Annotated in this window: 59 protein-coding genes (2 of these 59 running past the window's edge); 35 read left to right on the forward strand and 24 right to left on the reverse strand. The window is 71.7% G+C overall.

The features are described from left to right. Positions 1 to 341 carry the 5' portion of an SAV_915 family protein gene (locus ACZ5ID_RS07610; protein ID WP_468894404.1) on the reverse strand. Its footprint begins 112 nt before the window's first position, so 341 of the gene's 453 nt are visible here — the first part of the coding sequence; its start codon is at positions 339 to 341; the stop codon falls past the left edge of the window. Positions 342 to 806: 465 nt separating this feature from the next. On the opposite strand from ACZ5ID_RS07610, the gene ACZ5ID_RS07615 reads away from it, so the two are divergent. Together ACZ5ID_RS07615 and ACZ5ID_RS07620 are read left to right on the forward strand one after the other, a co-directional pair. After that, entirely contained in the window at positions 807 to 2,495 is a 1,689-nt protein-coding gene (locus ACZ5ID_RS07615; protein ID WP_468894405.1) for an AMP-binding protein, read from the forward strand. Then, a complete protein-coding gene (locus tag ACZ5ID_RS07620; protein ID WP_468894407.1) occupies positions 2,492 to 4,099 on the forward strand; it encodes an AMP-binding protein in 1,608 nt (535 codons plus the stop codon). The genes ACZ5ID_RS07615 and ACZ5ID_RS07620 overlap by 4 nt, the downstream gene beginning before the upstream one ends. An 81-nt stretch (positions 4,100 to 4,180) precedes the next feature. On the opposite strand, the gene ACZ5ID_RS07625 is transcribed toward ACZ5ID_RS07620, so the two are convergent. Then, complete coding sequence (locus ACZ5ID_RS07625; RefSeq protein ID WP_468895069.1) at positions 4,181 to 4,864, reverse strand: hypothetical protein; 684 nt, start codon at positions 4,862 to 4,864, stop codon at positions 4,181 to 4,183. 443 nt (positions 4,865 to 5,307) lie between these two features. On the opposite strand from ACZ5ID_RS07625, the gene gcl reads away from it, so the two are divergent. After that, positions 5,308 to 7,089, forward strand: a complete 1,782-nt coding sequence (gene gcl / locus ACZ5ID_RS07630; protein WP_468894409.1) for a glyoxylate carboligase — start codon at positions 5,308 to 5,310, stop codon at positions 7,087 to 7,089. Positions 7,090 to 7,264: 175 nt separating this feature from the next. After that, positions 7,265 to 7,486, forward strand: a complete 222-nt coding sequence (locus ACZ5ID_RS07635; protein WP_468894411.1) for a hypothetical protein — start codon at positions 7,265 to 7,267, stop codon at positions 7,484 to 7,486. 74 nt (positions 7,487 to 7,560) lie between these two features. Here the strand turns inward: ACZ5ID_RS07635 and ACZ5ID_RS07640 are convergent, their stop codons facing one another. From ACZ5ID_RS07640 to ACZ5ID_RS07670, 7 genes are all read right to left on the reverse strand, one after another. Further along, positions 7,561 to 7,890, reverse strand: a complete 330-nt coding sequence (locus ACZ5ID_RS07640; protein ID WP_468894413.1) for a hypothetical protein — start codon at positions 7,888 to 7,890, stop codon at positions 7,561 to 7,563. 512 nt (positions 7,891 to 8,402) lie between these two features. Further along, the gene (locus tag ACZ5ID_RS07645) at positions 8,403 to 8,873 is read right to left on the reverse strand and encodes a DUF4429 domain-containing protein (RefSeq protein ID WP_468894415.1); all 471 of its coding nucleotides are present in this window, start codon (positions 8,871 to 8,873) and stop codon (positions 8,403 to 8,405) included. Between the two features lie 198 nt (positions 8,874 to 9,071). Beyond that, positions 9,072 to 9,332 (reverse strand): hypothetical protein, encoded by a 261-nt coding sequence (locus tag ACZ5ID_RS07650; RefSeq protein WP_468894417.1) that lies wholly within the window; start codon positions 9,330 to 9,332, stop codon positions 9,072 to 9,074. A gap of 64 nt (positions 9,333 to 9,396) precedes the next feature. Then, positions 9,397 to 9,798, reverse strand: a complete 402-nt coding sequence (locus ACZ5ID_RS07655) for a hypothetical protein (protein WP_468894419.1) — start codon at positions 9,796 to 9,798, stop codon at positions 9,397 to 9,399. An 877-nt stretch (positions 9,799 to 10,675) separates the two neighbouring features. Continuing rightward, positions 10,676 to 12,133 (reverse strand): catalase, encoded by a 1,458-nt coding sequence (locus tag ACZ5ID_RS07660; RefSeq protein ID WP_468894421.1) that lies wholly within the window; start codon positions 12,131 to 12,133, stop codon positions 10,676 to 10,678. Between the two features lie 188 nt (positions 12,134 to 12,321). Then, positions 12,322 to 13,236: a 2-hydroxy-3-oxopropionate reductase gene (locus tag ACZ5ID_RS07665; RefSeq protein WP_468894423.1), complete on the reverse strand. Its 915-nt coding sequence runs from the start codon at positions 13,234 to 13,236 to the stop codon at positions 12,322 to 12,324. A gap of 65 nt (positions 13,237 to 13,301) precedes the next feature. Continuing rightward, entirely contained in the window at positions 13,302 to 14,156 is an 855-nt protein-coding gene (locus ACZ5ID_RS07670; protein ID WP_468894425.1) for a TIM barrel protein, read from the reverse strand. A 134-nt stretch (positions 14,157 to 14,290) separates the two neighbouring features. On the opposite strand from ACZ5ID_RS07670, the gene ACZ5ID_RS07675 reads away from it, so the two are divergent. From ACZ5ID_RS07675 to ACZ5ID_RS07705, 7 genes are all read left to right on the forward strand, one after another. Continuing rightward, positions 14,291 to 14,542 carry a YkoF family thiamine-binding protein gene (locus ACZ5ID_RS07675; protein ID WP_468894427.1) on the forward strand — a complete coding sequence of 84 codons (252 nt, stop codon included), beginning with the start codon at positions 14,291 to 14,293 and terminating at the stop codon, positions 14,540 to 14,542. Further along, a complete protein-coding gene (locus ACZ5ID_RS07680; RefSeq protein WP_468894429.1) occupies positions 14,539 to 14,916 on the forward strand; it encodes a helix-turn-helix domain-containing protein in 378 nt (125 codons plus the stop codon). Before ACZ5ID_RS07675 ends, ACZ5ID_RS07680 begins: the two co-directional genes overlap by 4 nt. 157 nt (positions 14,917 to 15,073) lie before the next feature. Then, the gene (uraD, locus tag ACZ5ID_RS07685; protein WP_468894431.1) at positions 15,074 to 15,595 is read left to right on the forward strand and encodes a 2-oxo-4-hydroxy-4-carboxy-5-ureidoimidazoline decarboxylase; all 522 of its coding nucleotides are present in this window, start codon (positions 15,074 to 15,076) and stop codon (positions 15,593 to 15,595) included. After that, entirely contained in the window at positions 15,595 to 15,987 is a 393-nt protein-coding gene (gene uraH / locus ACZ5ID_RS07690; RefSeq protein ID WP_406553248.1) for a hydroxyisourate hydrolase, read from the forward strand. Before uraD ends, uraH begins: the two co-directional genes overlap by 1 nt. Positions 15,988 to 15,994: 7 nt before the next feature. Then, positions 15,995 to 16,942 carry a factor-independent urate hydroxylase gene (gene pucL, locus ACZ5ID_RS07695; protein WP_468894433.1) on the forward strand — a complete coding sequence of 316 codons (948 nt, stop codon included), beginning with the start codon at positions 15,995 to 15,997 and terminating at the stop codon, positions 16,940 to 16,942. A 137-nt stretch (positions 16,943 to 17,079) separates the two neighbouring features. Continuing rightward, positions 17,080 to 18,465 (forward strand): 8-oxoguanine deaminase, encoded by a 1,386-nt coding sequence (locus tag ACZ5ID_RS07700; RefSeq protein WP_468894435.1) that lies wholly within the window; start codon positions 17,080 to 17,082, stop codon positions 18,463 to 18,465. A 314-nt stretch (positions 18,466 to 18,779) separates the two neighbouring features. Then, complete coding sequence (locus tag ACZ5ID_RS07705; protein ID WP_468894437.1) at positions 18,780 to 20,186, forward strand: nucleobase:cation symporter-2 family protein; 1,407 nt, start codon at positions 18,780 to 18,782, stop codon at positions 20,184 to 20,186. Between the two features lie 82 nt (positions 20,187 to 20,268). On the opposite strand, the gene ACZ5ID_RS07710 is transcribed toward ACZ5ID_RS07705, so the two are convergent. Continuing rightward, entirely contained in the window at positions 20,269 to 21,117 is an 849-nt protein-coding gene (locus ACZ5ID_RS07710; RefSeq protein ID WP_468894439.1) for a chitosanase, read from the reverse strand. A gap of 130 nt (positions 21,118 to 21,247) precedes the next feature. Between ACZ5ID_RS07710 and ACZ5ID_RS07715 the strand changes: the two genes are divergently transcribed. Next, complete coding sequence (locus ACZ5ID_RS07715) at positions 21,248 to 21,856, forward strand: TMEM175 family protein (protein WP_468894441.1); 609 nt, start codon at positions 21,248 to 21,250, stop codon at positions 21,854 to 21,856. Between the two features lie 138 nt (positions 21,857 to 21,994). On the opposite strand, the gene ACZ5ID_RS07720 is transcribed toward ACZ5ID_RS07715, so the two are convergent. Then, a complete protein-coding gene (locus ACZ5ID_RS07720; protein WP_468894443.1) occupies positions 21,995 to 22,624 on the reverse strand; it encodes a TIGR03086 family metal-binding protein in 630 nt (209 codons plus the stop codon). Positions 22,625 to 22,736: 112 nt separating this feature from the next. On the opposite strand from ACZ5ID_RS07720, the gene ACZ5ID_RS07725 reads away from it, so the two are divergent. After that, entirely contained in the window at positions 22,737 to 23,720 is a 984-nt protein-coding gene (locus tag ACZ5ID_RS07725) for a fibronectin type III domain-containing protein (protein WP_468894445.1), read from the forward strand. Here ACZ5ID_RS07725 and ACZ5ID_RS07730 read toward each other — a convergent pair. From ACZ5ID_RS07730 to ACZ5ID_RS07740, 3 genes are all read right to left on the reverse strand, one after another. Then, positions 23,710 to 24,915: an FAD-dependent monooxygenase gene (locus ACZ5ID_RS07730; RefSeq protein ID WP_468894447.1), complete on the reverse strand. Its 1,206-nt coding sequence runs from the start codon at positions 24,913 to 24,915 to the stop codon at positions 23,710 to 23,712. The two genes, ACZ5ID_RS07725 and ACZ5ID_RS07730, sit on opposite strands and share 11 nt — an antisense overlap. Positions 24,916 to 24,995: 80 nt before the next feature. Further along, positions 24,996 to 26,615 (reverse strand): malate synthase A, encoded by a 1,620-nt coding sequence (gene aceB, locus ACZ5ID_RS07735; protein ID WP_468894449.1) that lies wholly within the window; start codon positions 26,613 to 26,615, stop codon positions 24,996 to 24,998. Positions 26,616 to 26,852: 237 nt separating this feature from the next. Then, positions 26,853 to 27,461, reverse strand: coding sequence for a nucleotidyltransferase family protein (locus tag ACZ5ID_RS07740; RefSeq protein ID WP_468894451.1), 609 nt, complete (start codon positions 27,459 to 27,461; stop codon positions 26,853 to 26,855). 152 nt (positions 27,462 to 27,613) lie between these two features. On the opposite strand from ACZ5ID_RS07740, the gene ACZ5ID_RS07745 reads away from it, so the two are divergent. Continuing rightward, positions 27,614 to 27,916, forward strand: a complete 303-nt coding sequence (locus ACZ5ID_RS07745; RefSeq protein ID WP_468894452.1) for a DUF5955 family protein — start codon at positions 27,614 to 27,616, stop codon at positions 27,914 to 27,916. Positions 27,917 to 28,001: 85 nt separating this feature from the next. On the opposite strand, the gene ACZ5ID_RS07750 is transcribed toward ACZ5ID_RS07745, so the two are convergent. The 5 genes from ACZ5ID_RS07750 to ACZ5ID_RS07770 all read right to left on the reverse strand — a co-directional run bounded on the left by ACZ5ID_RS07750 (position 28,002) and on the right by ACZ5ID_RS07770 (position 31,631). After that, a complete protein-coding gene (locus tag ACZ5ID_RS07750; RefSeq protein WP_468894454.1) occupies positions 28,002 to 28,580 on the reverse strand; it encodes a hypothetical protein in 579 nt (192 codons plus the stop codon). Between the two features lie 9 nt (positions 28,581 to 28,589). Continuing rightward, positions 28,590 to 29,402, reverse strand: a complete 813-nt coding sequence (locus ACZ5ID_RS07755) for a papain-like cysteine protease family protein (RefSeq protein ID WP_468894456.1) — start codon at positions 29,400 to 29,402, stop codon at positions 28,590 to 28,592. A 9-nt stretch (positions 29,403 to 29,411) separates the two neighbouring features. Then, complete coding sequence (locus ACZ5ID_RS07760) at positions 29,412 to 29,738, reverse strand: hypothetical protein (protein WP_468894458.1); 327 nt, start codon at positions 29,736 to 29,738, stop codon at positions 29,412 to 29,414. Positions 29,739 to 29,823: 85 nt separating this feature from the next. Then, a complete protein-coding gene (locus ACZ5ID_RS07765; protein ID WP_468894460.1) occupies positions 29,824 to 30,465 on the reverse strand; it encodes a response regulator in 642 nt (213 codons plus the stop codon). After that, positions 30,462 to 31,631: a sensor histidine kinase gene (locus ACZ5ID_RS07770; protein ID WP_468894462.1), complete on the reverse strand. Its 1,170-nt coding sequence runs from the start codon at positions 31,629 to 31,631 to the stop codon at positions 30,462 to 30,464. Before ACZ5ID_RS07770 ends, ACZ5ID_RS07765 begins: the two co-directional genes overlap by 4 nt. A 133-nt stretch (positions 31,632 to 31,764) precedes the next feature. Between ACZ5ID_RS07770 and ACZ5ID_RS07775 the strand changes: the two genes are divergently transcribed. Both ACZ5ID_RS07775 and ACZ5ID_RS07780 read left to right on the forward strand, forming a co-directional pair. After that, positions 31,765 to 32,802, forward strand: coding sequence for an FtsX-like permease family protein (locus ACZ5ID_RS07775; RefSeq protein ID WP_468894464.1), 1,038 nt, complete (start codon positions 31,765 to 31,767; stop codon positions 32,800 to 32,802). Next, the gene (locus ACZ5ID_RS07780) at positions 32,799 to 33,476 is read left to right on the forward strand and encodes an ABC transporter ATP-binding protein (RefSeq protein WP_468894466.1); all 678 of its coding nucleotides are present in this window, start codon (positions 32,799 to 32,801) and stop codon (positions 33,474 to 33,476) included. Before ACZ5ID_RS07775 ends, ACZ5ID_RS07780 begins: the two co-directional genes overlap by 4 nt. A 284-nt stretch (positions 33,477 to 33,760) precedes the next feature. On the opposite strand, the gene ACZ5ID_RS07785 is transcribed toward ACZ5ID_RS07780, so the two are convergent. Next, the gene (locus tag ACZ5ID_RS07785; RefSeq protein ID WP_468894469.1) at positions 33,761 to 34,564 is read right to left on the reverse strand and encodes an IclR family transcriptional regulator; all 804 of its coding nucleotides are present in this window, start codon (positions 34,562 to 34,564) and stop codon (positions 33,761 to 33,763) included. A gap of 303 nt (positions 34,565 to 34,867) precedes the next feature. Here ACZ5ID_RS07785 and allB point away from each other — a divergent pair, with 303 nt between their 5' ends. Next, entirely contained in the window at positions 34,868 to 36,205 is a 1,338-nt protein-coding gene (gene allB / locus ACZ5ID_RS07790) for an allantoinase AllB (RefSeq protein WP_468894471.1), read from the forward strand. Positions 36,206 to 36,209: 4 nt separating this feature from the next. Next, entirely contained in the window at positions 36,210 to 37,325 is a 1,116-nt protein-coding gene (alc, locus tag ACZ5ID_RS07795; RefSeq protein WP_468894473.1) for an allantoicase, read from the forward strand. A 90-nt stretch (positions 37,326 to 37,415) separates the two neighbouring features. On the opposite strand, the gene ACZ5ID_RS07800 is transcribed toward alc, so the two are convergent. Continuing rightward, positions 37,416 to 37,622 (reverse strand): hypothetical protein, encoded by a 207-nt coding sequence (locus ACZ5ID_RS07800; RefSeq protein WP_468894475.1) that lies wholly within the window; start codon positions 37,620 to 37,622, stop codon positions 37,416 to 37,418. A gap of 145 nt (positions 37,623 to 37,767) precedes the next feature. On the opposite strand from ACZ5ID_RS07800, the gene ACZ5ID_RS07805 reads away from it, so the two are divergent. From ACZ5ID_RS07805 to ACZ5ID_RS07815, 3 genes are read left to right on the forward strand one after another with little or no spacing between them, the layout of a single operon-like run. Continuing rightward, positions 37,768 to 39,000: a sensor histidine kinase gene (locus ACZ5ID_RS07805; protein ID WP_468894477.1), complete on the forward strand. Its 1,233-nt coding sequence runs from the start codon at positions 37,768 to 37,770 to the stop codon at positions 38,998 to 39,000. Then, positions 38,997 to 39,677, forward strand: a complete 681-nt coding sequence (locus tag ACZ5ID_RS07810; protein ID WP_468894480.1) for a response regulator — start codon at positions 38,997 to 38,999, stop codon at positions 39,675 to 39,677. Before ACZ5ID_RS07805 ends, ACZ5ID_RS07810 begins: the two co-directional genes overlap by 4 nt. Before the next feature lie 27 nt (positions 39,678 to 39,704). After that, on the forward strand, positions 39,705 to 40,886 hold the full coding sequence (locus ACZ5ID_RS07815; protein WP_468894482.1) for a cytochrome P450 family protein: 1,182 nt from the start codon (positions 39,705 to 39,707) through the stop codon (positions 40,884 to 40,886). Between the two features lie 44 nt (positions 40,887 to 40,930). Here the strand turns inward: ACZ5ID_RS07815 and ACZ5ID_RS07820 are convergent, their stop codons facing one another. Continuing rightward, positions 40,931 to 41,695: a hypothetical protein gene (locus ACZ5ID_RS07820; RefSeq protein WP_468894484.1), complete on the reverse strand. Its 765-nt coding sequence runs from the start codon at positions 41,693 to 41,695 to the stop codon at positions 40,931 to 40,933. Between the two features lie 69 nt (positions 41,696 to 41,764). After that, positions 41,765 to 42,763: a Gfo/Idh/MocA family protein gene (locus ACZ5ID_RS07825; protein ID WP_468894486.1), complete on the reverse strand. Its 999-nt coding sequence runs from the start codon at positions 42,761 to 42,763 to the stop codon at positions 41,765 to 41,767. Positions 42,764 to 42,918: 155 nt separating this feature from the next. On the opposite strand from ACZ5ID_RS07825, the gene ACZ5ID_RS07830 reads away from it, so the two are divergent. From ACZ5ID_RS07830 to ACZ5ID_RS07880, 11 genes are all read left to right on the forward strand, one after another. Continuing rightward, positions 42,919 to 43,638, forward strand: a complete 720-nt coding sequence (locus tag ACZ5ID_RS07830) for a GntR family transcriptional regulator (protein WP_406550766.1) — start codon at positions 42,919 to 42,921, stop codon at positions 43,636 to 43,638. A gap of 159 nt (positions 43,639 to 43,797) precedes the next feature. Continuing rightward, complete coding sequence (locus ACZ5ID_RS07835; protein WP_468894488.1) at positions 43,798 to 44,811, forward strand: substrate-binding domain-containing protein; 1,014 nt, start codon at positions 43,798 to 43,800, stop codon at positions 44,809 to 44,811. Between the two features lie 98 nt (positions 44,812 to 44,909). After that, entirely contained in the window at positions 44,910 to 45,923 is a 1,014-nt protein-coding gene (locus tag ACZ5ID_RS07840; RefSeq protein ID WP_406550759.1) for a sugar ABC transporter substrate-binding protein, read from the forward strand. Further along, entirely contained in the window at positions 45,920 to 46,969 is a 1,050-nt protein-coding gene (locus ACZ5ID_RS07845) for an ABC transporter permease (RefSeq protein ID WP_468894490.1), read from the forward strand. Before ACZ5ID_RS07840 ends, ACZ5ID_RS07845 begins: the two co-directional genes overlap by 4 nt. After that, positions 46,966 to 47,802: an ATP-binding cassette domain-containing protein gene (locus ACZ5ID_RS07850; RefSeq protein WP_468894492.1), complete on the forward strand. Its 837-nt coding sequence runs from the start codon at positions 46,966 to 46,968 to the stop codon at positions 47,800 to 47,802. The genes ACZ5ID_RS07845 and ACZ5ID_RS07850 overlap by 4 nt, the downstream gene beginning before the upstream one ends. Positions 47,803 to 47,983: 181 nt before the next feature. After that, complete coding sequence (locus ACZ5ID_RS07855) at positions 47,984 to 49,132, forward strand: ROK family glucokinase (RefSeq protein ID WP_468894494.1); 1,149 nt, start codon at positions 47,984 to 47,986, stop codon at positions 49,130 to 49,132. Then, positions 49,132 to 49,722 (forward strand): hypothetical protein, encoded by a 591-nt coding sequence (locus ACZ5ID_RS07860; protein ID WP_468894496.1) that lies wholly within the window; start codon positions 49,132 to 49,134, stop codon positions 49,720 to 49,722. Before ACZ5ID_RS07855 ends, ACZ5ID_RS07860 begins: the two co-directional genes overlap by 1 nt. A 345-nt stretch (positions 49,723 to 50,067) precedes the next feature. Next, positions 50,068 to 50,271 (forward strand): cold-shock protein, encoded by a 204-nt coding sequence (locus tag ACZ5ID_RS07865; protein WP_358836351.1) that lies wholly within the window; start codon positions 50,068 to 50,070, stop codon positions 50,269 to 50,271. A 169-nt stretch (positions 50,272 to 50,440) separates the two neighbouring features. After that, positions 50,441 to 51,931, forward strand: a complete 1,491-nt coding sequence (locus ACZ5ID_RS07870) for a DEAD/DEAH box helicase (RefSeq protein WP_468894498.1) — start codon at positions 50,441 to 50,443, stop codon at positions 51,929 to 51,931. A 270-nt stretch (positions 51,932 to 52,201) separates the two neighbouring features. Next, positions 52,202 to 52,420: a CBS domain-containing protein gene (locus tag ACZ5ID_RS07875; RefSeq protein WP_468894500.1), complete on the forward strand. Its 219-nt coding sequence runs from the start codon at positions 52,202 to 52,204 to the stop codon at positions 52,418 to 52,420. 57 nt (positions 52,421 to 52,477) lie between these two features. After that, on the forward strand, positions 52,478 to 52,801 hold the full coding sequence (locus ACZ5ID_RS07880) for an SCO5918 family protein (protein WP_468894502.1): 324 nt from the start codon (positions 52,478 to 52,480) through the stop codon (positions 52,799 to 52,801). A 103-nt stretch (positions 52,802 to 52,904) separates the two neighbouring features. Here ACZ5ID_RS07880 and ACZ5ID_RS07885 read toward each other — a convergent pair whose 3' ends face one another. Next, entirely contained in the window at positions 52,905 to 53,279 is a 375-nt protein-coding gene (locus ACZ5ID_RS07885; RefSeq protein ID WP_468894504.1) for a hypothetical protein, read from the reverse strand. Between the two features lie 208 nt (positions 53,280 to 53,487). Here ACZ5ID_RS07885 and ACZ5ID_RS07890 point away from each other — a divergent pair, with 208 nt between their 5' ends. The 3 genes from ACZ5ID_RS07890 to ACZ5ID_RS07900 form a co-directional block, all read left to right on the forward strand. Further along, entirely contained in the window at positions 53,488 to 53,910 is a 423-nt protein-coding gene (locus ACZ5ID_RS07890; RefSeq protein ID WP_468894506.1) for a MerR family transcriptional regulator, read from the forward strand. Positions 53,911 to 54,312: 402 nt separating this feature from the next. Next, the gene (locus ACZ5ID_RS07895; protein WP_149547173.1) at positions 54,313 to 54,516 is read left to right on the forward strand and encodes a cold-shock protein; all 204 of its coding nucleotides are present in this window, start codon (positions 54,313 to 54,315) and stop codon (positions 54,514 to 54,516) included. Between the two features lie 340 nt (positions 54,517 to 54,856). Next, a protein-coding gene (locus ACZ5ID_RS07900; protein WP_468894509.1) for a DEAD/DEAH box helicase crosses the window boundary here: on the forward strand, positions 54,857 to 55,098 show its 5' end (the start). Its footprint extends 1,246 nt past the window's final position; only the first 242 of its 1,488 coding nucleotides appear in the window; it begins with the start codon at positions 54,857 to 54,859; its stop codon lies off the right edge, out of view.

The raw sequence follows: 55,098 nt of genomic DNA on the forward strand, positions 1-55,098 counted from the left end.
CGGGGGCAGGGCTGTCCGAGCGGCTCGGTGCGTATGGCGACGGGGGCCGGGGCCGTCATGTGCGGGTCGACCGTCACCGTCGTCACGCCGAGCGGCGCCGCGAGCGAGCGCAGCGCGGGCTCCGCCAGCCGGATCCAGCGCTGGCCCGGTCCGAGCACGGCGTACAGCCGCTCGGGGCTGGTGAAGCCGACAGCGGTCCGTACACCCAGGGGGGTGCGCCAGAACCGCAGCTGCCGGCCTCCGGCCGAGCCGAGCCGGACCGGCACGTACAGCGGCGCTGCCGGGCGGCGTTCGTCGGGGTCGGGGTCGGCGTCGTCGGGAATGAGGGCGAGGGTGTCCATGGTGGTGTCCTCCGGTGGTGGGAAGCGCGGAGCCGGTCGGTGCGGAGCGCGTCCGCGCGGTGGGAGTCCGTGCCGACAGTCCGTGCAGACAGTCCGTGCCGTGAGAGTCCGTGCGGTGGGGAGTCTTTGCGGTGTGGTCGTCGTCGTCGCGCCGCCGCTGTGCGCGACGCCTCGACGTTATGCCCGCCCGCCGGGCCGGAGTCCGCCTCCTGACGCCATGTTGACTCCGTTCCGGCTGATTTTGACGGCCTCCTGGCACCCCTCACCGGCCACGCGTCTCCCCCGTTCGAGTTGGGGTCGGGCGGGTGAGTGGCCTGAAGGGGGCGCGGGCCGGCCGGGCCCCGGGGGCCCGGAGGGGCTGGGACGAATGCCGCGCGGGCTTCCCCCGCACCCCCCTGCGGGGGTAAAGAGTGCTGGTCACCCACCGCACCGTGGTGAAGAGTGGCCAGGCAACGAGGAGGGCACATGGACGCACGTGGCGCCACGGAGGAGTTCCGGGCCGCACGGGACTTCCTGCTGGAGCACCGGGAGGACTACGCGACGGCCTGCCGGGGCTTCACCTGGCCGCGTCCCGAACGGTTCAACTGGGCGCTCGACTGGTTCGACGTCATCGCCGAGGGCAACGCCGCCACCGCCCTGCAGATCGTCGAGGAGGACGGCAGCGAGACCACCCTCTCGTACGCCGAGATGTCCCTGCGCTCGGACCAGGTCGCCAACTGGCTGCGCGCCCGGGGCGTACGGGCCGGGGACCGGGTCCTCGTGATGCTCGGCAACCAGCAGGAACTGTGGATGACCGCGCTGGCCGCGATGAAGCTGCGGGCCGTCGTCATCCCCGCGACCCCGCTGCTGGGCCCCGCCGACCTGCGGGACCGGATCGAGCGGGGACGCGCCCGGCAGGTGATCGTACGGGCCGAGGACACCGCCAAGTTCGCGGATGTGCCCGGGGAGTACACCCGGATCGCCGTGAAGCCGCGCGGCGCCGGCCCGGTTCCCGGATGGCTGGACTTCGACGACGCGTTCGGGGCGGACGCGCGGTTCGAGCCGGACGGGGTCACCTTGGCCGACGACCCGCTGATGCTCTACTTCACCTCCGGCACCACGGCCCGCCCCAAGCTCGTCGAGCACACCCATGTCTCGTATCCCGTCGGCCACTTGGCGACGATGTACTGGATCGGGCTGAAGCCCGGCGACGTCCATCTGAACATCTCCTCGCCCGGCTGGGCCAAGCACGCCTGGTCGAACCTCTTCGCCCCGTGGAACGCCGAGGCCACCGTCTTCATCCACAACTACACGCGCTTCGACGCGGCCCGGCTCATGGCGGCGATGGACAGGGCGGGCGTCACCAGCTTCTGTGCGCCGCCCACGGTGTGGCGGATGCTGATCCAGGCGGATCTGAGCGCGCTGCGGAACCCGCCCCGCGAGGTCGTCGCGGCCGGCGAACCGCTCAACCCGGAAGTCATCGAGACCGTCCGGCGCGTGTGGGGCCGGGTCGTCCGGGACGGCTTCGGGCAGACCGAGACGGCCGTGCAAGTGGCCAACTCCCCGGGCCAGGTGCTCAAGAGCGGGTCGATGGGCCGGCCGAGCCCCGGCTACCGGGTGGAACTCCTGGACCCGGTGACCGGCGAGCCCGGTGCGACCGAGGGCGAGATCGCCCTCGACCTCTCGGCCCGCCCGGTCGGCCTGATGACCGGCTACCACGGCGACCCGGAGCGTACGGCCGAGGCGATGGCCGGCGGCTACTACCGCACCGGCGACATCGGCTCCCGCGACGAGGACGGCTACATCACCTACGTGGGCCGCGCCGACGACGTCTTCAAGGCCTCCGACTACAAGATCAGCCCGTTCGAGCTGGAGAGCGCGCTCCTGGAGCACGAGGCGGTTGCCGAGGCGGCCGTCGTGCCCGCGCCCGATCCGCTGCGGCTCGCCGTGCCCAAGGCGTACATCGTGCTGGCGGCGGGCTGGGAGCCCGGCCCGGACACCGCGAAGGTGCTGTTCGCGCACTCGCGCGCGGTCCTCGCCCCGTACAAGCGCATCCGCCGCATCGAGTTCGGCGAGCTGCCCAAGACGGTCTCCGGGAAGATCCGCCGTATCGAGCTGCGCGAGGCGACCGCGGCGGGGTCGGCGGCCGAGTACGAGGAGGGGGACCTGCGATGACCGCACTGTCGTACGCGCACGGCACCGGCGGCACACCGCTGCTCGGTGACACGATCGGGGCCGCTCTGGACCGGGCGGTCGCCGCCTGGCCGGACCGCGAGGCGCTGGTCGACATGGAGTCCGGGCGGCGCTGGACGTACGCGCGGTTGGCCGCGGCCGTCGACGAGCTGGCGCGCGGACTGCTCGGCAGCGGGGTCGCCCGGGGCGACCGCGTCGGGATCTGGGCGGTGAACTGCCCGGAGTGGGTGCTCGTGCAGTACGCGACGGCCCGGATCGGCGCCGTCATGGTGAACATCAACCCGGCGTACCGGGCGCACGAGCTCGCGTACGTACTGAAGCAGGCCGGGATCTCGCTGCTGGTCGCCTCGCGGGCGCACCGGACCAGCGACTACCGGGCGCTGGTGGAGCAGGCCCGTCCGGAGTGTCCCGGGCTGCGGGCGGTGCACTACATCGGGGACCCGTCCTGGGACGCGCTGGCGGCGGCGGGAGGCTCTGTGACGCAGGGTCAACTTGCCACGCGCGCAGCCGGGTTGTCGTGCGACGACCCCATCAACATCCAGTACACCTCGGGGACGACCGGCTTCCCCAAGGGGGCGACGCTCTCCCACCACAACATCCTCAACAACGGTTATTTCGTGGGGGAGATGATCTCCTACAGCGAGCAGGACCGGATCTGTGTGCCGGTGCCGTTCTACCACTGCTTCGGCATGGTGATGGGCAACCTCGCGGCGCTCTCGCACGGCGCCTGTGTGGTGATCCCGGCGCCGTCCTTCGACCCGGCGGCGACGCTGCGGGCGGTGGAGCGGGAGCGGTGCACCTCGCTGTACGGGGTGCCGACGATGTTCATCGCGGAGCTGAACCTGCCGGACTTCGGCTCGTACGACCTGTCCTCGCTGCGTACCGGCATCATGGCGGGCTCGCCGTGCCCGGTCGAGGTGATGAAGCGGGTGGTCGCGGAGATGAACATGGCGGAGGTGTCCATCTGCTACGGCATGACGGAGACGTCCCCGGTCTCCACCCAGACACGCGTCGAGGACGATCTGGAGCGCAGGACCGGCACGGTGGGACGGGTGCTGCCGCACATCGAGGTGAAGGTGGTGGACCCGGCCACCGGTGTCACGGTGCCGCGCGGCGAGGCGGGCGAACTGTGCACCCGCGGCTACAGCGTGATGCTCGGCTACTGGGACGAGCCGGAGCGGACCGCCGAGGCGATCGACGCCGGGCGGTGGATGCACACGGGGGATCTCGCGTCGATGCGCGAGGACGGTTACGTCCAGATCGTGGGCCGCATCAAGGACATGATCATCCGGGGTGGCGAGAACGTCTATCCGCGCGAGATCGAGGAGTTCCTCTACGCCCACCCGAAGATCGCGGACGTCCAGGTCGTGGGCGTGCCCGACGAGAAGTACGGCGAGGAGATCCTCGCGTGCGTGATCCCCCGCGACCCGGCGGACCCGCCGACCCTTGAGGGGATCGCGGAGTTCTGCCGCGACCGGCTCGCGCACTACAAGGTGCCGCGACGGCTGCGGATCCTCGCGGAGTTCCCGATGACGGTGAGCGGCAAGGTGCGGAAGGTGGAGCTGAGGCAGGGGTACGGGGAGTAGCGCGGCCACGGCGGTCGCCCGGCCGCCCCAGGACGACGGGGAGCGCCGCGGCCACCCGCGGGCCCCCGTCGCCCTCCCCGCTCAGGGGCCGGTCGCCACCAGCTCGTCCGCCGCGTCGTTGACCGGCTGGGGCGTGCCGGTCAGGTCCATCACGAACAGCGGGACGGACAGCTCCTCACCGCGGGCGCGGGCGTCCCTGGTGTATCCGGCGAGCGAGAAGTAGACACCGGTGGAGGACGTGCTGAGCGCGTTCAGCCAGAGGCACTCCACCGCGCGCAGCGACGCCGGGCGGGTGGTCGGGTCGACCTGGGCGACCAGGCCGGGGCCGCGCAGATCGATGCCGGAGGCGGGGCGCGCCTCGGACTGCAGGACGTCGCGGAAGCCGAGCCACTTCAGATAGAGCGCCGCCGCGGTCACCGCGTCCCTGGCGGTGCGGATGGTCACCGGCCGGAACGCCGGGCGCGGCGGAGCGGCCGTCGGCGGGACCGGGATGTGCAGGGGCAGCGGGGCGGGCGGGGCGCTGACCGGCTGGACCGGGATCCGCAGCACAGCCCCGCACGAACACCCCAGCTCAGGCTGCGGCCACTGGTCCTGGCGTCCGCACGCCTCGCAGCGCACGGCCACCCAGTCGTCGCTCCAGGTGCGGTGGGTGATCGGCTCGACGGCGCCGCCGCGCTGGAGCGGCGGTACCAGCGGGGCGCCGCAGGGGCAGGGGTAGGTGGTCGCGGCGTACCGGTGCTCGCGCCGGCAGACGGGGCAGCGCACCCCCAGGGTCTCGCGGCCGAGGCCGCCCGGGGGACGGGGCGAGTCCGCGGGGCCGCCCGGGTAGCCGGCCCCGTCGGCGCCGCCTCCGTACCCGCCGCCGAGCTGTCCGGAACCTCCTGAGCTGCCCGCGCGCCCGCCGCCGGGGGCCGCGCCGCGCCCGCCGGGAGGCATTCCGCCGCGCCTCTCCCCGCCGCCCGGTCCCTGCCTGCCGGCTCCGCCGGTCCCCTCGATGCCCATGCCGTCCACCCCGTGCTCGCCGCCCGTCCGGTCCATCGTCCCCCACCCGCGCCCGCCTCGGAGGCGAACGCGGGGATCCCTTGACGCGCCTGCGCACGCCCCCTATGTTACTTCCATATAGCAGAACTAAACTTCCGCATTACGGAATAACGGCTCTCAGGTGGCGCGACAGAGCCCGATCCGCCAGGCCGAAGCAGGAGCACTCCATGCCTCGTATGACCGCTGCCCGAGCGGCAGTTGAGATCCTCAAGCGCGAAGGCGTCACCAACGCGTTCGGCGTGCCGGGCGCGGCGATCAACCCCTTCTACGCGGCCCTCAAGGCCGGTGGCGGCGTCAAGCACACGCTGGCCCGCCACGTCGAGGGCGCGTCCCACATGGCCGAGGGGTACACCCGGGCCGCCGCCGGGAACATCGGTGTCTGCATCGGTACGTCCGGCCCCGCCGGCACCGACATGATCACCGGGCTGTACTCCGCGATCGCCGACTCGATCCCGATCCTCTGCATCACGGGCCAGGCGCCGGTCGCCAAGCTCCACAAGGAGGACTTCCAGGCGGTCGACATCGCGAGCATCGCCAGGCCGGTCACCAAGGCCGCGACGACCGTCCTGGAGGCCGCGCAGGTCCCCGGCGTGTTCCAGCAGGCCTTCCACCTGATGCGCTCCGGCAGGCCCGGACCGGTCCTCATCGACCTGCCGATCGACGTCCAGCTCACCGAGATCGACTTCGACCCCGACACCTACGAGCCGCTGCCGGTCTACAAGCCGGCCGCGACCCGCGCCCAGATCGAGAAGGCCATCGGGCTCCTGCTGGAGTCCGAGCGCCCGCTGATCGTCGCGGGCGGCGGCGTCATCAACGCCGACGCCGCCGAGCTGCTCGTGGAGTTCGCCGAGCTGACCGGCACACCCGTCGTCCCGACCCTGATGGGCTGGGGCATCCTCCCCGACGACCACGAGCTGAACGCCGGGATGGTGGGTCTGCAGACCTCGCACCGCTACGGCAACGCGAACTTCCTGGAGTCCGACTTCGTCCTGGGCATCGGCAACCGCTGGGCCAACCGCCACACCGGCGAGCTGGACGTCTACACCCGGGGCCGGAAGTTCGTCCACGTCGACATCGAGCCGACCCAGATCGGCCGGATCTTCGCGCCGGACTACGGCATCGCCTCCGACGCCAAGGCCGCGCTGACCCTCTTCGTCGAGGTGGCCAAGGAGCTGAAGGCCGCGGGCAGGCTCCCCGACCGCAGCGCCTGGGCGGCCTCCACGCAGGAGCGCAAGGCGCGGCTCCAGCGCCGCACGCACTTCGACGACGTCCCGCTGAAGCCGCAGCGCGTGTACGAGGAGATGAACCGCGCCTTCGGCCCCGAGACGCGGTACGTCACCACCATCGGCCTCTCCCAGATCGCCGGCGCGCAGATGCTGCACGTCTACCGGCCGCGCCACTGGATCAACTGCGGCCAGGCCGGACCGCTGGGCTGGACCATCCCGGCCGCGCTCGGCGTCGCCACCGCGTCCCCCGAGACCCCGGTCGTTGCCCTCTCGGGCGACTACGACTTCCAGTTCATGCTGGAGGAGCTCGCGGTCGGCGCGCAGCACAACATCCCGTACGTCCACGTCCTGGTGAACAACGCCTATCTGGGCCTGATCCGCCAGGCCCAGCGCGGCCTGGACATCGACTTCCAGGTCAACCTGGAGTTCGAGAACATCAACGCCCCGGAGCTGGGTGTCTACGGCGTCGACCACGTCAAGGTCGTCGAGGGCCTGGGCTGCAGGGCGATCCGTGTCACGGATCCGGACCAGCTGCTGCCGGCCTTCGAGGAGGCCAGGAAGCTGGCCGCGGAGTACCGCGTCCCGGTCGTCGTCGAGGCGATCCTGGAACGGGTGACGAACATCTCGATGGGCGTCAGGATCGACGCGATCAACGAGTTCGAGGAACTCGCCACGGAACCGGGCCACGCCCCGACCGCGATCAGGCCGCTCCAGGTCTCATAACGCCTGCTGAACCGAGGGCTCCGGTGCTTCCCGTGGGGGGTGGCGCCGGGGCCTTTTCGCGTTCACTCTTTCGGGTCCGCCCCATGCCGTTCCGGGGCTCCCGGCCCAATCGTGTCGAATCCGAGACGAGTGGAGGCAGGTGGTACGGGCCGGGACGGCGCATACTGGTAGGACCATGACGCAGTCGTCCGCGCCGAGGCGCCATCTGCCCACCAGTCCCTTCAAAGCTCCGGTCGAGCCGCAGGCCAAGAACTTCGCCCTGGGCGACCGGGTCTCCCACGACCAGTTCGGCCTGGGCACGATCGTGGGCGTCGAGGACGGAGTCGCCATGCTCGTCGACTTCGGCTCCCGCCGCGCCCGCATCCTGAGCCCCTACACCCGCATGCACCGCCTTTGACCCCAGCACCACCGGCACCCAGGCCGAGGCCCCGCCCACGATCAGCTGATCTGTGGACGGGGCCTTTGTCATCCTCAGGGCCACAGGCTCCTGAACCGCCCCGTGACCACCGGCGGCGGCAGGGCGGGATCGTTCAAGGGCTCCGCGCGCAGCGCCCGCAGGATCGCCACCTGGGCGAGGCAGCGCCAATCGAGACGCACCGCGTACGCGTACTGCTCCGGCAGGGTTTCCGGCTCGACGGCGCCCCCTCGGCAGGCGCTCCGCTTCCGTGACGCCGAGCAGGACGGGCTTGCGCCCGGGCTCGGGCAGGGCAACCGCGCCTCGACGTCCTTCAGTACAGGCAGCAGCGCCTTGAAGTGACCGAGGCCGCGCTGGTGCAGATGCCGACGCGTACGAGGGCGCAATACGAGACGCGCTCGCGTAGTCGTCGTGAAGGACGCGCCGTCCATCAGACGGCCCAGCCAGACGGCGACGGCGTCCGAGTCCTGGAGCCGACAGCTCGCGAACGGGCACGGGCCCCTATAGGAGACTGTAGGAGCCGAGCCGAAGACTGGGCGGCCTCATGCGGGAGGCGGCGCTCCACGCTCAGATCTGTCCACCTTCGGTACTTGCAGCCCAGCGGAGGGCGGCCGGTGGCTCCCGATCATCCGCCATCCACCTCCTCGCGCTCCGGGCGCGGGATGCAGGTAGCACCCGCCGGGGTGCACCCCGCTCTCGCGATGAGCCTGGCCCCACCTGCGAGAACATGCCGAAATCAGGGCGTCGACGAGTCGCAGGTCCCGTACCCCGACCGACCGGGGCGTCCTGTGCCGGTACGCCACCAACGATGGCGATGGGTCCATCACCGGCCTGCCCGGCGCGGTGTTACATCGGCGATGTCGCCGCGCACGGGGCAGTGGCTGGGCCGGCCCGGTCGCTACCCGCCGAGGAGCCGGGTTTTCTGCGCCGCGAACTCCTTGGGTGTGAGGATGCCTTGCTGGAGTAGCCCATTGAGCTTGGTCAGTTCGTCGGCGACCGAGGCGGGAGCTGCCGGGGCGGACTGAGGGGCGTGCTGCGCGGCGATCGCTGCGTCCAGGGCAGCACGGAGCTTTTCGAACTCGGGCTGCTGTTTGCGCGTGAAGATCACCGAGTTCTCGTCCTTGGCTGCCGTGTTGGTCTGGGTGCCGAAGCGGCCCCGAACCTCGTTGCCGCCAGGGACGGTGAACTGGATGAAGCCGTTCATTACGGGCCCGGCGGGCTTCCACTGCACGGCGCTGATCTGACTGATGTGGAGCCGCTTCTCGCCTTTGCCCAAAGTGGCCCGGGCTAGGAAGCCGTGCCGGTTGATGGTGAGGTACTGGCCGTCGAAGGTCACGGTGGTGCCGCCGTGCGCGTTGATCGTGATCATTTGGCCCCCACTTCTGGTGTGGGCATGGTGACACGGGGGCGGGCGTGGTGAGGGGGAAATGGCAAAGCCCCACACTCGGCGGGGCTTTGTCCGGCCATGCCGGACGCGGGCCCATCATGAAGCTGATCGTCCGGATGCAACTACGGCATGACGACGGCCTCGTCCGGACTACGGCGCGGGGCCGCTTCGGGGCCAGGCTCAGTCCGGGTAGTCCTCGCCGAGCACCTCACGCCGCGCCGCTTCGGCCTTCCGATTCAGCGCGCCCGTCATCCGGAACAGCGCCACCGTCAGGGCGAGGAACACGACGACGAGCAGCACCTGTGTGATGACGCTGACGACTGCAACGTCCTGCGTGGCGACGGCGATCATCAGCATGATGACGTTGCCACACAGCCACCCGAACCAGATCCTGATCTTTTCCGCTCGGACCGCCCGCTGTATGTCGGAGTACTTCGTCACCCCCACCACCCCAAAGTTGATATGCGCGGGAGCATAGCGGCCGCCGGCGAACGCGCGCCCTGACTCACGGCTTATAGCTGGGGTCCATGAGGTAGATGGTGACGGCGATCTCGGGAGTCTTCAGTACGGCCGAGGCTGCGCAAGCGGCTGCCATGTCATTCTCGAAGCGGGTGATCTCCGAGTCGACGGGGACGGTAATGGCGCCGTCGGTCTCTCGGGAGCTGCTGAGCATGTCCGCGGCCATGGCCCAGCGTTCGTGCTCGCTCATCCTGGTGACGAAGTCGCCGCAAGTGGTTCCCTTGTAGGGGGCCTTCCAGGTCTGCTCATACTTGCTTGCGGTGGACGGGCGGTGGGTGACCTGCTTGTTGGTGCGAGGCGTGGTGTGGTGCGTCTCGGTGGCGGTGCACGCAGTTAGGGCAGCGAGCAGGGTGGCGGTGCCGATGGCGGCTGCTGTGTGGGAGCGCATGTGGGACATGGTGTGGGGCGTGCGCGAGGCCTGGTGGCGGTGTAGCCGAGCCGTGACATGTCGCCTCGTGCGTCGAGCAGGCGGAGGCCCCGCCCGGGGGCGCTCAGGCGGGACCGGGGGCGGCGTTCGGCCACCTGGGAGAATCAGACGCCTGGCGGGGAGGTCCGGCAGGTGGCCGAGTACGCCTTCTGTGGGTCGCCGAAGTTCTCGGTATGCCACTGGCCCTTTAGCAGCACTCCACCTGGTACGTGATCGCGCCGTTCTTCTTAACGCGCTCAACGATGCTCATCAGGGCGTGACGCGGGGAGATCCCATGATTTTGTTCCCGAGATGTTCCCAAGACCGCAAAAAGAATCAAGGCTTCACCTGAAAGCGCAGGTGAAGCCTTGATCGACGAGCGCTCGGTCCAGGACCGTAAACCGAACCCAGCCCCCGGGCTCCGAAGTGGTGACCGCCCGACGGAACGAGGCTGGCGCGACAGGACGTTCGCGGCGCCGGGCGGAGCTTGGTGGGGAAGGTGGCCCGGCGGACGGAGTCCGGCGCAGGCGGGCGAAGCCTGCGGAGCAGTGCGAGGGCGGCCGGGAGAAGTGGTCGTTCGCACCGCCGGGCGGAGTTTGATGGGGGAGGGGTACGGGCCCCCGGGCCCGTTGGGCGGGATCGCGGCGGCGGGCGATTGGTTGTCCCTGGCATCCTTCCTTCAGGTCAGGAAGGGGCCGGGACAGACCTTGACCACCGCACTGGCATCGACGCGCCGCCGCGATCACCGAGCGTCCGGAGCCACCGGCCACCCCTCATCCGGGCCGGTGGTCCGGACTGCGTACCGAACCCGACCTCCCGTCAGGCTCCGCACGCGGTCTGGGACATATGAGACCGGGGATCAGTCCTCGCGCAGGGCGCGGACCGCCTCCTCCACGCGCTTGCCGTACTCGGCGTCCGCCGCGTGGAAGTGGGCCAGGTTCTTCTCGATCACGTCGTCGCGGGTGACCTGGGACAGCCCCCCGGCGATGTTCGCCACCAGGCGCGACTTCTCGTCGTCCGACATCAGGCGGTACAGCTCGCCCGCCTGGAAGAAGTCGTCGTCCTTGACGTGGACGGGGGCCGCGTGGGTGCCCGTCCAGCCGGCGACCGCCAGCGGGGCGGAGAGCGCCTCGTCCGTCTGGGACGGGCCCGCGTACGAGTTCGGCTCGTAGTTCTTGTCGTGGCGCGAGCCGTAGCGCGTCGCCATCAGACCGTCGCGGCCGTAGTTGTCCGCCACCGTCGCCCTCGGCGCGTTCACCGGCAGCTGGGTGTGGTTGACGCCCAGGCGGTAGCGGTGCGCGTCCGCGTACGCGAACAGGCGGCCCTGGAGCATCTTGTCGGGCGAGGGGCCGATGCCCGGAACGAAGTTGTTCGGGGAGAAGGCGGCCTGCTCGACCTCGGCGAAGACGTTGTCGGGGTTGCGGTCCAGGACCAGGCGGCCCACCCGCTGGAGCGGGTAGTCGGCGTGCGGCCACACCTTCGTCAGGTCGAAGGGGTTGAAGCGGTAGTCGGGCGCCTCGGACGCCGGCATGACCTGCACGTACAGCGTCCAGGACGGGTTCACACCGCGCTCGATCGCCTGGAGCAGGTCGGTCTGGTGCGAGTTGGCGTCCTTGCCGGCCAGCTCCGCCGCCTGCTCGGACGACAGGCAGCGGATGCCCTGGTTGGTCTTGAAGTGGTACTTGACGAAGAACGCCTCGCCCGCCGCGTTCGTCCACTGGTAGGTGTGCGAGCCGTAGCCGTTCATATGGCGGTACGACGCCGGGATGCCGCGGTCGCCCATCAGCCAGGTGATCTGGTGCGTGGCCTCGGGGGAGTGCGCCCAGAAGTCCCAGACGTTGTCCGGCTCCTGCCGGCCCGTGAACGGGTCGCGCTTCTGGGAGTGGATGAAGTCGGGGAACTTGATCGGGTCCTTGATGAAGAACACCGGCGTGTTGTTGCCGACGAGGTCGTAGTTGCCGTCCTCGGTGTAGAACTTCAGCGCGAAGCCGCGCGGGTCGCGGACCGCGTCCGCGCCACCGAGCGAGTCCGCCACCGTGGAGAAGCGGATGAACGTCTCGGTGCGCCGGCCGACCTGCGAGAGGAAGTCGGCCCTGGTGAAGCCGGTGACGTCGTCGGTCACCTCGAAGTAGCCGTACGCGCCGGAGCCGCGGGCGTGGACCACGCGCTCCGGGATCCGCTCACGGTTGAAGCGCGCCAGCTTCTCCAGCAGGTGCTGGTCCTGGAGGAGGACGGGGCCACCGACGCCGGCGGTGGCGGAGTTCTGGTTGTCGGCGACGGGGGCGCCGGACTCGGTCGTAAGCACGCGCTTCGACATCGTGACCTTCCGTACGGGAGCTGCACTGCTGAGCGGTCTGCGGTGTCAGGAGCGTAGGTACGCCCCGAAGCAACGTCAACAGTTTGTTGAAAATGAAGTGGGGTGTTCCGGACGGCGGCGACGCCTGGGCGCGACAGGACAGGTGTCGGCGCCACCGCCGCCCGGAAGTCTGGGGGGAGCCGGAAGGCTCAGACGCCGGCGCCGGACAGACGCTCGACCGCGCGCAGCAGCGCCGAGTGGTCGAGGCCGCCGTCGCCCTGGGCGCGCAGCGAGGCGACCAGCTGGGCCACGACCGCGCCGACCGGGAGCGCCGCGCCGACGTTGCGGGCCGCGTCGGTGACGATGCCCATGTCCTTGTGGTGCAGGTCGATACGGAAGCCCGGCGCGAAGTCCCGGTTGAGGAAGTTGTCCTTCTTGCGGGTCAGCACGGTCGAGCCGGCCAGACCGCCGTTGAGGACGTCGAGGGCCGCGGCGAGGTCGACGCCGGACTTCTCCAGGAAGACCACGGCCTCGGCGCACGCCTGGATGTTGACGGCCACGATGAGCTGGTTGGCGGCCTTCACGGTCTGGCCGGAGCCGTGCGGACCGCAGAGCACGATGGTCTTGCCCAGCGCGTCGAAGATGTCCTTGGCCGCGTCGAAGTCGGCCTTGTCGCCGCCCACCATGATGGAGAGCACGGCCTCGACGGCGCCGGCCTCGCCGCCGGAGACCGGGGCGTCCAGGACGCGGATCCCCTTCTCCTCGGCGTTCTTGGCGAGGTCGACGGAGGTCTGCGGGGTGATCGAGGACATGTCGATCAGCAGGGCGCCCTGCCGGGCGTTGGCCAGGATGCCGTCCTCGCCGTAGGCGATCGCCTCGACCTGCGGGGACGCCGGGACCATCGTGATGATGACGTCCGCGTCCTTGACCGCTTCGGCGATCGAGGAGGCGGCGGTGCCGCCGGCGGCGGCCAGCCGGTCCAGCTTGTCCTGCTCCAGGGTGAAGCCGGTGACCGGGTAGCCGGCCTTGATCAGGTTCTCGGACATGGGGGAGCCCATGATGCCGAGGCCGATCCAGGCGATCGTCGGGCGGGCGGCCGGGGAGGAGTCTGCGGGGGTGCTCATTGGGGGCCTCTCTCAACTGCGGTGTCACGTCAGGAAGTTCAGGGGGCGGCGAAGCCCGGCAGGCCTCAGCGCGCCGCGCGGGCCTCGGCGGGCAGCCATGCGAAGGACGCGGCGGCGTCGGCGGCCTTGTACTCCAGGCCGACCCACCCGTCGTATCCGGCCTCGGCGAGCCGGCCGAGCAGGGCCTCCAGGGGCAGCGAACCGGTGCCCGGCGCGCCGCGGCCCGGGTTGTCGGCGATCTGCACATGGCCGGTCTTGTCCGCGTAGGCCTCGATGACCTCGGCGACGTCCTCGCCGTTCATCGACAGGTGGTAGACGTCGAGGAGGAACTTGGTGTTGCCCAGACCGGTCGCCGCGTTCACCTTGTCGACGACCTCGATCGCGGCCGGGGCGCTCACCAGCGGGTAGAGCGGCGACTCAGGCTTGTTGAGGGTCTCGATGAGGAGGATCGCGCCGATCCGGTCGGCCGCGCGGGCGGCCAGCACCAGGTTCTCCAGCGCGAGCGCGTCCTGCACCTGCGGGTCGACACCCTCGATCCGGTTGCCGTACAGCGCGTTGAGCGCCCGGCAGCCCACCGAGGCGGCGAAGCCGGCCGCGACCTCGATGTTGGCGCGGAAGCGGTCCGACTCCTCGCCCGGTACGGAGAGGGCTCCGCGGTCGGGCCCCGGCAGGGCGCCCGCGTAGAAGTTCAGCCCCACCAGCTGGGTGCCGGCGTCGTCGAGCGCCTTCTTCAGGGCGTCGAGCTCGGCCTGCGCCGGAGCGGGGGTCTCGATCCAGGGCCACCACAGCTCGACCGCGGTGAAGCCGGCCGCGGCGGCTGCCGCGGGACGCTCCAGGAGCGGGAGTTCCGTGAAGAGGATCGAGAGGTTCACATCGAAGCGCTGGTCCGAGCCGCGTCCATGCTCGAAAAAGGGGGCCATGGGATTCGGCTCCTTCCGTATTGCGGAAGTTACTTTCTGCTTGATGGAAGGTTGCAGGGAGAGCGGTGAGCTTGTCAAGAGGGCCCGTCCGATTGGCCTCCCGGATCTCGCGATCCGGGCAGTAGGTTGTCCGCGTGCGATTGAGAGTGGAGTTCACGACCGAGCCCTTCGACCTGGACGAGGCGCCCCCGCACGCGGTGGCCGCCCGCGAGGTCCTGCGGACGGCGGCCCTCGACGCCGTGGACGTGGGCCCCTTCGGCAACACCGCCGAGGGCGGCGCCGACCAGGTGCTCACGGCTGTCGACGCGCTGCTGCGCCAGTCCCTGGCGGCCGGGGCCACCCGCGTCTCGCTCCAGGTCAACGTGGTGGCGGAGGGGGAGAAGTGACCGAGCCCGCCGACCACCCGCTGGTCACCGCGGTGAAGCCGCTGGTGGACGCCATGGGCGCGGAGCTACTCGGCCCCGACCAGGCCCAGCCCGACGACGTGCTGCTCAGCTGGGAGGGCGAGGACGTCATCGCCGTGCGGCTGCCCCAGCTCTCGGACTCCCTCGACCACATCCTGGCCGCCCTGGAGCGCCGGCACGGCAAGCCGCTGGCCGAGCTGGACCGCAAGGCCAAGCAGTCGGTCGTACGGACCCTGGAGGCGCGCGGAGCCTTCTCCGTACGCCATGGGGTGGAGACCGTCGCGTCTGCCCTCGGGGTCAGCCGCTTCACCGTGTACAACTATCTGAACAGGGAAAACGCCGCCAAAAGCGAGTGAGAACGCCCCTTTGCGGGCCGTCTCCGGCCGGCCGCCATCCGTGATCCCGGACGGCGGCTTTTTGTTGCTCCAAGTTTTCAACAAAGTGTTGACGGGATGTTTCCGAGGGCGTTAGCTATCCGCAGCCCGTCCAGCACCAAGGCCACGGAGGCCGTTCGTGACTTCGACCTCGACGCCGGGCCTCGCCCGGTTCAACACCTCCGACGACAGCACGGCCCGCGCCGCGCTCCACGAGGTGTGCGCCAGCTCGGTATGGGGGAGCAAGCTGCTCGCCCGGCGCCCGTACGCCACCGCCGACGAGCTCTTCGCCGCCAGCGACGCCGCCATGGCCGAACTGGACGTGACGGACCTGGAAGAGGCGATGGCCGGGCACCCGCCGATCGGGCGGCCGAAGCCGGGGGACCCGACCTCCGCCCGCGAGCAGCGGGGGATGACCGGCGCCACCGAGGAGCTCAGGGCCGAGATGCTCGAACTCAACCTGGCCTACCAGGACAGGTTCGGCCATGTCTTCCTGATCTGCGCCACCGGCGCCACCGGTGAGCAGATGCGCGACGCGATGAGGGCCAGGATCGGCAACACCGCCGAGGCGGAGCGCGAGATCGTGCGCGTCGAACTCGGGAAGATCAACCGGATCCGGCTGACCCGTCTCGTGGAAACAGAAGAAGAGGACAGCCACTGATGAGCACCGCGACCACCGCATCGGTGTCCACGCACATCCTGGACACCAGCGTCGGACGCCCCGCCGGGAGCGTCGCCGTCTCGCTCGCCGCCCGCTCGGGCCGCGACGCCGAGTGGGTGGCGCTCGGCGGCTCCGCGACCGACGCGGACGGGCGCTGCAAGGACCTTCCGGCGCTGCCGGAGGGCACGACCCATGTACGGCTCGACTTCGACACCGAGACGTATTTCGCCAAGAAGCAAGCCGCCGAGGCGCAGCAGGACGCCCCCCGCGTAAGGGACAGCGGTGCGTTCTTCCCGGAGGTGGCGATCACGTTCGCCGTCGTGCCGGGCGAGCACTACCACGTACCGCTGCTGCTCAACCCGTTCGGCTACTCCGTTTACCGAGGGAGCTAGCAGACACATGACCGACCTTTCCCGTCCCACCCGCCCCGTGATCCTCGGCCAGAACCAGTACGGCAAAGCGGAGAACCGCGTCGTCAAGATCGTGCGGGACGGCGACACCCACCACATCAAGGACCTGAACGTCTCGGTCGCCCTCTCCGGCGACATGGAGGACGTGCACTACTCCGGCTCGAACGCCAACGTCCTGCCGACGGACACCACCAAGAACACGGTGTTCGCCTTCGCCAAGGAGTACGGCATAGAGTCCGCCGAGCAGTTCGGCATCCACCTCGCCCGCCACTTCGTCACCTCGCAGGAGCCCATCCACCGGGCGCGCATCCGCATCGAGGAGTACGCGTGGGAGCGGATCGCCACCTCCGACGCCAACTCCAAGTTCATCGGCTCGGACGAGGTACGGCACTCCTTCGTCCGCAAGGGCCAGGAACTGCGCACCACCCAGATCACCTTCGACGGTGAGAACTGGGAGGTCGTCTCGGGCCTGAAGGACCTGACGGTCATGAACTCCACCAACTCGGAGTTCTGGGGGTACGTCAAGGACAAGTACACGACGCTGAAGGAGGCGTACGACCGCATCCTGTGCACCGACGTCTCCGCCGCCTGGCGGTACAACTGGACCAGCGACGACGACCGGATGCCCAACTGGGAGAAGTCGTACGAGCAGGCGAAGAAGCACATCCTCCAGGCCTTCGCCGAGACGTACTCCCTCTCGCTCCAGCAGACCCTCTACCAGATGGGTGCGCGGGTCATCAACAGCCGCAGCGAGATCGACGAGATCCGCTTCTCGCTGCCGAACAACCACCACTTCCTGGTCGACCTCGAACCGTTCGGGCTCAAGAACGACAACGAGGTCTACTTCGCGGCCGACCGCCCCTACGGTCTGATCGAGGCAACCGTCCTGCGGGACGGTGTCGAGCCGCGGATCCCCGTCGACATGACCAACCTCTGACGCGGAGCGCCCCCGGTCCCCGCCGCCCGGGGGCGCGTCCCTCCCTCGGCACCCGTGGGCCGCCCGGCCCCGGCACTCAAATCCTCCAGGGTCCTGCCGTGCCCACTCGTCTCAGCAGCAGAAAAAGAGGAAGCACGATGGCACCATCGGCAGCCGAGCGCATCGTCATCGAGAACTGCGCGATCGCGACCGTGGACGCCGACGACACCGAGTACGCCTGCGGGTACCTCGTCGTCGCCGGCAACACGATCGAGTCGATCGGGGCGGGCAGCGCCCCGGAGGGCCTCACGAGCGTGGTCCGCCGCATCGACGGCAGCGGCCATCTGGTGACCCCCGGCCTGGTCAACACGCACCACCACTTCTACCAGTGGATCACGCGCGGCCTGGCCACCGACCACAACCTCTTCAACTGGCTCGTGGCGCTCTACCCCACCTGGGCCCGCATCGACGAGCAGATGGCCCGGGTCGCCGCGCAGGGCTCGCTCGCCATGATGGCCCGCGGCGGCGTGACCACCGCGATGGACCACCACTACGTCTATCCGCGCGACGCCGGGGACCTGTCGGGCGCGATCATCGGCGCCGCCTCCGAGATGGGGGTCCGCTTCACCCTCGCCCGCGGCTCCATGGACCGCAGCAAGAAGGACGGCGGGCTGCCGCCGGACTTCGCCGTCGAGACCCTGGAGGGCGCGCTCGCCGGGACCGAGGAGACCGTGGACCGCTTCCACGACGCCTCCTTCGGCGCGATGACGCAGGTCGCGGTCGCCCCCTGCTCACCGTTCTCGGTCTCCACCGAACTGATGAAGCAGGGCGCGGAGCTGGCCCGCCGCAAGGGCGTACGGCTGCACACCCACGGCTCGGAGACCGTGGAGGAGGAGCAGTTCTGCAAGGAACTGTTCGGCATGGGGCCCACGGACTACTTCGAGTCGACCGGCTGGCTCGGCGAGGACGTGTGGATGGCGCACTGCGTCCACATGAACGACTCCGACATCGCCGCCTTCGCCCGCACCGGCACCGGCGTCGCCCACTGCCCCTCCTCCAACGCGCGTCTGGCGGCCGGTATCGCCCGTGTCCCGGACATGCTGAAGGCGGGTGTCCCGGTCGGTCTCGGTGTCGACGGCACCGCCTCCAACGAGTCCGGCGAACTCCACACGGAACTGCGCAACGCGCTCCTGATCAACCGCCTCGGCGCGCACCGCGAGGCGGCCCTCAACGCCCGTCAGGCGCTGCGGCTCGGTACGTACGGAGGCGCCCAGGTGCTCGGCCGCGCGGCCGAGATCGGCTCCCTCGAAGCCGGCAAGCTCGCCGACTTCGTGCTCTGGAAGCTCGACACCCTCGCCCACGCCTCCATCGCCGACCCGGTCACCGCCCTGGTCTTCGGCGCCGCCGCCCCGGTGACGGCGTCATTCGTGAACGGCAGGCAGATCGTCGAGGACAACCGGCTCCTCGACGTCGACGAGGACGCCATCGCCCGCGCCACGCGGGACGAGGCGCAGCGCCTCGCGCGGATCGCCGCGCAGGGCTGATCCCGGACCGGGATTCCCGCCCAGGAGTCCGGCCGAGGGGGACGGCCCTCGGCCGGTCGCCGTGGACCCGAGCGGGGTCCGCGGCAGCCGCGCCCGGGGAGCGCGCACCACAGATACGTGCGCGCTCCCCGGGACGGTGACCCGTGCCCATCCCCGCACGGCGCGCCGCCCGTACCGCCCGCACTTCCGTACCCGTACGAGACCCTGCCGTACGCCGTACGCGACACCGCCGTCACCCACGCACGCGTCACCCAGCACCACCTCCCTGACACCCGCGTCACCCGCCGACGTGTAACCGACCGGAGGAACCGCCCGTGGCCCCGCAGCCCAGGTTTCGCAACGACGTAAGTGCTCCCGACCCCGCCCCTGAGAAACACCCGGTCGACGAGACCCTGCCCCCACTGAAGATGTTCACCAGCGGCCTCCAGCACGTGGCCGCGATGTACGCGGGCGTGGTGGCCCCGCCCATGGTCGTCGGGCCCGCCGTCGGGCTCACCGCCAAGGAGACCGCGTTCCTGATCGGCGCGAGCCTCTTCACCGCCGGGCTCGCCACCCTGCTCCAGACCCTGGGGTTCTGGAAGGTCGGCGCCCGCCTCCCGTTCGTCAACGGTGTCTCCTTCGCCGGCGTCACCCCGATGATCGCCATCGGCAAGGACCGCGGCCACGAGGGCATGGCCGTCATCTTCGGGGCGGTGATCGTCGCCAGTGTGCTGGGCTTCCTGCTCGCCCCCTACTTCAGCAGGCTGCTCCGCTTCTTCCCGCCCGTCGTCACCGGCACCGTGATCACCCTGATAGGTGTCTCGCTGCTCCCGGTCGCCTTCCGCTGGGCCCAGGGCGGCAACGCCGCGGCCCACGACTACGGTTCGATGAAGAACATCGGCATGGCCGCGCTCACCCTGGTGATCGTGCTCGCTCTGCGCAGGCTGCTGCGCGGCTTCCTCCAGCAGATCGCGATCCTGCTGGGACTGGTCGTCGGCACCCTGGCCGCCGTGCCGTTCCACATGACCGGTCTGGACGCGCTCCGCGGCGCGGACGCGGTCGGCTTCCCCACGCCGTTCCACTTCGGCGCCCCGCACTTCGAGGCCGCCGCCATCGTCTCGATGTGCATCGTGATGCTGGTCTGTATGACGGAGTCGACCGCCGACATGCTGGCGCTCGGCAAGATCGTCGGACGGCCCGCCGACGAGCGGACCATCGAGGGCGGACTGCGCGCCGACACGCTCGGCAGCGCGCTCAGCCCGCTCTTCAACGGCTTCATGGCAAGCGCCTTCGCCCAGAACATCGGTCTGGTGGCGATGACCCGGGTGCGCAGCCGCTTCGTGGTCGCCACCGGCGGCGGCATCCTCATCCTGCTCGGGCTCTGCCCGGTGGCCGCGTCCGTGATCGCGCTCGTACCGCTGCCGGTGCTCGGCGGCGCGGGCATCGTCCTGTTCGGCTCGGTCGCGGCCAGCGGCATCCAGACCCTGGCCACCGCGGCCCTGGAGCAGGGCGAGAACGCCCTGATCGTCGCCGCCGCGCTCGGCATCGGGCTGATCCCCATCGCCGCGCCGACCTTCTACGACGCCTTCCCCGAGAACGTCCGCGTGGTGCTCGACTCCGGTATCTCCACCGGCTGCGTGGTGGCGATCGTGCTCAACCTGGCCTTCAACCACCTGGGGTGCAAGGCGGGTTCGCCGGACGGGGCACCCGTGCTCGCGGAGCCCGTGGTGGCCGCGCACTGAACCCGGCCCACCCGGCCCGCACGCGAGCGGCGCGTACGACACCTACCCCGTGTCGTACGCGCCGCTCTGTCATACGGCCGGCTCAGCCGATGTGGTACGGGTCGCCGTAGACCTTCCAGTCCAGCGGCGTGTTCAGGTCGAGGTTGCCCTTCTTGAGGAACACCCGCTGCTCGGTGTCGACACGGCTGGTGTCGCTGTGCGCCTCCTCCTGCTTCATCGCCCAGACGCGGGCGTCCAGGAAGGCGTTGAGGTACTTCGTCTCGTCGCCGCCCTGGGACGGCGGCTTCGCCTTGGCCAGCGCCTTCTTGCGGATGCTGCTGAAGCTGGTCGGGTCGCCGCCGTCGCCGTGCATGACGATGGCGTCGTAGTAGATGAACTGCCCGAGCGTGCCCACACCGTCGGCCTTGCCCTGCTTGACGGCGGGGTTGAAGTAGACCCGGTCCCGCTCGTCGTTCTGGGCGTTCTTGAAGGCGGTCTCCGAGGCGGCCGTCTTCCAGTCCTTGGTGAAGTTGGGGTCCAGCCCGGCGTGCGAGTCGCTCCCGTTCACCTTGCGCAGCGCGGGCAGGTACTTCTGGAGCACGTTCCCGGGCTCGCGGGCGGAGTACAGCTCGACCAGGTCGAGCATGTCACCGGTGCCGGAACAGAATCCGATGATGCCGGCCGTGTAGCCCCGGCCGTCGTCGATGTCCTCGATGTACTTGTACTGGGCCTTCCAGTTCAGTGAGGAGTTCTCCGCGCTGGAGACGAGCTCCATCGCGATTTCCTTCTTGGCCGGGTCGTCGAGCCCGGTAGCCGCTGCTGCCATGGGGGCATTGTGGCTGGTCGCGGCGGTGGCGGTGGCCGTGGGGAGCGCGATCACGGCGGCACCGAGCACGGCGGACGCGGTGATCCGCAGACGTCGTGCGAGGGCGCTGGAGTGGGGGGTGAGCACCTGACCTCCTGGGGGAGTCGGTCGTTCGCTGTTTTGTTAGGAAACTTTCCTACCACTACCGCGAGAGGCCGTACACCCTTGTGGCAAAAGGAAGTTGAAGATTCGGCGCGCGTCGGGTTCAGTTCACCCGGTGAATGAATCGAGCCGGGTGGAGGCCTTCAGCGACGGCGTCTTCGCCATCGCGATCACCCTTCTGATCCTGGAAATCAAGGTGCCCCCGCACGCGGGCGACCACCTCTGGAGCGACCTCGGCCACCAGTGGCCCTCGTACGCCGCCTATGTGGTGAGCTTCCTGGTCATCGGCATCATGTGGGTCAACCACCACACGCTGTTCAGCTATGTGGTGCGCGTCGACCGCACGCTGATGTTCCTCAATCTGCTGCTGCTCATGACCGTCGCCGCGATCCCCTGGCCCGCGGGGCTGATGGCCGAATACCTACGGGAGGACAACGCCTCGCACGTGGCCGCCGCCGTCTACAGCGGGCTCATGGTCGTCATGGCCCTCAACTTCCAGGCGCTGTGGTGGCATGTGACCCGCACCGGCCATCTCTTCGACGAACGCGTCGACTTCACCGCCGCCCGGGCCACCCGCGCCCGCTTCGCGCTGGGCTCGCTCGCCTATCCGGCGACGGTCCTGCTCGCCTTCGTCTCGGCGCCGCTCACGCTCGCCGCGCACGGGGTACTGGCGCTGTACTACGGCTTCAACCAGCTCAGGATCCCGACGAGGGAGCCCGTCTGAGGTTCCGCACGGCCGCGGGCACCAGCGGGCCCGCGGCCCCGGCCGTCCGCGGCACGGGCCCGGCCGCCGGTGCCCGCCGGGCTTTCCGGACGGCCGGGTCGCTGCCGCTGGTGACGGCGCTCGCCGTCGCCGCCGGGCTCAGACGGCCCAGCCCGGGTCCCGTCCGCTGAGCCCCACCACCCGGTCGAGCGCCGGGGCGTCCTCGGGCACCTGAACGACCGGCCCGAAGGCGGGGGCGCGCATCGCGTCGTCCCGGCTCGCCGCGAAGAAGCCGTGGACCACCTCCAGGCTCGCGGCCCCCGGGTCGTAGGGCTGTCCGGTCGCCCGGGCCAGGTCCCAGCCGTGGACGACCAGTTCGTTGAGCGCGACGACCCCCGCGATCGCGGCGGGGAAGGTGAAGCCGCCCGCCTGGGTGTCCCCGTCCCAGGCGGTGGGCGCCCGCCACGCCTCGGCCAGCGCCGCGAGCCGTCCCGGCAGCCCGGTGCGCCAGTCGTCGGGCGGTTGGGGGGTGACCGACCCCGGGTCGGTGGCGGTCGAGGGTCCGAGGTCCTTGCGGGCGGCTGCCTCGAAGGCGGTGGTGAGCCCGTCGAGGTGCCCGATGAGCTCGCGTACCGAGTACGCGGGGCACGGCGTCGGCGCCGCGAGCTGCTCGTCGCGTACACCGTCGAGCAGCCGGGCCACGGCGCCGGCGGCGGGCCCCAGGTCGGGGCGGGGGGACTGCGTGTGGTTGTCCATACCGGTGAGACCGGCCCGGCGGGCGGAACTCATCGCGGGCCGGGAAGGATGTCCGTACGGGACCCGGAGCGTCCGCCCCCTTGCCGTGCGCCGCCGACTGTGCGATATAGGTCTGGACCAACTTGTGCGGAGGGAGGCCGCGACCGTGCAACGCCCGTTCCGCCACGCCGTGTCGGCCCTCTGCGCCCTCGTCCTCGCCGGGTGTTCCGCGACCGCCGGGGAGCGGGACGGCAGGGCGCCGACCGTGCCCGGCGCGGTGACCGCGCAGGCGAGCAGCGCCACCTCCGTGCACGTCATGTGGGAGGCGTCCACCGACGACCGGGGTGTCACCGGGTACGAGGTCCTCCGGGGCGGCGCCCGGGTCAGGGCGGTACCGGGCGGAACGCACATGACCGACGTCGACGGGCTGGCCCCCTCCACCGCCTACCGCTTCACCGTCCGGGCCCGTGACGCGGCCGGCAACCTCTCCGCCCCCAGCGCCCCCGTGGCCGTCACCACCCCCGCGCCGAGCCCCGCCGACCACGGGCCGCCCACCGCCCCGGGCGCGCTGCGGGGCCGGGCCGAGGGAAGCCGCGCGGCGGTGCTGAGCTGGCGGCGCTCCACCGACGACGTGGGCGTCACCTCCTACGACGTCTACCAGGAGGACGTACGTATCCACAGCGTCTCCGGCCGTCAGACGAGCGCCCGGGTCACCGGGCTGCGGCCCGGGACCGTCTACACCTTCACCGTCCGAGCCCGCGACGCCGCCGACCACTCCTCGCCGGACAGCGGCGCCGTGGACCTCACCACGGCGTCCGCGCCGGGCGCGCCCCCCAGTACGGCGCCCACCGGGCTGAGCGCGCGCTACGGGGAGGTGGCGGGGGTGCCGACCGTCGAACTCTCCTGGCGCCCGCCCGACACCGGCGGCCCGGTCACCTCCTACCAGCTCTTCCTGAACGGACGGCTGACCACCACCATCGTGTTCGGCGCGGCGCCGCCCCCGGGCCGGGCGACGTACAGCCTCACCGTCTCCGCCGAGAAGTCCGGCACCCGCTACAGCGTCGCGCTCCGCGCCCGCCTCCCGGACGGCAGGTGGGGCGACCTCTCCGCCCGGCGCACGGTGGTCGTCGGGGTGACGGCTACGAGGTGAGGCGGCGCCCGCCGAACGCGCCCGAGCCGTCCGCCCGCCGCCACCACTCCTCCAGGCCGCTCTGCTCCATCGCGCTCCAGTCCGGGGTCCGTTCGACCAGCCCGGCACCGAGCTGTCGGCCCAGCTCCACCATGGACCTGCCGCTCGCCGCCCGGCCCGTGTCGTACGCGCGCAGCGCCGACGGCCAGTCCGGTGCGGCGGTGAGGCACGCCTCCAGGGCGGTGGCGTCCTGGAGCGCCTTGACCGCGCCGCCGCCGGTGTGCGGACGGGCCACCGTCGCCGCGTCGCCCGCCAGGACCAGACGGCCGGTGGCGTAGCGCGGCGCGGTGAAGTCGTACATCGGCTGGACGAAGAGCTCCTCGGCGGTGGTCGTCCGCACCAGCTCGCCCCAGTAGGGCGCGAGGGAGGTGTCGGCGATCTGCGCGAGCCGGGTGTGCAAGGTGGCGGCGAGGGTGCCGGGCGGGAGGCTGGTGGGGTTGTCGAAGCGCAGATCGAGATCCGGGGGAGGGGCGGTGTACAGCACCCAGTTGATCCGCAGGCCGCCCCGGCCGTCGGGGATGCGGTAGATGATGACGTGTCCGCCGGGGAACACGGCGTACACGCAGTCCTCGTCGGGCCACAGCTCCGGCGCCGTCAGCCGCTCGGCCGCGAACGCGCCGCGCCAGGCCAGATAGCCCGCGTAGCGCGGTCGCACCTGGGGGCAGGCGGCCGTGCGGACCACCGAGCGGTAGCCGTCGGCCCCGATCACCAGGTCGAACCGCTCGCTCACGCCTCCGCTCACCAGCTCCACGCCGTCCGGGGTGGCCTCCACCGCCTCGACGGTCGTCCCGGCCCGGAAGTGGGCGGACTCCGGCACCCGGTCGCGCAGTTCGTGCCAGAGCGGACCCCAGTTGTACGTACGGAAGGGGAACGGCAGCACCCCGACGCGCCGCCCCAGCGGCGCCGAGCCGTCCCGTACGTACCAGCACCGCCGGCTCAGCTGGAGCCACGGCATCGTGGCGTCGAGGTAACCGGCCGCCTCCAGCTCCGCGTACCGGTCGTTGTGCATGGCCAGCCCCACGCCCCGGTCGGCGAGCCGGCCCGAGGCCCGTTCGAAGACGGTGACCTCCGACGCGCCGCCCCGGTGGGCGGCCAGGGCCGCCGCGCACCCCGCGATACTGCCGCCGACCACGGCGACCCTGCCTCCACGTAACATCCGCTCATTCTGGCAGGACGGACGCGGCGCGGGGCCGGAGGCGAACGATCCGCTCCGGCCCCGCGTGAATTGACGCCTGGTCAGCCGACCAGCTGCTCGTAGGCGGGCAGTGTCAGGAAGTCCGCGTAGTCCGCGTCGAGGGAGACCTTCAGGAGCAGGTCGTGGGCCTGCTGCCAGCGGCCGGCCGCGAAGGCCTCCTCGCCGATCTCGCCGCGGATGGCGGCCAGTTCCTCCGCCGCGACCCGGCGGGCGAGGTCGGCGGTGGCGAGCTCGCCGTTCTCGAAGACCACCCCCGCGTTGATCCACTGCCAGATCTGCGAGCGGGAGATCTCGGCGGTGGCCGCGTCCTCCATGAGGTTGAAGATGGCGACCGCGCCCAGGCCCCGCAGCCAGGCCTCGATGTAGCGGATGCCGACCTGGACGGCGTTGCGCAGACCGTCGTAGGTGGGCCTGGCGTCGAGCGAGTCGATGGCGATCAGATCGCCGGGCGCCACGGACACGTCCTCGCGCAGGCGGTCCTTCTGGTTCGGCCGGTCGCCGAGGACGGCGTCGAAGGAGGCCATCGCGATCGGCACCAGGTCGGGGTGGGCGACCCAGGAGCCGTCGAAGCCGTCGCCCGCCTCACGGTCCTTGTCGGCCTTGACCTTCTGATACGCGACCTTGTTGACCTCGGCGTCCTTACGGGACGGGATGAACGCCGCCATGCCGCCGATGGCGTGCGCGCCGCGCTTGTGGCAGGTCCGGACCAGGAGTTCGGTGTAGGCGCGCATGAACGGCGCTGTCATGGTGACCGCGTTGCGGTCCGGCAGGACGAACCTGGCGCCGCCGTCACGGAAGTTCTTGACGATCGAGAAGAGGTAGTCCCAACGGCCCGCGTTGAGCCCGGCGGCGTGGTCGCGCAGCTCGTAGAGGATCTCCTCCATCTCGTACGCGGCCGTGATCGTCTCGATCAGGACGGTCGCGCGGACGGTGCCCTGCGGGATGCCGACGTAGTCCTGGGCGAAGACGAAGATGTCGTTCCAGAGGCGGGCCTCCAGATACGACTCGGTCTTGGGGAGGTAGAAGTAGGGGCCCTTGCCGAGCTCGATCAGGCGCTTGGCGTTGTGGAAGAAGTAGAGGCCGAAGTCGACCAGGGCGCCCGGGACCGGGCGGCCGTCGAAGCGCAGGTGGCGCTCCTCCAGATGCCAGCCGCGCGGGCGCATCACGACGGTGGCGAGCTCGCCCGCGTCCTTCAGCGCATACGACTTGCCCGACTTCGGGTCGGTGAAGTCGATCTTCCGCTCGTAGGCGTCGATCAGGTTGAGCTGGCCCAGGACCACGTTCTCCCAGGTGGGAGCGGAGGCGTCCTCGAAGTCCGCCAGCCACACCTTTGCGCCCGAGTTCAGCGCGTTGATGGTCATCTTGCGGTCGGTCGGGCCGGTGATCTCGACCCGGCGGTCGTTGAGCGCGGCCGGAGCCGGGGCGACCTTCCAGTCGCCCTCGCGCACGGCGGCGGTTTCGGGGCGGAAGTCGAGGGTGGAGGTGCGGGCGATCTCCTCGCGGCGCTCCTGGCGGCGCAGGAGGAGCTCGTCACGGCGGGGCGTGAACAGCCGGTGCAGCTCGGCCACGAAAGCGAGGGCCGCGTCGGTGAGCACCTCGTCCTGCCGGGGCAGGGGCTTGGCGTCGACGATGGCCAGCGGGGACGGCGCTGGTGCGGACATGTGCTGTCACTCCTTCGCGGGCGGTGCCCTGGCCGGCCGCCGGGTGCAGCGAAAGGCACTGAGTGCCAGGCCCCGGGATGCGACTGGGGGCGCCGTCTCAATCAGTCGGGCGCTTCTGAACAGTGGATACTAGTTTCCTCATAGTGGAAGTTCAATGGTTTGTTGATGTCGAGATTCTCCGGGTCGACAGACCGTGGCGCTCGGTGCCATCGCGTTCACTCCAGGTGTACCGGAGGATCAGCCGAGCCGCCCGAGATCCGCCTCGGTGTCGATGTCGTACGGCTCGGCCACGTCCGCGCACTCCACGAGCGTGATCTCCCGCTCGTGCTCCGCGAGGTAGGCGCGCGCCCCCCGGTCACCGTGCGCGCTCGCCGCCACCGGCCCCCACCGGTCGGCGCCGAACAGGACGGGATGCCCGCGCCTGCCGTCGTACGAGGCCGCCACGAGCGAGGCCGGTGAGCGGTACGCGGCCCGGACGCGCCCGATCGCCTCCGCGCCGATACCGGGCTGGTCCACCAGGCCGACCAGGGCGGCCCCCGCCCCCGTGCCGGCCAGCGAGGCGAGCCCCACCCGCAAGGAGGAGCCCATGCCCTCGGCCCACTCCGGGTTGTCCACCAGCACGCAGCCCTCCAGCCGGGCGCGGGCCCGCACCTCGTCCGCGGCTGCCCCGAGCACCACGTGGACGCGGGCGCAGCCGCCCTCGCGCAGCATCCGTACGGCGTGCTCCACCAGCGGGCGCCCCCGGTGGGTCAGCAGGGCCTTGGGGCGCCCGCCCAGGCGCCGTCCGCCGCCGGCCGCCAGGAGCAGGCCCACGACCTGCGATTCGTCGTTCGTCGGAGATGTCATGGCCCCACGTATACCGAACGCGCCCCCCGAATTCCGTCCGCACGCTGGCGCGCGCCGGGCGCGATGGCGTTAACTGACCCGCAACTCCCGTCAGTTGACCTTCGCTGACGGGCTGTGAGCACCGGCACGAAGGCGTGCGTGGGGAAGGAACCGTGTTGCGACGCGTGGAGCAGTGGCCCGTGAGTGTGGATTCGAGGGTGGCGGGGCTGCGGGGCGCCGTGGCACGGCTGCGCCGGGAGCTGGCGGGGTACCCGGGGGAGTTCCCCGACCGGGCCGTCGCCGAGGACGAGCTCGCGGCGCTGGACGCGATGGCGCTCTCCGGCGCTCCGGAGGTGTTACGCCTGCGCCGCTCGCTGTTGCTGATCGCGGGGTCCATCGGGTCGGTGAGCGCGCTGTCCGTGGCCGTGAAGGGGGTCCGGGAGGCCGTGGACCTGTTCGGGGAGCCGCCGCGCTGAGGTGCGGCGCGAGGACCCCGCCGCCGGCCCGCGCGTGGCCGTCGGCGTCTCGCCTTTCCGCCCGGGTGCCCCGGGTGACCCCGGCTCAGCCGCCGCCCCGGTCGTCCTCCGCCTCCGGCGGCAGCACCCCCTGCGGGGCGTGCCGGGCGAGCAGCGCGAAGAGCTCGGCCGCCGGATACGCCCGGTCCGCCTCGACCCCCGGCGGCGCCGGGGCCGCCGGGACCAGGGTGTCCGAGCCGGGCGAGTGCCGCCAGACGGCGATCAGATGGACGGCCGGAAGGTGCAGCAGCCGCACCTCCGCGTCCCCCGGCTCATGCCCCGCCGCCTCCAGCGCGGCGGCCGTCCCCGCGACGAACGGCCCGTAGTTGAGCTGGCTGAAGACATGCCCGCCCGCCTCGTCCCGTACCGTCTCGGCGAGCGCGACCGGCCCCGAGTCGTGCTGGACCAGATAGCGCCAGGCCACCGGCCGGGCCCGGTCCAGGCCGTCCGGCAGATCGGCGAGGCCGATCACGTACATCTGGAGCGGATGGGCGAGCCGGAGCTCGTCGGCCGTTGCGGGCAGCAGGGTCGCAGTGCGGACCCGGCCGAGGCCCGCAAGGAGCTCGACCCCGGCCTCGGCGGCCGAGCGCGACTCTTCGGGTGGCTGCGGTACTTGAAGCGCCATGGTCCGTCCCTAAGCCCGGGTGTAGTAGCTGTGGGTCCAGGATCCACTGCCCTGGTAGCTGGTCGCGAGCGTGTTGTAGACCTGGTCGGAGCGGCCGTAGATCGGGTCGTCCACGGCCACGATCGCGCTGGAACCGCTCTGCGGCGCGTCCACGCCCATCGCGGTGAGGAAGTGGCCGCCGCCGGTCGACCAGCCGATCCGGACGCACAGCGGGCGGCCCGCCTTGATCTCGGACTCGACGCCCGCGAAGTCCACCCGGCTGTTCACCATCCGGTCGAGGTGGCCGACGATCCGCAGCGGGTTGTCCAGCGGCTGCTGGGAGTTGCATCCCGCGCCGCTCGCCCCGCCGCCGCAGCAGTCGGTACGCCCCGTCTGCGAGTTGGCCACCGCGCACTGGGTCCAGGTGCTGCCCGCGTCGTAGAAGAGCGCGATGCTGGTCGAGACCGCGGCCCAGCACCAGTTGGTCTGCTGCTGCGGCTGCATCGTGAAGGCCAGCCGGCCGCCGTCCCACAGCCGGTAGACCGGCTTGTCGTCGAGGACCGTGATGTCGGTGACGATGTGCAGCGGCGCCCCCCAGTCGACGGTCACCACGAACGTCACGCCGTGGTTGGGGTCGTACGGCGGGGAGTGCGGGCTGATGTTGCTCACCCGCACCGGCGCGGCGCCCGTGAACCGGGGGCTGTGCTTGAGGTCGCCCGGGTCGACACTGAACTCGGAGACCGTGACGATCACCGTCGAGTCGTGGTCGATGGCACCCCAGTTGAAGTTCAGCGTGGTACGGCCCTGGAGGCCGGCCCAGTACTGACGCGCGGTACGCGGCATCGGCCCCCCTCAGCCGTTCTGGTACTCGATGGCGACCGGCGGGCCGTCCAGGACGGTGATGTCGGTGACGATGTGCAGCGGCGAGCCCCACTCCACGTTGACGGTGAACGTCACGCCGTGGTTGGGGTCGTAGGGCGGCGAGTGCGGACTGATGTTCTCCACCGTGACCGTGGCGGCGCCGATGAACCGGGGGCTGTGCCGGGGATCGTTGTTGTCCACGCTGTACTCGGACGCGGTGATGATCACGGTCGAGTCGTGGTTGATGATGCCCCAGTTGAAGTTGAGCCTGGTGCGTCCTTGCAGATTCCACCAGTACTGGCGGGCTGTCTGTGGCATACGGGGCCTCCACGCGGGTCAGGCCGGACACATGCCCGCATGCATGCCCCCGCGCGTCCTCGGCGACGCGCGAGCGTAGGGGAAATCAGCCCGGTCGCCGGATCAGTCGGCGCGCGCCGGCCGCCGCGACCGCCGCTGTGCGCGACTCCACTCCCAGTTTTGCGTAGATATGGACGAGGTGGGACTTGACGGTCGCCTGGCTCAGGAAGAGCCGCTTGCTGATCTGGAGGTTGGAGAGCCCGTCGCCGACCAGTCGCAGCACCTCCAGCTCCCGGCGGGTGAGCGCCTCGGCCGGGGTGCGCATACGGTCCATCAGCCGGTGCGCCACCGCCGGCGCGAGCGCCGACTGCCCGGCCGCCGCCGTGCGCACGGCCGCCGCCAGCTCCTCCGGCGGCGCGTCCTTGAGCAGGTACCCACAGGCGCCCGCCTCGACGGCCGCCAGGATGTCGGCGTCCGTGTCGTACGTGGTGAGGACGAGCACCCGGGGCGCGTCCGGCCGCGCGGTGATCGCCGCGGTGGCCTCGGAGCCGTGCATCCCGGCACCGAACTGGAGGTCCATCAGCACGACGTCGCAGCCGCCCGCGCCCGCCAGCTCCACCGCCCGCTCGGCGGTCGCCGCCTCCCCGGTCACCGTGAAGTCCGGCTCGGTGTCGAGGACGGCCCGCAGTCCCGCCCGTACGATCGGATGGTCGTCGGCGAGCAGCAGCCTGATCGGCCCGGCGCTCACACCGCACCTCGTTCCCGCACCGGCAGCGGCAGGGTGATCGCGACCGCGGTGCCCTGTCCGGGCGCCGACTCGACGCTCAGGGTGCCGCCGAGCGCGCGCGCCCGCGACCGCATCGCCGGGAGCCCGAAGCCGCCGGTGCCCGAGGACCGCTCACGGCCGGGTTCGAAGCCCCGGCCGTCGTCGACGACATCCAGTGCCACCGAGGTGTCCATGAAGCTCAGGGTGATCTCCGCGCGCTCCGCCGCCGCGTGCTGGACGGTGTTGGCCAGCGCCGACTGCGCGACCCGCAGCAGCGCCACCTCGTACGGGGTGGGCAGCTCGACCGGGGTGCCGCTCACCCCGAACCGCACGGCGGGCCCGGGCGTCGAGGCGCACAGACGCTCCAGCGCGCCCGGCAGCGAGGCCGCTTCCAGACCGGGCGGGGTGAGCGCCCGCACGAACCGGCGGGCCTCCGCCAGGTTGTCCTGGGCGGCGGTGCGCGCCCGCTCGACATGGGCGCGGGCCGGGTCGTCCGGCGCCAGCGCGCGCTCGGCGGCCCGCAGCAGGAGCTGGATGGAGGACAGGCCCTGCGCCAGCGTGTCGTGGATCTCCCGGGCCAGCCGCTCGCGCTCGGCCAGTGTGCCCGCCGCGCGCTCCGCCTCGGCGAGTCCGGCGCGGGTCGACACCAGCTCCTCGATCAGCTCGCGCCGCCGCTCGCTCTCGCGGTACAGCGCCTCGTAGCCGAGGACGGTGGCGACCGCCACCGCCGCGCCGAGGAGCGGCCCGATGAAGGCGCCGGGCGTGACCTGTCCGCCGTGGAGCAGGAAACTCGCGATGGCCGCGCCGGCCGTCACGAGCACCACCGGCGGGCCCCAGTGCCGCGGCAGCAGGTGCAGCTGGAGGAAGTACAGGGGGAAGGCCGCCCACAGCGCGTCCGGCGACAGGGCCAGCAGCACCAGCCAGGCCGCGCAGAGCGCCCCGAGCCACGCCGCGCCCGCGCGGGTCCGGGGCCGTACGGCGGGGCTGAGCACCCCCGCCGCGTACACCGCCGCCATCGCGCCCACCGCCGCGTACACCGCGGCGTCGCCCGGCGAACGGGCCGCGGCCAGCGCGAGCAGCCCGGCGAGCAGCGCGTGCAGAGACAGGCGCGGCAGCCGGGCGACCGGGGCGTGGGGGCGGGGGTCCATAGGACTTCCAGCGTAGGCGGGACCGGCCCCCGGCCGGTCAACCGAAAGTTCGATGTACGGCTACCTCCTTCGATCCGGCCGGGGCGTGCCGGGGGGCGATGTCCCGGCGGGGCCGGACGGCGAGGCTGGAGCCATGTTCGTCGCATGGAGAGACCTCCGGTTCGCCAAGGGCCGGTTCGCGCTGATGGGGACGGTGGTGGTGCTCATCACCCTGCTCGTCGGCCTGCTGTCCGGCCTGACCGCCGGGCTCGCCCGGGACAGCACCTCGGCCGTCGTCGGGCTGCCCGCCGACCGGCTCGCCTTCGCCGCGCCGCCGGGCGGCCGGGCGGTGTCGTTCACGGGCTCGGTCCTCGCCCCGGCCGCCTGGGAGGGGTGGCGGCGCGTCCCCGGGGTGCGGGGCGCCGAACCGGTGGCGATCTCCACGCTGAACGCGAAGGCGGGGGAGCGCACGGAGGCGGTGTCGGTCTTCGCGGTCCGGCCCGGCTCGGGGCTCGCTCCCGTACGGGACGGGGCCGTGGTCCTCACCCGGGGCGCGGCGGAGGGGCTGCGGGCGCGGGAGGGCGACACGGTGGCCGTCGGCGGCCGGGCGCTGACCGTCGCGGCGGTGCGCGGCGAGGACTCCTACAGCCACACCCCCGTCGTCTGGACGGCACTGCCGCCCGGGGCGCCCGCCACGGTGGTGGCGTTGACCCTCGACGACGGCGTGGATCTCGCGGCGGCGGACCGGGCGCTGGGCACGACCACCCGCACCCTGGACGGCGCGCTGGCGGCGCTGCCGTCCTACCGCGCCGAGAACGGCTCGCTCCAGCTGATGCGCGGCTTCCTCTTCGCCGTCTCGGCGCTGGTCGTCGGCGCGTTCTTCACGGTGTGGACGATCCAGCGTGGCGGGGACATCGCGGTCCTCAAGGCGCTGGGCGCGTCCACGCCCTATCTGCTGCGGGACGCGCTGGGGCAGGCGGTGCTGCTGCTCTGCGCGGGTACGGCGGCGGGGGCGGGGCTCGCGGCAGTGGTCGGCGGGCTGATCGGGGACGCCGTGCCGTTCGTCCTCACCGCCGGCACCACGCTGCTCCCCGCCCTCGTCCTGATCCTCCTCGGCGCGCTCGGCGCCGCCCTGTCCATCCGGCGGATCACCGCCGTCGACCCGCTGACCGCGCTGGGGAGCGCCCGATGAACGCGCCGCTGATCCTGGACGCCGTGACGCTGACGTACCCCGACGGGGAGGGGCGGCTCACCGCGCTGGACGAGGTGTCCCTCGCGGTGCCGGCCGGGACGCTGACGGCCTGCGTCGGGCCGTCCGGCTCGGGCAAGTCGAGTCTGCTCGCCGTGGCGGCGACACTGATCACGCCCGACCGGGGGCGGGTGGTGGTCGCCGGGGCGGAGACGGGGCAGCTGAACGCGGCGGAGCGGGCGGAGCTGCGGCGCACGCGCGTCGGGATCGTCTTCCAGCAGCCGAACCTGCTGCCGTCGCTGACGGCGGCCGAGCAGGTGCAGGTGATGGCGCATCTGGCGGGCCGCAGGCCCGGGGCGGCGCGGGAGCGGGCGCTCTCCCTGCTGGACGCGGTGGGGCTCGCGGACCGGGCGGACCGGCGTCCGCACCAGCTGTCCGGGGGCCAGCGCCAGCGGGTGAACATCGCGCGGGCGCTGATGAACGAGCCGGCGGTGCTGCTGGTGGACGAGCCGACGAGTGCGCTCGACCACGCGCGGGGTGCGTCGGTGCTGGACCTCCTGACCCGGCTCACCCGGGAGCGCGGCACGGCGACGGTGCTGGTCACGCATGACGCGGGGCATCTGGAGCGGGTGGATCACGTGGTGCGGATGGGGGACGGACGCCTGGGGGTGGCGTGAGGCCCCGCCGTCCCGGGGCGGGGTGCTGTGGCCGGGGGTTCGTCTGCGGTGGGTGCGTGGTTGCTCGCGCAGTTCCCCGCGCCCCTAAAAGCGCGGGGCCGAGCCAGGTTCCCCGGGAGCGGCCGACCCCCTAAGGGGCGCGGGGAACTGCGCGGCCAGCCGCCCACTCACCCGCGGTCGAAGTCCGGGCTCTCAAGGGGCGCGGGGAACTGCGCGACCAGCCACCCACTCACCCGCAGCCGAAGACCCCGCGGCCAAAGACCCCGCCCCCCGGGACGGGACCGTCAGCCCTGTGCCCCCGTGTTCGCCAGCGCCGCGGACAGTTCCTCCGCGATCCCCTGGAGGATCGGGACGATCCGCTCCGTCGCCGCCTCCGTCACCCGTCCCGCCGGGCCCGAGATGGAGATCGCCGCCGCCGTGGGCGAGTTCGGCACCGACACCGCGAGGCAGCGGACTCCTATCTCCTGCTCGTTGTCGTCGACCGCGTACCCCGCCTGCCGCACAAGCTCCAGCGCGTCGAGGAAGCCCTCCGGCGTGGTGATGGTCTTCTCCGTCGCCGCGGGCATCCCGGTACGCGCGAGCAGCGCCCGCACCTCCTCCGGCGGGGTGTGCGCGAGGAGCGCCTTGCCCACGCCCGTGGAGTGCGGCAGCACCCGTCGGCCCACCTCCGTGAACATCCGCATCGAGTGCTTGGACGGCACCTGCGCCACGTACACGATCTCGTCGCCGTCGAGCAGTGCCATGTTCGCCGTCTCGCCGGTCTCCTCGACCAGCCGGGCCAGATAAGGCCGGGCCCAGGTGCCCAGCAGTCGCGCCGCGGACTCGCCGAGGCGGATCAGGCGGGGGCCCAGCGCGTACCGCCGGTTGGCCTGCTGGCGTACGTAACCGCAGGCCACGAGCGTGCGCATCAGACGGTGGATGGTCGGCAGCGGCAGGCCGCTGCTGGCGGAGAGCTCGCTGAGGCCCACTTCGCCCCCCGCGTCGGCCATCCGCTCCAGAAGGTCGAAGGCGCGCTCCAGGGACTGGACGCCACCGCTCGCGGCGGATGGCTTGGAGGCGTCGGTGGTGCTGGCGCTGGACGTCGGCACGGCGCGGTCCTTTCAGCTGGCAGGCGAGGCAGCAGCCTACCTGTGTGTTTCTCGCCGTACAGTGCGTACGTGGGGAGTCCCTGCCGGTCAGCGTGGGTTTGTCCGTTCCGGTGGGGCGCCCCGTGGCGATAGCTCCATTCTGCGTAGTGAAAGTCTAATTCCATTCTGTGGAAACCTCCAAGACCTGCACCCTCTGTCCCCGCCGGACCCGGGACACCCTTGACGGCTCCCTGATCGGCGTGAAGACTCCGGCATGCAGGCTCCTTCAACAGTTCGTTGAATTTGCAGGAAGTGAGGGCTCGGGTGTCCGACGTCAACCTGGTACTGCGCTCGTCGCGCGTCATCACCCCGGACGGCACCCGCCCGGCCTCGGTCGCCGTCGCCGGCGGGGTGATCCACGCGGTGCTGCCGTACGACGCCGAGGTGCCGGCCGGGGCCCGCCTGGAGGACTTCGGCGACGACGTGCTGCTGCCGGGCCTCGTCGACTGCCATGTGCATGTGAACGACCCGGGCCGCACCGAGTGGGAGGGCTTCTGGACCGCCACCCGGGCCGCCGCCGCGGGCGGCATCACCACCCTGGTGGACATGCCGCTCAACTCCCTGCCGCCGACCACCACGGTGGCCAACCTGCGTATCAAGCAGGAGGTCGCCCGCTCCAAGGCGCATGTGGACGTCGGCTTCTGGGGCGGCGCGCTGCCCGACAACGTCAAGGACCTGCGCCCGCTCCACGACGCCGGCGTCTTCGGCTTCAAGGCGTTCCTCTCGCCGTCCGGCGTGGAGGAGTTCCCCGAACTCGACCAGGACCACCTCGCCCAGTCGCTCGCCGAGATCGCCGGCTTCGACGGACTGCTCATCGTGCACGCCGAGGACCCGCACGAGCTGGCCGCGGCGCCGCAGCGGCCCGGCCCCCGGTACGCCGACTACCTGGCCAGCCGCCCGAGGGTCTCCGAGAACACCGCCATCGAGTCGCTGATCGCCGCCGCCAGGCGGGTCGGGGCGCGGGTGCACATCCTGCATCTGTCCTCCTCCGACGCGCTGCCCGTGATCGCCGCCGCCAAGCGCGAGGGCGTCCGGCTCACCGTCGAGACCTGCCCGCACTACCTCACCCTCACCGCCGAGGAAGTCCCGGACGGCGCCAGCGAGTTCAAGTGCTGCCCGCCGATCCGCGAGGCCGCCAACCAGGACCTGCTGTGGGCGGCGCTCGCCGACGGCACGATCGACTGCGTCGTCACCGACCACTCGCCGTCCACCGCCGACCTCAAGACCGAGGACTTCGCCACCGCCTGGGGCGGGATCTCCGGCCTCCAGCTGAGCCTGTCCGCCGTCTGGACGGAGGCCCGCGGGCGCGGCCACACCCTCGACGACGTGGTCCGCTGGATGTCGTCCGCGACCGCCGGGCTCGTCGGCCTGGACCGCAAGGGCGCCATCGAGGCCGGCCGCGACGCCGACTTCGCCGTCCTCGACCCGGACGCGACCTTCACCGTCGACCCGGCGGAGCTCCAGCACCGCAACCGCGTCACCGCCTACGCCGGCAAGACCCTGCACGGTGTCGTCAAGTCGACCTGGCTGCGCGGCGAACGCATTCAGGAGAACGGCACCCTCACCGGGCCCACCGGCCGCCTGCTCGAAAGGAACAACTGAGACCGTGAGCGCCATACCTTCCTTCACCGGTGACGCCAGCCCTTACGGAGGCGGCGACCCGTACGCGGACTACCGCACCGCCGACTTCCCGTTCACGCGGTACGCGGACCTCGCCGACCGGCGGCTCGGCGCGGGTGTCATCGCCGCCAACGACGAGTTCTTCGCCGAGCGCGAGAACCTCCTCAAGCCCGCCGCCGCCGAGTTCGACCCCGAGCACTTCGGCCACAAGGGCAAGATCATGGACGGCTGGGAGACCCGCCGCCGCCGCGGTGTCTCGGCCGCCGTGCCGCACCCCACCGACGGCGACCACGACTGGGCCCTGGTGCGCCTGGGCGCACCCGGCGTGGTGCGCGGCATCGTCGTCGACACCGCCCACTTCCGCGGCAACTACCCGCAGGCCGTCTCCGTCGAGGCCACCTCGGTCGCGGGCTCGCCCTCGCCCGGGGAGCTGCTCGCGGACGACGTGAAGTGGGTGACGCTCGTACCCCGTACGGCGGTCGGCGGCCACGCGGCCAACGGCTTCGCCGTCGACGTCGAGCAGCGCTTCACGCACCTGCGCGTCAACCAGCACCCCGACGGCGGCATCGCCCGGCTGCGCGTGTACGGCGAGGTCGCCCCGGACCCGGCGTGGCTCGCGGCCCTCGGCACCTTCGACCTCGCGGCCCTGGAGAACGGCTGTCAGGTCGAGGACGCCTCCGACCGCTTCTACTCGCCCGCCACCAACACCATCCAGCCGGGCCGCTCCCACAAGATGGACGACGGCTGGGAGACCCGCCGCCGCCGCGACAAGGGCAACGACTGGATCCGCTACCACCTGGCGGCGCAGTCCGAGATCCGCGCGGTCGAGATCGACACGGCCTACCTCAAGGGCAACTCGGCGGGCTGGGCGGCGCTTTCGGTCCGTGACGGCGAGGCGGGCGAGTGGCGCGAGATCCTGCCCCGCACCCGCCTCCAGCCCGACACCAACCACCGGTTCGTGCTCGACGCTCCCGCGGTTGCCACCCACGTACGCATCGACATCTTCCCCGACGGCGGCATCTCCCGGCTGCGTCTGTTCGGCTCGCTCACGGGCGACGGCGCGGCGCGGCTGAACGCCCGCCACCAGGAGCTGGGCGGCTGACGACACCCGCCCCCGCGCGGGGCGCTCCGGCCCGACAGCACCGCAGCGCCCCGCGCCACAACCCTCCCCGCGCCACAGCCCTCCCGGGGCCTAGTCCGGCGGCGCGCTGTCCGACGCGACCAGCAGGACCGCGCCCAGCACGGCCACCACCACGCCTGCGAAGATCTCGTGACCGGCCAGGAAATCCGCCCGGTGCAGCACGCTCCACTTCCCGAACCAGCCGGTCCACTCGTGCAGCAGCCCGCCGGCCCCCTGGACCAGCAGTACGAACCCGGTGACTTCCAAGAATCTCTTCATGCCCCGAGCCTGGTCCCCGCGCGCCCGCCCCCGCGTCGGCCTTCCGGCTCGGCCGCAGCGGCGAAAGTCTCGGACCGTACGACTTTGGTAGCGCACCCCGTCCGGAACCCGCCAAGCCGCCCCTGACCTGCGTAGCTTGGGGGACATGACACGCGCTGGACCCGAATACCGCTGGCTGCTGCCGTCCGCCGTCGTCGCCCCAGAGCTGCCGGGCGACCGGCCCGGCCGCACCCGGCCGCGCCGTACCGTACGGGACTGGATCGTCGACACCTGCGCCTTCCTCTGCGCGGTGGGGATCGGCATGCTCGCCGCCGACGCCATGACCCAGGCCGCCGACTACTCCGAGACCGTCCAGGCGGCCGACCAGCTGGCGGGGGCCCTCGCCTGCTGCGCGCTCTGGCTGCGCCGGCGGTGGCCCGTCCAGCTCGCCTGGGTGCTCGTCGTCGTCACGACGGTCGCCCCGGTCGCCTCCGGGGCGGTGCTGGTCGCCCTCTTCGGCCTCGCCGTGCACCGGCCCCTCAAGCCCGTCGTCGCCACGGTCGGCGCCGCGGCCCTGGTCACCGCGTGGGTGCAGCCGGTCCTGCGCCCCGACCCGAGCACCGGACTGCTGGCCAACGCCATCATGGGCACGCTGATGGTCCTCCTCGCCATGGGCTGGGGCATGCTCGTCCGCGCCCGGCGCCAGTTGGTGGTCGCGCTGCGCGAGCGGGCCGTACGCGCCGAGGAGGAGGCCGCCCTGCGGGCCGAGCACGCCCAGCGGCTCGCCCGTGAGGCCATCGCCCGCGAGATGCACGACGTACTGGCCCACCGGCTCACCCTGCTCAGCGTGCACGCGGGCGGTCTGGAGTTCCGCCCGGACGCGCCCCCGGCGGAGGTCGCCCGCGCCGCCGGGGTCATCCGCGACAGCGCCCACGAGGCCCTCCAGGACCTGCGCCAGATCATCGGTGTGCTGCGCAGCCCCGACGAGGGCGCCGAGGACCGGCCCCAGCCGACGCTGGCCACCCTGGAGGCGCTGGTCGCCGAGTCCCGCGAGGCCGGAATGAAGGTCACCCTGGACAGCCGGATCGGGGACCCGGAGACCGTCCCCGCGGCCACCGGGCGCAACGCCTACCGCATCGCCCAGGAGGCCCTCACCAACGCCCGCAAGCACGCCCCCGGCGCCGAGGTCACCGTGACCGTCACCGGCCGCCCGGGCGACGGGCTCGGCATCGAGGTGCGCAATCCCGCCCCCGTCGGGGACGTGCCCGAGGTGCCCGGATCGGGGCAGGGGCTGATCGGGCTGACCGAACGGGCCACGCTCGCGGGCGGCCGGCTGGAGCACGGGCCGCTGCCCGGTGGCGGGTTCGAGGTCCGCGCCTGGCTACCGTGGCCCTCATGACCATCCGGCTGCTCGTCGTCGACGACGACCCCCTCGTCCGCGCGGGACTCACCTTCATGTTCGGCGGCTCCGAGGATCTGGAGATCGTGGGCGAGGCCTCCGACGGCTCCCAGGTCGAGGAGCTGACCGACCGGCTGCGCCCGGACGTGGTCCTCATGGACATCCGGATGCCGACCGTCGACGGGCTCGCCGCCACCGAACTCCTGCGCGCCCGCCCCGACGCCCCCGAGGTCATCGTCCTGACCACCTTCCACGCCGACGAACAGGTGGTACGGGCGCTGCGCGCGGGCGCCGCCGGGTTCGTCCTGAAGGACACCGCGCCCGCCGAGATCGTCGCCGCCGTACGCCGGGTGGCGGCGGGTGAGCCGGTGCTCTCGCCGGCCGTCACCCGCCAGTTGATGCACCAGGTCGCGGGCGCCCCGGAGGGGCCCGGTGACCGGGCGGCCCGGGCACGGGCGAGGATCGGCCAACTCGCCGAGCGGGAGCGGGAGGTGGCCGTCGCGGTCGGCCGGGGACAGTCCAACGCGGAGATCTCCGCCGCCCTCTTCCTCAGCGTGCCCACCGTGAAGACCCATGTCTCGCGGGTGCTCGCCAAGCTGGGGCTCAACAACCGTGTCCAGATCGCCCTGCTCGTCCATGACGCGGGCCTCCTCGACGAGGACGGCGACGTAGGCTGAACCGGACCACCGGAGGGGAACAGACCTATGCCGCTCATCGATCTGCGCGACCACGAGGACTTCACCGCCCACCCGTATCCGTACTACGCGAAGCTGCGCGCGGAGGGTCCGGTGCACCGGGTGCGCACCCGTGAGATGGACGAGGTCTGGCTGATCGTCGGACACGACGAGGCGCGGGCCGCGCTCGCCGACGGCCGTTTCTCCAAGGACTGGCGGGCCATCGCCGCCGAGGACGAGTTCACCGCGGTCAGCGCCAACATGCTGGACTCCGACCCGCCCCAGCACACCCGGCTGCGCAAGCTGGTGGCGCGCGAGTTCACCACACGCCGGATCGAGGCGCTGCGCCCGCGCGTGCAGGAGATCACCGACACGCTGCTCGACACCATGCTGGCCGCTCCCGGGCGTACCGCCGACCTGGTCGACGCGTTCGCCTTCCCCCTGCCGATCACCGTCATCTGCGAACTCCTGGGCGTCCCCGACCTGGACCGGGAGACCTTCCGCCGGCTCTCCAACGAGGCGGTCGCGCCCACCGAGAACGACGGGACGAACGCCTCCGCGCGGGAGATGGGCGAATATCTGGTCGGGCTCATCGAGGACAAGCGCGCCACCGCCCCGGCGGACGACCTGATGAGCGCCCTCATCCGCACCCGGCACGAGGACGGCGACCAGCTCTCCCCGGACGAGCTCATCGGCATGGCCTTCCTGCTGCTCGTCGCGGGCCACGAGACCACCGTGAACCTCATCTCCAACGGAGTACGGGCCCTCCTCGCGCACCCGGACCAACTGGCCGCGCTCCGCGCCGACTTCGACGGACTGATCGACGGGGCCGTCGAGGAGATGCTGCGCTACGACGGACCGGTGGAGACCGCCACGTACCGCTACGCGCGCGAGGACGTCGAGTGCGGCGGGACCGTCATCCCGGCCGGGGCGACCGTCCTGGTCGGCCTCGCCTCCGCCGGACGCGACCCCGCCCGCCACCCCGACCCGGACCGCTTCGACATCCGCCGCACCCCGCGGGGCCACCTCGGCTTCGGCCACGGCATCCACTACTGCCTGGGCGCCCCGCTCGCCCGGATGGAGGGCCGTATCGCGGTCCGTACGCTCCTGGAGCGCGCGCCCGGTCTCGAACTCGCCGGGGACGCCGACCGGTTGGAGTGGCTGCCCGGCATGCTGATCCGGGGCGTACGGCATCTGCCGGTGCGCTGGTGAGGGCGTACGAAGGCTGAGGCGCGGCGGCCCGTGAGGCGCGGCGCTCACGCCTTGCGGGCCGCCGCCGCCCTGCGCCGGTGCTCGCCGCGCAGCACCAGCGCGGGCCACTCGTCGCCGTACGCCCCGCACGCCGAGAGGGACCACAGCGACCACTGCTGAGGCACCGAGTAGTACGGCACCAGCAGGCGCGCGGTGCGCCGCCGGGACACCTTCACCGGGATCAGCGCGGGCAGTACGTCCGGCGGCTGCCCCGCCAGGATCGCCTTGCGGCAGGACGCGCAGGCGGGACGGCGGTCGGCCGCCGCCTCGCGCGGCCCGGTCCGGCGCCGGGCGCGCCTGCGGTGCTGTTTGCGCGCGGGCGCCCCGGCGCTCTCGGCCGCCGCGTGCAGCGGGTTGTAGTAGCAGCGCTCGGGCGGCCTCGGCACCGGCTGCCCCGCGCGGCGGGCGTGCAGCGCGGCGAACCGGACCAGTGCGCGTTCGGCCAGGACCGCGGCGGCGGCCAGGTCCGGCAGGTCGGCCGCCTCGTCCAGGAGCTTGTCGGCGGCCTGGAAGGCGTCGAGCACCCACGCGTAGTCGTCCGCGTCGCCACCGGGCCGCGCCGGCTCGGCGCCCGCCGCGACCGGGAGTTCGGCGGCCCGCAGCACATCGCCGACAGCCGTCACCCGGGCCGACACCAGCCGCTCCAGCCGTTCGCGGGCCGTCTCCCACTCGTCCAGGACACGCTGCTGCTCCTCCTTGGACGGCTCCCACGCCGGTCGCGCGGAAGCGGCCGGGCGCACCATGCCCATGAACCACCAACGCCCGTGCACCTCGCCTCCCCTCGCCGCTGCCAGGGTAGAAGGCGGCGCGGCCACCGGGGAGCGGGGGCACCCGGTGTCTCAGCCGGTGAACTCCGCGAGCGCCACCGGGCGGCGCTCGTGCCGGGAGCGCTCGCACGCCTCCGCGACGCGCAGCGCGCGCAGCGCCTCACGGCCGTCGCACGGGTTCGCGAGCTCCCCCCGCACGACCCGTACGAAGGCGTCGAGCTCGGCCCGGTAGGCGGGCGCGAACCGCTCCAGGAAACCGGGCCAGGGGGTGGCGGCGGGCGCGGCGGCCCCCGGCTCGACGGAGGTGAGCGGGGTGCGCTCACCGAGCCCCACGGCGAGCTGGTCGAGCTCCCCGGCCAACTCCATCCGGACGTCGTACCCGGCGCCGTTGCACCGCGTCGCCGTCGCCGTGGCGAGGGTGCCGTCGTCGAGGGTGAGCAGGGCCGCGGCCGTGGAGACGTCCCGGGCCTCGCGGAACATGGCGGGCCCCGCGTCCGAGCCGGTCGCGTACACCTCGGTGACCTCACGGCCGGTCACCCACCGCATGATGTCGAAGTCGTGGACCAGGCAGTCCCGGTAGAGGCCGCCGGAGAGCGGCAGATACGCGGCGGGCGGCGGCGCCGGGTCCGAGGTGATCGCGCGTACGGTGTGCAGCCGGCCGAGGCCGCCCGTCCGGACGCGCTCGCGGGCCGCCGCGTACCCGGCGTCGAAGCGCCGCATGAAGCCGATCTGGAGGACCGTGCCCGCGCTCTCCACCTCGTCGAGGGCGGCCAGGGTGCCGGCCAGGTCGAGGGCGATGGGTTTCTCGCAGAAGGCGGGGAGTCCGGCGCGGGCCGCGCGGGCGATCAGACCGGCGTGCGCGGCGGTCGCCGAGGCGATCACCACCGCGTCCGGCCCGGCGGCGAAGAGCCCGTCGACCGTGGTGGCCGTGGCCCCGGTCCGGGCGGCGGACGCGGCGGCCCGCGCGGGGTCGGTGTCGGCGACGACGAGCTCGGTGACCGAGGGGTGGCGGGCCAGCACCTCCGCGTGGAAGGAGCCGATACGTCCCGTTCCGATGAGTCCGATGCGCATGGCCAAAAGGTGGCGGTGCCGACTCGTCCTGTCAAGAGTTTGTCCTGACAATCAGACTTCACGACTTCCCGTCAACATGGCCCGAGCACTACGCTCACCCCGTGTCCAAGCAGCCCAGAACCGTGCCGGATCCCGCCGTGCCGCTCCAGCTCAGCGTGGACCGCACCAGCCCGGTCCCGCTCTACTTCCAGCTCTCCCAGCAGCTGGAGGCGGCCATCGAGCGCGGCACCCTCACGCCCGGCAGCCTCCTCGGCAACGAGATCGACCTCGCGGGCCGGCTCGGGCTGTCCCGTCCCACCGTCCGCCAGGCCATCCAGTCGCTGGTCGACAAGGGCCTGCTGGTGCGCCGCCGGGGCGTGGGCACCCAGGTGGTCCACAGCCAGGTCAAACGCCCGCTGGAGCTGAGCAGCCTCTACGACGACCTGGAGGCGGCCGGGCAGAAGCCCGCCACCCGGGTGCTGCGCAACACCGTGGAACCGGCCACCGCGCGGGTCGCGGCGGCCCTCGGCGTGGCCGAGGGCGAGGACGTCCATCTCGTCGAGCGGCTGCGGTACGCCCACGGCGAGCCGATGGCCGAGCTGCGCAACTACCTGCCGGGCGGACTGATCGCGCTCGACACCCCGCTGCTGGAGGCCACCGGTCTGTACCGGCTGATGCGCGGCGCGGGGATCACCCTGCACAGCGCCCGCCAGTCGGTCGGGGCGCGGGCGGCCACGGCGGCCGAGGCCGAACTGCTGGCCGAGGCCGTGGGTGCGCCGCTGCTGACCATGGAGCGCACCACCTTCGACGACACCGGGCGGGCCGTGGAGTTCGGCACCCATGTCTACCGGGCCTCGCGCTACGCCTTCGAGTTCCAGCTGCTCGTACGGCCGTGAGCGCGGCGGTGGTCCGGCCCCGGTACGACCCCGGTGGGGCCCCGCCCCGGCCGAGATCTCCGCGTAAGAATGTTCGGACAAAGTATTGACGGCCGAGAGGGCCCGCCGCTAGAACTCACGTGCCGCACACACCGGCGGCCGGGACGGAAGGCGGACCCCATGCGCATACCCCGCACGGCAGCCAGGGCGGCGGCGCTCGCCGCGGCCCTCGCACTCACGGTCGCCGGATGCAGCAGCTCGGGCGGTAAGAGCTCCGAGGACAAGGCGGACGACGGCACCCCGGCCGGCAGAGGTGTCTCCACCCCCCGGATGAAGATCGCGATGATCACCCATTCGGGCGAGGGCGACACCTTCTGGGACATCGTCCAGAGCGGCGCGAAACAGGCCGCGGCCAAGGACAACGCCGACTTCCTCTACTCGGCGAACAAGGAGGGCCAGCAGCAGGCGCAGCTGATCCAGGCGGCGATCGACAAGAAGGTCGACGGGATCGTCGTCACCCTCGCCAAGCCCGAGGCCGTCCGGGACGTCGTGAGGAAGGCGGTCGCGGCGGGCATCCCGGTCGTCACCATCAACTCCGGCGCGCAGTACTCCAAGGAACTCGGCGCGCTCGGCCACATCGGGCAGGACGAGGGCGTCGCCGGTGAGGCGGTCGGCGAGCAGCTGAACGCCAACGGCAGGAAGAAGGCGGTCTGCGTCATCCACGAGCAGGGCAACGTCTCGCTGGAGGAGCGCTGCGCCGGGGTGAAGAAGACCTTCAAGGGCTCGGTGGAGAACCTCAACGTCGACGGGACCAACACGCCCGCCGCGACATCCTCCATCGAGGCGAAACTCCAGGCGGGCTCGGGGGGAACGGCGATCGACGCCGTCGTCACGCTCGGCGCGCCGATGGCCGCCGCGGCGGTCAAGGCCAAGGGCGGCGCGGGCAGCTCCGCCGAGGTCGACACCTTCGACCTCAACGCCGCCGTGATCAAGCAGTTCAAGGGCAAGGAGATCGGCTTCGCGGTCGATCAGCAGCCGTATCTCCAGGGGTATCTGGCGGTGGACGAACTGTGGCTGCACAAGACCAACGGCAACGTCGTCGGCGGCGGCAGGCCGGTCCTCACCGGGCCGGCCATCGTCACCGGGAAGGACGTGCCGGCGTTGGAGAAGTACACCGCTCGCGGTACCCGATGATCCGCCGCCGACTGGATGTGACCCATACTTGGGCGGCCGGGGCAGGCACGCACCAGTCCCGGGCGCACCTGGGAGTACAGCAAGAGGAGCACGGCGTCGTGGCAAGGGTTCGGACAGGGGTACGCGCGGTGGGCGCGGTGCTGGCGGCAGTGCTCGGGGCCTCCCTGGTGGGATGCAGCAGCACCGGGGGCAAGCGCGCCGAGGACGCGCGCAAGGCCGCGGTGGCCCAGGGCAAGGCGGCGGTGAACACCCCCCGCTGGAAGTTCGCCATGATCACCCACTCGGGCGACGGCGACACCTTCTGGGACATCGTCCAGAGCGGCGCCAAGCAGGCCGCCGTGAAGGACAACATCGACTTCCTGTACTCGCACAGCGACCAGGGTCAGCAGCAGGCGCAGTTCGTGCAGGCGGCCATCGACCAGAAGGTCGACGGGATCGTCGTCACCCTCGCCAAGCCGGATGCGATGAAGGACGTCGTCGCCAAGGCCGCGAAGGCCGGCATCCCGGTGATCACGGTGAACTCGGGCTCGGAGAAGTCCAAGCAGTTCGGCGCGCTCACCCACATCGGCCAGGACGAGACCATCGCGGGCGAGGCCGTCGGCGAGGAGCTCAACAAGCGCGGGAAGAAGAAGGCGCTCTGCGTCCTGCACGAGCAGGGCAACGTCGGCCACGAGCAGCGCTGCGCCGGCACCAAGAAGACCTTCAAGGGCGATCTGCAGAACCTCTACGTCACGGGCACCAACATGCCCGACGTGCAGTCCTCCATCGAGGCCAAGCTCCAGGCGGACCGGTCCATCGACTCCGTGGTCACCCTCGGAGCCCCGTTCGCGGACACCGCCGTCAAGGCCAGGAACTCCGCCGGCAGCTCCGCCGAGGTCGACACCTTCGACCTGAACGCCAAGGTCGCCTCCGAGCTCAAGGACGGCACCCTCGGCTTCGCGGTCGACCAGCAGCCCTACCTCCAGGGATACGAGGCCGTGGACCTGCTCTGGCTCTACAAGTACAACGGCGACGTGCTCGGCGGCGGCCTTCCGGTGCTGACCGGGCCCCAGATCATCACCAAGGACGCCGCCGCCGAGCTGGAGGAGTACACGAAGCGGGGGACCCGATGACCGCCACCGCACCGGCGCCCGCGTCCGCCAGGGACGAGCGGCTGATCCACCGGTCCGTGCTGCGCAGACTGCTCGGCCGCCCCGAGCTCGGCTCGGTCGTCGGGGCCGTCGCCGTCTTCGTCTTCTTCTCGATCGTGGCGGACAGCTTCCTGCGCGCCTCCAGCCTCTCCACCGTGCTGTACGCGGCGTCCACCATCGGCATCATGGCGGTACCGGTGGCGCTGCTGATGATCGGCGGCGAGTTCGACCTGTCGGCCGGTGTGCTGGTGACGACGTCGGCGCTCGTCTCGTCGATGTTCAGCTACCAGATGACGGCCAACGTCTGGGTGGGCGTCGGGGTCTCGCTGCTGACCACGCTCGCCCTCGGCGCCTTCAACGGCTTCATGCTGACCCGTACCAAACTTCCCAGCTTCATCATCACGCTCGGCACCTTCCTGATGCTGACCGGCCTCAACCTCGGCTTCACCAAGCTGATCAGCGGCACGGTCTCCACCAAGTCCATCGCCGACATGGAGGGCTTCGCCTCGGCGAAGAAGGTCTTCGCCTCCCAGCTGAGCGTCGGCTCGGTGGACCTCAAGGTCACCATCCTGTGGTGGTTCGGCCTGGTCGCGGTCGCCACCTGGATCCTGCTGCGCACCCGGTTCGGCAACTGGATCTTCGCGGTCGGCGGCGAGGCCGACGCGGCCCGCGCGGTCGGCGTGCCGGTCTACAAGACCAAGATCGGCCTGTACATGGGCGTGGCGTTCGCCGCCTGGGTCTCCGGGCAGCACCTGCTCTTCTCCTTCGACGTGGTGCAGTCCGGCGAGGGCGTCGGCAACGAGCTGATCTACATCATCGCGGCCGTCATCGGCGGCTGTCTGATCACCGGTGGCTACGGCTCGGCGATCGGCTCCGCCGTCGGCGCGTTCATCTTCGGCATGACCAGCAAGGGAATCGTCTACGCCGAGTGGAACCCGGACTGGTTCAAGTTCTTCCTGGGAGCGATGCTCCTGTTGGCCACCCTGCTCAACGCGTGGGTGCGCAAGCGGGCGGAGGCGACGGCATGACGGACGCGACCCTGACCGAGAGCCCCCTGGTGGAGCTCGACGACGTCAGTAAGTACTACGGCAACATCCGCGCCCTGGAAGGTGTCTCGCTGGAGGTCCACGCGGGCGAGATCACCTGCGTACTGGGGGACAACGGCGCCGGCAAGTCCACCCTCATCAAGATCATCGCGGGGCTTCACCGGCACGACTCCGGCGCCTTCCGCATCGAGGGGCAGGACGTCTCGCTCGGCAACCCGCGCGAGGCGCTCGACCGGGGCATCGCCACCGTCTACCAGGACCTCGCGGTCGTCCCGCTGATGCCGGTGTGGCGCAACTTCTTCCTCGGCTCCGAGCCGACGAAGGGAGCCGGCCCCTTCAAGCGGCTCGACGTCGACCTGATGCGCCGCACCACCCGCTCGGAGCTGCTGCGCATGGGCATCGACCTGCGCGACGTGGACCAGCCCATCGGCACCCTGTCGGGCGGCGAGCGCCAGTGCGTGGCCATCGCCCGCGCGGTCTACTTCGGCGCCAAGGTGCTGGTCCTGGACGAGCCCACCGCCGCGCTCGGCGTCAAGCAGTCCGGTGTCGTGCTCAAGTACGTGGCGGCTGCCCGGGACGCGGGCCTCGGCGTGGTCCTGATCACGCACAACCCGCACCACGCCTACCTCGTCGGCGACCGTTTCGTCCTGCTCAAGCGCGGTGCGATGACCGGCAGCCATCTGCGCAGCCAGATCACCCTGGACGAGCTCACCCGCCAGATGGCGGGCGGCAGCGAGCTGGAGGAGCTCAGCCACGAGCTCCAGCGGGCCCCCGAGCCGGACCTGAGCGTCCGGCCCGCCGACACCGCGAAGTAACGGCCGGGGCGCCGGGGGCGGTACGGGCGCGCGAGGTCCGGTCCCGGCCGGGGTGGCAGAATCGGGCACGGCGGGCGCCGTCCGCCGCCGGCCACCCCGGCTCCCCGAGACCACCAGGGACGACACCAGTCGTGCGAGCATTCCAGGACACCCCCCTCCCTCGGCGACGGGGTGCGGCCCGATGAACACCTACCGAGGCTCCGCCCGGGCCACCGTCCTGCGCACCGTCGGCACCCGCGAGCGCCGCTCGCACCTGACCGCACCCCGTGTCCCCACCGTCGGCATCGACATCGGCGGCACCAAGGTGATGGCGGGCGTCGTCGACGCCGACGGCGTCATCCTGGAGAAGATCCGCACCGAGACGCCGGACAAGTCCAAGAGCCCCAAGGTCGTCGAGGACACCATCACCGAGCTGGTCCTGGACCTCTCGGACCGCCACGACGTGCACGCCGTCGGCATCGGCGCGGCCGGCTGGGTCGACGCCGACCGCAGCACCATCCTCTTCGCCCCGCACCTCGCCTGGCGCAACGAACCGCTGCGCGACGCCCTCCAGTCCCGGCTTGCCGTCCCGGTCATGGTCGACAACGACGCCAACACGGCCGCCTGGGCCGAGTGGCGCTTCGGCGCGGGCCGCGGCGAGGACCACCTCGTCATGATCACGCTCGGCACCGGCATCGGCGGCGCGATCCTGGAGGACGGCCGGGTCAAGCGCGGCAAGTACGGCGTGGCGGGGGAGTTCGGCCATATGCAGGTCGTGCCCGGCGGCCACCGCTGCCCGTGCGGCAACCGCGGCTGCTGGGAGCAGTACAGCTCCGGCAACGCCCTGGTCCGCGAGGCCCGTGAACTCGCGGTCGCGGACTCGCCGGTCGCGTACAACATCCTGGAGCGGGTCAAGGGCAACATCCCCGACATCACCGGGCCGCTCATCACCGAACTCGCCCGCGAGGGCGACGCCATGTGCGTCGAGCTGTTCCAGGACATCGGGCAGTGGCTCGGCGTCGGCATCGCCAACCTCGCCGCCGCCCTCGACCCGTCCTGCTTCGTCATCGGCGGCGGCGTCAGCGCGGCCGACGACCTGCTGATCGGCCCGGCCCGGGACGCCTTCCGGCGCCAGCTGACCGGCCGCGGCTACCGCCCCGAGGCCCGGATCGCCAAGGCGCAGCTGGGCCCCGAGGCCGGCATGGTCGGCGCCGCGGACCTCGCCCGCCTCGTCGCCCGACGCTTCCGCCGCGCCAACCGCCGCCGGGTGGAGCGCTACGAGCGGTACGCCCAGGTCGCCGAGGCCGTACGCAGGACGAGCTCCACCCGTACCACCGAGGAATCACCGTGATGACCCCCGCAGAGCGGCCCGCCGTGCCGCGCCAGTCGCCGCCCCCGGACGGAACCCGGCCGCCCGAGGACCGCCGGCACATGATCCGCCGCCGCTGGCTCACCGCGGTCATCATCGTCCTGCTCATCGGGGTCCCGGCCGGCTATCTCGCCATCTCCGCCGGACAGAGCCGCGACAGCGGGCGCGACAAGGAGAGCGAGGCGTCCGCGACCGGGCTCCAGCACGACTGGCCGTCCAAGACCCAGCGCCGCATCTACGACGTCCCGGTCCCCTCCGACGCCACCGACGTGCGGTACTACGAGACCAACAGCTGGAAGGTCAGCAAGCTGTTCGTCTCCTTCCGGACCACCGCGGCCGGTCTCGCGGAGTTCCTCAAGGACTCCGGGAGCAGTACGGCGGCGCTGCGCCCCGGTTCGGTGGCCATCGACGCCGGTGACGCGCGGAAGGTCGGCTGGACCTTCGCGTCCGGCCACGACTGGGCGGGCACCCGGCACGCCCAGAAGGACCCGCTGCCCACGCAGGCGATCACGGTGGACGAGAGCGACCCGGACAACCCGGTCGTCTTCGTCGTCTCCACGGCCACGCCCTGACACGAGCGCCCGCGTGCCCGGGGCCCGGCCCGAAAAACCGGCAGGAATCATGGGGCCCGGGCGGCCCAATATCTGTCGCCGCGGAGTGAGAATTAGAAGCGGGGCGCGATTAATAATAGTGGCGCGACAGGCCGGGGCGGAGTAATGTGCCGCGCACGGCTGATCGCACCGTGCTACTGTCGATCTCAGTTGCAGTTGTGGCTCCCGAAATCTTGCGGGTGTCCCCACCGGTTCATTCCGGCGGGGACCCTTTCTGGTCCCGGTTATTTCCGGCAGGGTGATCATCACGGCGACACGGAGTGCGCACGGTGTGCGCTCCGAGCACCGCCCCGAAGGAGAAATAACATGGCTTCCGGAACTGTGAAGTGGTTCAACGCGGAAAAGGGCTTCGGCTTCATCGAGCAGGACGGTGGCGGCGCTGACGTGTTCGCCCACTACTCGAACATCTCCGCCCAGGGCTTCCGCGAGCTGCTCGAAGGCCAGAAGGTCAACTTCGACATCGCGCAGGGCCAGAAGGGCCCGACGGCCGAGAACATCGTTCTCGCCTGACGTCGCCACGCACTTCGCAGCTGGGGCCCGCACCTTGGGGTGCGGGCCCCAGCTTGCTGCGTTTCGGGGTCGATGAACCCCATTTCTCTCGGCTCGTTCTTGCGATTCTCTGCGCTGCTCGTTCGCTGCGGGAATTCCTTGATACGTGCCACGTCAAGGAAGGTTCCCTGTGGACCGCACGCGCATAAACGACCGTTCCGCCCGCACCCGCACCGGAAATCCGCGTTCCGGCGGTGAGAACCGTTCCGCCTTCCCGCGCCGTACGTCGGGTGCCGGGCGGCGGCAGAACTCGCCCCAGGGTGAGTTCGCGGTGCCGAAGACGCTCACCCCGGCCCTGCCGGCCGTCGAGGCGTTCGCCGAACTCGGCATGCCGGCGCAGTTGCTGGACGCGCTGGGCCACGAGGGCGTGACCGTACCGTTCCCCATCCAGGCCGCCACCCTGCCGAACTCGCTCGCCGGCCGTGACGTCCTCGGCCGTGGCCGCACCGGCTCGGGCAAGACCCTCGCCTTCGGCCTCGCCCTGCTGGCCCGTACGGCGGGCCTGCGCGCCGAGCCGCGCCAGCCCCTGGCCCTCGTCCTGGTGCCCACCCGCGAGCTGGCCCAGCAGGTCACCGACGCCCTCACCCCGTACGCCCGCTCCGTGCGGCTGCGGCTCACCACCGTGGTCGGCGGCATGTCGCTCGGCAGGCAGGCGGCGGCGCTGCGCGGCGGGGCCGAGGTCGTCGTCGCCACGCCGGGCCGGCTGAAGGACCTCGTCGACCGCGGGGACTGCCGGCTGGACCAGGTCGCCGTCACCGTCCTCGACGAGGCCGACCAGATGACCGACATGGGCTTCATGCCCCAGGTCACCGAGCTCCTCGACCAGGTGCGTCCCGGAGGCCAGCGGATGCTGTTCTCCGCCACCCTGGACCGCAACGTCGATCAGCTGGTCCGCCGCTATCTGACCGACCCCGTGGTCCACTCCGTCGACCCCTCCGCGGGCGCGGTCACCACCATGGAGCACCACGTCCTGCATGTGCAGGGCGCCGACAAGCACCGTACGACCACCGAGATCGCGGCCCGGGACGGGCGGGTGATCATGTTCCTGGACACCAAGCACGCGGTGGACCGGCTGACCGAGCACCTGCTGAACAGCGGTGTACGGGCCGCCGCCCTGCACGGCGGGAAGTCCCAGCCGCAGCGGACGCGGACCCTGTCCCACTTCCGCACCGGGCATGTGACGGTGCTGGTGGCGACCAACGTCGCCGCGCGCGGTATCCACGTCGACAACCTCGACCTGGTCGTGAACGTCGACCCGCCCAGCGACCACAAGGACTATCTGCACCGGGGCGGCCGTACCGCCCGCGCCGGTGAGTCCGGCAGCGTCGTCACGCTGGTGACCCCCAACCAGCGCCGCGACATGAGCCGGCTGATGGCCGCCGCCGGCATCACCCCGCAGACCACCCAGGTGCGCTCGGGCGAAGCCGAACTGAGCCGTATCACCGGTGCCCAGGCGCCCTCGGGCGTCCCGGTCACCATCACCGCGCCGGCCGCGGAACGCCCCCGGCGCGCCTCCTCCTCACCCCGCGGCCGACGTGGCACCGCGGGCCGGAGCCGGTCCGGCGCGGACACGGCTCGCCGCACCGCGCAGCGCCCGGCCGCGGTCGACACGGCGGCCTAGGGCGTGCCGTTCGGATCGCGTCCTGGCCCGCGCACCACACCCGTGCGGGCCGAAGCCGGCGAGATCCGAACGAGACGCCCCGGAACGTTTGCGTGCCACACCGCCACCACGGGCCCATGCGCGCCGCGCCGGGCCCGTCGTGACCGGACCATCCGTCCCCGTCCCCGCAGGAGGAATCCTTTGACACCCGTCCAGACCCGGCAACGCACGGCCCCTCTCCACGGCACGGCCGAGGCCGCCGACCCGTCGGGGCCGCGCGTGAGTGACGACATGACCGTAGAGATGGCCCTGTCCGTCATGGCCGGTGCCCGGGTCGGGTTCCTGCTGCTGTGCGACCGGGACGAGCAGATCACCGGCTCGGTCACCCGGACCCGGCTGGCCGCTGTCCGTGACAGCGCCGGCTACACGGACCGGCTCCGGCTGCGGGACGTCCTCGCCGCCGACGGCCCGTCCGGCTCCGCCCCGGGCGCTCTCGCCCTGTTCCGCTGATCCACCCCTCGCGGTCCCCGGCCGCCCCATCGCCCTTCTTCTCCCCTGTGAGGCACCATGCGCTGCGTCATCGCCCGTTTCCCCTTCGAGCTCACCAAGAGCGGGGTCGTGACCTCGATGAAGGGCGTGAAGCCCGAGGTCATCACCGGGGAGTCCGTCCTCATCGGCCGTCGCCACTACCCCGTCAAGCAGGTGGGCGAGATCATCACCCGGCAGGACCGCCGCGACTTCACCGGCCAGGAGGTCACCCGGGCCATGGCCCGGCTCGGCTTCAGCTGCCGTAGCGGCGAGCCGGCCGTGGCCGCCGTGCACGCCACGCGGGCCACGCCGATGGAGACCGCCTCCGCGCTGCTCGGCGGCTCCGGCCCGCTGGGGCTCTGACCGGGAAAGCAGCACGACGGTCCACCGGACGGCGTCCGGTACAGGACAGCGGGAAGGGCCCTGCCGACACATGTCGGCAGGGCCCTTCCCGCTGTACGGGGTCTCAGTGGTCGGAGTAGCTGAAGTCGCCCACGGTCCAGGCGCTCACGTCCGCGATGGCGACGCGGTACATCCCACCGGTCTCGGGAATCCCGACGTTCCCCTGGAGGATCCGGGCGAGATGGAAGTGCAGATGTGTGGGCGCCCCACCGCCGTCGGTACGTTCCCGCGGGGGGTCCGCGGTGAAGACGTCGGAGAAGGGACCCAGATGATCCGAGTCCTTGAGTACCTCCGAGACCCGCTCCCTCCATACCGCTTCGGGAGCCAGTCGTCCGGTGATGACAGTTCCACCGACCACCACGGTCAGCGACATCTGATTGCTCTGCCCGGATTCCACCATGGTGGAGATGCCGATGAGCAGGTCGTCAGGGTTCGACATGGGACCTGATTCTATCCACCCCTCCTCGGGGCCCGGCAGAGGGCCACTTCCCGGAGAGCGGGGCGCGGTACGAAACGGGGGGTACGGCACATCCGGTGCCGGAAGGGAAGGCCTGCGCGGCGACGACGCCGGCGGATGGTGTTGACTTTCCCTCCGGGCCAGGCCGTACGGCGTCCGGGCCCCTCGACGCGCTGCACAACGAGGTGACATGACAGCAGACAGTCCGCTGAGCGATCGTCTGGACGACGACGACTACCCGGCCTACACCATGGGCCGGGCCGCCGAGATGCTCGGCACCACCCCGGGTTTCCTCCGTGCCATCGGGGAGGCCCGGCTCATCACACCGCTGCGCTCCGAGGGCGGGCACCGGCGTTACTCCCGCTACCAGCTCCGGATCGCCGCCCGGGCGCGCGAGCTGGTCGACCAGGGGACCCCGGTCGAGGCGGCCTGCCGCATCGTCATCCTGGAGGACCAGCTGGAGGAGGCTCAGCGCATAAACGCCGAGTACCGGCGCACGGCGCAGCGGGCACCGGGCGACTCCGGGGCCGCATCCGCACCCGGCTCCGCGGCCGATTCCGGCCCAGGGTCCGATTCGGGGCCCGGGTCCGATTCGGGGTCCGGTTCCGTCTGAGGGCCGATCGCCCCGGCCGACGCCGGTGTGGGCCGCGTCACCCCTCGGGTGGCCCGGCCCGCGTATGCCGGACCACCGCCGCCACAACGCCTCCCGATAAAACGTCGCCCATCGCGCGGTCAATATCTGTTCTCGTGAAGTGAGAGTTCCACGGACCCTGCGGGAAGGGTTTTTACCGCCTTGGACAAGGTCGAATTATCTACCCCGCACCGGCCGTTCCGGCGTGCTACTGTCGATCTCAGTTGCAGTTGTGGTTCCCGAAACTTCAAGTGCCCCCATCCGGCTCCGGCCAGGTAGGAGCACTTTTGTCTTTCCGGTCGTTTTCCGGGCGGGGTGATCATCGCGGCGACACGGTGTCCGCACAGTGCGGACACCGATGCACTGCCCCAAAGGAGATATGACATGGCTGCTGGTACCGTGAAGTGGTTCAACGCGGAAAAGGGCTTCGGCTTCATCGAGCAGGACGGTGGCGGCGCCGACGTGTTCGCCCACTACTCGAACATTTCCGCCCAGGGCTTCCGTGAGCTGCTCGAGGGCCAGAAGGTGACCTTCGACATCGCCCAGGGCCAGAAGGGCCCGACGGCCGAGAACATCGTTCCGGCCTGACGCTCACGCACCATCTGTAGCTGGGGCCCGCATCCCTCGGGGTGCGGGCCCCAGCTGCACGCGTTTCCCGTACCGCTCAACCCGCGGGACGACCCGGACGAGTCCGCGGTCCCGCCGCGCATGGTTCGCCGGTTCGGAGATGCGACGGCGTCCTGAAAGCCGCACCGCGGCCGACGCCCGTTCTCCCGGCTCCATCGCGTCATCCCTTTCAGCACCCGCGCTCGCGGATATTTCCGCCGACCGGCTCTGCTTTCTTTTCCACCGGTTCATACTTGTAATTCTTCACGCCGTTCATCGCTGCGGAATTCCTTGATATGTGCCACATCGAGGAAGGTTCCCCATGAACCGCACCATGACGAACGACCGTTCTTCCCGCTCCCGCAGGAGCGACGCCGGAAACGGCGGCAGCCGTTACGGCTCGTCGGCGCCCCGCCGTTCCGCCGCACCGAGCCGCTCCGGCGGTTACGGCCGCCGGAGCGCCCCGGTGCAGGGCGAGTTCGCGCTCCCCGAGACGATCACCCCCGCGCTGCCCGCCGTCGAGGCGTTCGCCGATCTGGACATGCCCGGCCAGCTCCTCGCCGA

The organism is Streptomyces sp. NPDC031670, from assembly GCF_055580545.1.

Excerpts from the sequence above, each read along its gene's own strand:
- ACZ5ID_RS07635 (WP_468894411.1), top strand. The coding sequence starts at position 7,265 with ATGACGCAGTCGTCCGCGCCGAGGCGCCATCTGCCCACCAGTCCCTTC.
- ACZ5ID_RS07895 (WP_149547173.1), top strand. The coding sequence starts at position 54,313 with ATGGCTGCTGGTACCGTGAAGTGGTTCAACGCGGAAAAGGGCTTCGGC.
- ACZ5ID_RS07855 (WP_468894494.1), top strand. The coding sequence starts at position 47,984 with ATGAACACCTACCGAGGCTCCGCCCGGGCCACCGTCCTGCGCACCGTC.
- ACZ5ID_RS07780 (WP_468894466.1), top strand. The coding sequence starts at position 32,799 with ATGAACGCGCCGCTGATCCTGGACGCCGTGACGCTGACGTACCCCGAC.
- ACZ5ID_RS07740 (WP_468894451.1), bottom strand. The coding sequence starts at position 27,461 with ATGACATCTCCGACGAACGACGAATCGCAGGTCGTGGGCCTGCTCCTG.
- ACZ5ID_RS07620 (WP_468894407.1), top strand. The coding sequence starts at position 2,492 with ATGACCGCACTGTCGTACGCGCACGGCACCGGCGGCACACCGCTGCTC.
- ACZ5ID_RS07750 (WP_468894454.1), bottom strand. The coding sequence starts at position 28,580 with ATGGCGCTTCAAGTACCGCAGCCACCCGAAGAGTCGCGCTCGGCCGCC.
- ACZ5ID_RS07615 (WP_468894405.1), top strand. The coding sequence starts at position 807 with ATGGACGCACGTGGCGCCACGGAGGAGTTCCGGGCCGCACGGGACTTC.
- ACZ5ID_RS07810 (WP_468894480.1), top strand. The coding sequence starts at position 38,997 with ATGACCATCCGGCTGCTCGTCGTCGACGACGACCCCCTCGTCCGCGCG.
- ACZ5ID_RS07730 (WP_468894447.1), bottom strand. The coding sequence starts at position 24,915 with ATGTTACGTGGAGGCAGGGTCGCCGTGGTCGGCGGCAGTATCGCGGGG.
- ACZ5ID_RS07760 (WP_468894458.1), bottom strand. The coding sequence starts at position 29,738 with ATGCCACAGACAGCCCGCCAGTACTGGTGGAATCTGCAAGGACGCACC.
- ACZ5ID_RS07815 (WP_468894482.1), top strand. The coding sequence starts at position 39,705 with ATGCCGCTCATCGATCTGCGCGACCACGAGGACTTCACCGCCCACCCG.
- ACZ5ID_RS07660 (WP_468894421.1), bottom strand. The coding sequence starts at position 12,133 with ATGTCGAAGCGCGTGCTTACGACCGAGTCCGGCGCCCCCGTCGCCGAC.
- ACZ5ID_RS07775 (WP_468894464.1), top strand. The coding sequence starts at position 31,765 with ATGTTCGTCGCATGGAGAGACCTCCGGTTCGCCAAGGGCCGGTTCGCG.
- ACZ5ID_RS07885 (WP_468894504.1), bottom strand. The coding sequence starts at position 53,279 with ATGTCGAACCCTGACGACCTGCTCATCGGCATCTCCACCATGGTGGAA.
- ACZ5ID_RS07825 (WP_468894486.1), bottom strand. The coding sequence starts at position 42,763 with ATGCGCATCGGACTCATCGGAACGGGACGTATCGGCTCCTTCCACGCG.
- ACZ5ID_RS07850 (WP_468894492.1), top strand. The coding sequence starts at position 46,966 with ATGACGGACGCGACCCTGACCGAGAGCCCCCTGGTGGAGCTCGACGAC.
- ACZ5ID_RS07800 (WP_468894475.1), bottom strand. The coding sequence starts at position 37,622 with ATGAAGAGATTCTTGGAAGTCACCGGGTTCGTACTGCTGGTCCAGGGG.
- ACZ5ID_RS07835 (WP_468894488.1), top strand. The coding sequence starts at position 43,798 with ATGCGCATACCCCGCACGGCAGCCAGGGCGGCGGCGCTCGCCGCGGCC.
- ACZ5ID_RS07865 (WP_358836351.1), top strand. The coding sequence starts at position 50,068 with ATGGCTTCCGGAACTGTGAAGTGGTTCAACGCGGAAAAGGGCTTCGGC.
- ACZ5ID_RS07665 (WP_468894423.1), bottom strand. The coding sequence starts at position 13,236 with ATGAGCACCCCCGCAGACTCCTCCCCGGCCGCCCGCCCGACGATCGCC.
- ACZ5ID_RS07770 (WP_468894462.1), bottom strand. The coding sequence starts at position 31,631 with ATGGACCCCCGCCCCCACGCCCCGGTCGCCCGGCTGCCGCGCCTGTCT.
- ACZ5ID_RS07655 (WP_468894419.1), bottom strand. The coding sequence starts at position 9,798 with ATGCGCTCCCACACAGCAGCCGCCATCGGCACCGCCACCCTGCTCGCT.
- aceB (WP_468894449.1), bottom strand. The coding sequence starts at position 26,615 with ATGTCCGCACCAGCGCCGTCCCCGCTGGCCATCGTCGACGCCAAGCCC.
- ACZ5ID_RS07755 (WP_468894456.1), bottom strand. The coding sequence starts at position 29,402 with ATGCCGCGTACCGCGCGTCAGTACTGGGCCGGCCTCCAGGGCCGTACC.
- ACZ5ID_RS07700 (WP_468894435.1), top strand. The coding sequence starts at position 17,080 with ATGGCACCATCGGCAGCCGAGCGCATCGTCATCGAGAACTGCGCGATC.
- gcl (WP_468894409.1), top strand. The coding sequence starts at position 5,308 with ATGCCTCGTATGACCGCTGCCCGAGCGGCAGTTGAGATCCTCAAGCGC.
- ACZ5ID_RS07890 (WP_468894506.1), top strand. The coding sequence starts at position 53,488 with ATGACAGCAGACAGTCCGCTGAGCGATCGTCTGGACGACGACGACTAC.
- ACZ5ID_RS07645 (WP_468894415.1), bottom strand. The coding sequence starts at position 8,873 with ATGATCACGATCAACGCGCACGGCGGCACCACCGTGACCTTCGACGGC.
- ACZ5ID_RS07670 (WP_468894425.1), bottom strand. The coding sequence starts at position 14,156 with ATGGCCCCCTTTTTCGAGCATGGACGCGGCTCGGACCAGCGCTTCGAT.
- ACZ5ID_RS07860 (WP_468894496.1), top strand. The coding sequence starts at position 49,132 with ATGACCCCCGCAGAGCGGCCCGCCGTGCCGCGCCAGTCGCCGCCCCCG.
- ACZ5ID_RS07845 (WP_468894490.1), top strand. The coding sequence starts at position 45,920 with ATGACCGCCACCGCACCGGCGCCCGCGTCCGCCAGGGACGAGCGGCTG.
- ACZ5ID_RS07805 (WP_468894477.1), top strand. The coding sequence starts at position 37,768 with ATGACACGCGCTGGACCCGAATACCGCTGGCTGCTGCCGTCCGCCGTC.
- ACZ5ID_RS07720 (WP_468894443.1), bottom strand. The coding sequence starts at position 22,624 with ATGAGTTCCGCCCGCCGGGCCGGTCTCACCGGTATGGACAACCACACG.
- ACZ5ID_RS07875 (WP_468894500.1), top strand. The coding sequence starts at position 52,202 with ATGACCGTAGAGATGGCCCTGTCCGTCATGGCCGGTGCCCGGGTCGGG.
- ACZ5ID_RS07880 (WP_468894502.1), top strand. The coding sequence starts at position 52,478 with ATGCGCTGCGTCATCGCCCGTTTCCCCTTCGAGCTCACCAAGAGCGGG.
- pucL (WP_468894433.1), top strand. The coding sequence starts at position 15,995 with ATGACCGACCTTTCCCGTCCCACCCGCCCCGTGATCCTCGGCCAGAAC.
- uraH (WP_406553248.1), top strand. The coding sequence starts at position 15,595 with ATGAGCACCGCGACCACCGCATCGGTGTCCACGCACATCCTGGACACC.